This is a genomic window from Methylobacterium sp. J-043 (assembly GCF_022829505.1).
Classification (GTDB): Bacteria; Pseudomonadota; Alphaproteobacteria; order Rhizobiales; family Beijerinckiaceae; genus Methylobacterium; species Methylobacterium extorquens_A.
In genome coordinates, this window is sequence record NZ_JAKSYB010000053.1 from 57,672 (window position 1) to 109,217 (window position 51,546).

General features: G+C 67.6%; 45 protein-coding genes and 1 pseudogene (1 of these 46 cut by a window edge). 19 read left to right on the forward strand and 27 right to left on the reverse strand.

Translation table 11 applies throughout. The features are described 5' to 3' along the window. The 4 genes from MKK50_RS14535 to MKK50_RS14550 all read right to left on the reverse strand — a co-directional run. On the reverse strand, nt 1–40 hold the beginning of the coding sequence (locus MKK50_RS14535; protein ID WP_499023351.1) for a FecR family protein. 905 nt of this gene lie to the left of the window's left edge; only the first 40 of its 945 coding nucleotides appear in the window; the start codon lies at nt 38–40; its stop codon lies beyond the left edge, outside the window. A 93-nt stretch (nt 41–133) separates the two neighbouring features. Next, a complete protein-coding gene (locus MKK50_RS14540) occupies nt 134–643 on the reverse strand; it encodes an RNA polymerase sigma factor (protein WP_499023265.1) in 510 nt (169 codons plus the stop codon). Between the two features lie 761 nt (nt 644–1,404). Further along, nucleotides 1,405–2,295 (reverse strand): transporter, encoded by an 891-nt coding sequence (locus MKK50_RS14545; RefSeq protein WP_499023268.1) that lies wholly within the window; start codon nt 2,293–2,295, stop codon nt 1,405–1,407. Between the two features lie 381 nt (nt 2,296–2,676). Then, the gene (locus MKK50_RS14550; protein WP_253369240.1) at nt 2,677–3,561 is read right to left on the reverse strand and encodes an AraC family transcriptional regulator; all 885 of its coding nucleotides are present in this window, start codon (nt 3,559–3,561) and stop codon (nt 2,677–2,679) included. Nucleotides 3,562–3,774: 213 nt separating this feature from the next. Between MKK50_RS14550 and MKK50_RS14555 the strand changes: the two genes are divergently transcribed. From MKK50_RS14555 to moaA, 4 genes are read left to right on the forward strand one after another with little or no spacing between them, the layout of a single operon-like run. Further along, nucleotides 3,775–5,901, forward strand: a complete 2,127-nt coding sequence (locus MKK50_RS14555) for a molybdopterin-containing oxidoreductase family protein (protein ID WP_499023271.1) — start codon at nt 3,775–3,777, stop codon at nt 5,899–5,901. Between the two features lie 40 nt (nt 5,902–5,941). Continuing rightward, complete coding sequence (locus MKK50_RS14560; RefSeq protein ID WP_499023274.1) at nt 5,942–6,247, forward strand: ferredoxin family protein; 306 nt, start codon at nt 5,942–5,944, stop codon at nt 6,245–6,247. Continuing rightward, the gene (locus MKK50_RS14565; RefSeq protein WP_499023276.1) at nt 6,244–7,563 is read left to right on the forward strand and encodes an FAD-dependent oxidoreductase; all 1,320 of its coding nucleotides are present in this window, start codon (nt 6,244–6,246) and stop codon (nt 7,561–7,563) included. Before MKK50_RS14560 ends, MKK50_RS14565 begins: the two co-directional genes overlap by 4 nt. After that, nucleotides 7,563–8,582 (forward strand): GTP 3',8-cyclase MoaA, encoded by a 1,020-nt coding sequence (gene moaA, locus MKK50_RS14570; protein ID WP_499023281.1) that lies wholly within the window; start codon nt 7,563–7,565, stop codon nt 8,580–8,582. The genes MKK50_RS14565 and moaA overlap by 1 nt, the downstream gene beginning before the upstream one ends. Nucleotides 8,583–8,651: 69 nt before the next feature. On the opposite strand, the pseudogene MKK50_RS14575 reads toward moaA, so the two are convergent. The 5 genes and pseudogenes from MKK50_RS14575 to MKK50_RS14595 form a co-directional block, all read right to left on the reverse strand. Continuing rightward, nucleotides 8,652–8,978 (reverse strand): annotated as a pseudogene (locus MKK50_RS14575) (IS481 family transposase); the annotation flags it as partial. Nucleotides 8,979–9,450: 472 nt separating this feature from the next. Next, on the reverse strand, nt 9,451–9,993 hold the full coding sequence (locus tag MKK50_RS14580; protein ID WP_499023284.1) for a gamma carbonic anhydrase family protein: 543 nt from the start codon (nt 9,991–9,993) through the stop codon (nt 9,451–9,453). Between the two features lie 27 nt (nt 9,994–10,020). Further along, nucleotides 10,021–11,235: an alpha-hydroxy acid oxidase gene (locus MKK50_RS14585; protein WP_499023287.1), complete on the reverse strand. Its 1,215-nt coding sequence runs from the start codon at nt 11,233–11,235 to the stop codon at nt 10,021–10,023. A 32-nt stretch (nt 11,236–11,267) separates the two neighbouring features. Then, the gene (locus MKK50_RS14590) at nt 11,268–12,242 is read right to left on the reverse strand and encodes a quinone oxidoreductase family protein (protein WP_499023290.1); all 975 of its coding nucleotides are present in this window, start codon (nt 12,240–12,242) and stop codon (nt 11,268–11,270) included. A 157-nt stretch (nt 12,243–12,399) separates the two neighbouring features. Continuing rightward, complete coding sequence (locus MKK50_RS14595) at nt 12,400–13,101, reverse strand: TetR/AcrR family transcriptional regulator (protein WP_253369225.1); 702 nt, start codon at nt 13,099–13,101, stop codon at nt 12,400–12,402. 206 nt (nt 13,102–13,307) lie between these two features. On the opposite strand from MKK50_RS14595, the gene MKK50_RS14600 reads away from it, so the two are divergent. The 5 genes from MKK50_RS14600 to MKK50_RS14620 are packed head-to-tail and all read left to right on the forward strand — an operon-like array spanning nt 13,308 to nt 17,992. Beyond that, the gene (locus MKK50_RS14600) at nt 13,308–14,534 is read left to right on the forward strand and encodes an acyl-CoA dehydrogenase family protein (RefSeq protein WP_499023295.1); all 1,227 of its coding nucleotides are present in this window, start codon (nt 13,308–13,310) and stop codon (nt 14,532–14,534) included. A gap of 53 nt (nt 14,535–14,587) precedes the next feature. Further along, on the forward strand, nt 14,588–15,769 hold the full coding sequence (locus MKK50_RS14605; RefSeq protein WP_499023296.1) for an acetyl-CoA C-acyltransferase family protein: 1,182 nt from the start codon (nt 14,588–14,590) through the stop codon (nt 15,767–15,769). Between the two features lie 56 nt (nt 15,770–15,825). Beyond that, on the forward strand, nt 15,826–16,593 hold the full coding sequence (locus tag MKK50_RS14610; RefSeq protein WP_499023298.1) for an SDR family NAD(P)-dependent oxidoreductase: 768 nt from the start codon (nt 15,826–15,828) through the stop codon (nt 16,591–16,593). 5 nt (nt 16,594–16,598) lie between these two features. Continuing rightward, nucleotides 16,599–17,618: a phosphotransferase family protein gene (locus tag MKK50_RS14615; RefSeq protein ID WP_499023300.1), complete on the forward strand. Its 1,020-nt coding sequence runs from the start codon at nt 16,599–16,601 to the stop codon at nt 17,616–17,618. A gap of 2 nt (nt 17,619–17,620) precedes the next feature. Then, nucleotides 17,621–17,992, forward strand: a complete 372-nt coding sequence (locus MKK50_RS14620; RefSeq protein WP_499023301.1) for a DUF6285 domain-containing protein — start codon at nt 17,621–17,623, stop codon at nt 17,990–17,992. 102 nt (nt 17,993–18,094) lie between these two features. Here MKK50_RS14620 and MKK50_RS14625 read toward each other — a convergent pair whose 3' ends face one another. The 14 genes from MKK50_RS14625 to aldA all read right to left on the reverse strand — a co-directional run bounded on the left by MKK50_RS14625 (nt 18,095) and on the right by aldA (nt 35,476). After that, nucleotides 18,095–18,385, reverse strand: coding sequence for a hypothetical protein (locus tag MKK50_RS14625; RefSeq protein ID WP_499023302.1), 291 nt, complete (start codon nt 18,383–18,385; stop codon nt 18,095–18,097). Nucleotides 18,386–18,576: 191 nt separating this feature from the next. Continuing rightward, complete coding sequence (locus MKK50_RS14630) at nt 18,577–19,665, reverse strand: alpha/beta fold hydrolase (protein ID WP_499023305.1); 1,089 nt, start codon at nt 19,663–19,665, stop codon at nt 18,577–18,579. Between the two features lie 36 nt (nt 19,666–19,701). Further along, nucleotides 19,702–20,463 carry a poly(R)-hydroxyalkanoic acid synthase subunit PhaE gene (locus MKK50_RS14635; protein ID WP_499023308.1) on the reverse strand — a complete coding sequence of 254 codons (762 nt, stop codon included), beginning with the start codon at nt 20,461–20,463 and terminating at the stop codon, nt 19,702–19,704. After that, the gene (locus MKK50_RS14640) at nt 20,460–22,118 is read right to left on the reverse strand and encodes an AMP-binding protein (protein ID WP_499023310.1); all 1,659 of its coding nucleotides are present in this window, start codon (nt 22,116–22,118) and stop codon (nt 20,460–20,462) included. The genes MKK50_RS14635 and MKK50_RS14640 overlap by 4 nt, the downstream gene beginning before the upstream one ends. Then, complete coding sequence (locus MKK50_RS14645; protein ID WP_499023312.1) at nt 22,118–23,860, reverse strand: 2-hydroxyacyl-CoA lyase; 1,743 nt, start codon at nt 23,858–23,860, stop codon at nt 22,118–22,120. The genes MKK50_RS14640 and MKK50_RS14645 overlap by 1 nt, the downstream gene beginning before the upstream one ends. A gap of 62 nt (nt 23,861–23,922) precedes the next feature. Next, nucleotides 23,923–24,855: an AEC family transporter gene (locus tag MKK50_RS14650; RefSeq protein ID WP_499023314.1), complete on the reverse strand. Its 933-nt coding sequence runs from the start codon at nt 24,853–24,855 to the stop codon at nt 23,923–23,925. Between the two features lie 112 nt (nt 24,856–24,967). Further along, nucleotides 24,968–26,557 carry a class I adenylate-forming enzyme family protein gene (locus tag MKK50_RS14655; RefSeq protein WP_499023317.1) on the reverse strand — a complete coding sequence of 530 codons (1,590 nt, stop codon included), beginning with the start codon at nt 26,555–26,557 and terminating at the stop codon, nt 24,968–24,970. Nucleotides 26,558–26,606: 49 nt separating this feature from the next. After that, nucleotides 26,607–28,481, reverse strand: a complete 1,875-nt coding sequence (locus tag MKK50_RS14660) for a TRAP transporter large permease (RefSeq protein ID WP_499023318.1) — start codon at nt 28,479–28,481, stop codon at nt 26,607–26,609. Nucleotides 28,482–28,485: 4 nt separating this feature from the next. Continuing rightward, entirely contained in the window at nt 28,486–29,574 is a 1,089-nt protein-coding gene (locus MKK50_RS14665; protein WP_499023320.1) for a TRAP transporter substrate-binding protein, read from the reverse strand. 186 nt (nt 29,575–29,760) lie between these two features. Further along, nucleotides 29,761–30,267, reverse strand: a complete 507-nt coding sequence (locus MKK50_RS14670; protein ID WP_253369196.1) for a hypothetical protein — start codon at nt 30,265–30,267, stop codon at nt 29,761–29,763. Beyond that, on the reverse strand, nt 30,264–32,072 hold the full coding sequence (locus tag MKK50_RS14675; RefSeq protein ID WP_499023322.1) for a PQQ-dependent dehydrogenase, methanol/ethanol family: 1,809 nt from the start codon (nt 32,070–32,072) through the stop codon (nt 30,264–30,266). Before MKK50_RS14675 ends, MKK50_RS14670 begins: the two co-directional genes overlap by 4 nt. Nucleotides 32,073–32,226: 154 nt before the next feature. Next, on the reverse strand, nt 32,227–32,793 hold the full coding sequence (locus tag MKK50_RS14680) for a QcrA and Rieske domain-containing protein (protein WP_499023324.1): 567 nt from the start codon (nt 32,791–32,793) through the stop codon (nt 32,227–32,229). A gap of 255 nt (nt 32,794–33,048) precedes the next feature. Then, complete coding sequence (locus tag MKK50_RS14685) at nt 33,049–33,942, reverse strand: transporter (RefSeq protein ID WP_253369190.1); 894 nt, start codon at nt 33,940–33,942, stop codon at nt 33,049–33,051. Nucleotides 33,943–34,036: 94 nt separating this feature from the next. Next, complete coding sequence (aldA, locus tag MKK50_RS14690; protein ID WP_253369188.1) at nt 34,037–35,476, reverse strand: aldehyde dehydrogenase; 1,440 nt, start codon at nt 35,474–35,476, stop codon at nt 34,037–34,039. Nucleotides 35,477–35,919: 443 nt separating this feature from the next. Between aldA and MKK50_RS14695 the strand changes: the two genes are divergently transcribed. The 3 genes from MKK50_RS14695 (at nt 35,920) to MKK50_RS14705 (ending at nt 39,163) form a co-directional block, all read left to right on the forward strand. After that, entirely contained in the window at nt 35,920–36,630 is a 711-nt protein-coding gene (locus MKK50_RS14695; protein WP_499023328.1) for a GntR family transcriptional regulator, read from the forward strand. A 272-nt stretch (nt 36,631–36,902) separates the two neighbouring features. Then, nucleotides 36,903–38,237 (forward strand): alpha/beta fold hydrolase, encoded by a 1,335-nt coding sequence (locus MKK50_RS14700; RefSeq protein WP_499023330.1) that lies wholly within the window; start codon nt 36,903–36,905, stop codon nt 38,235–38,237. An 11-nt stretch (nt 38,238–38,248) separates the two neighbouring features. Then, on the forward strand, nt 38,249–39,163 hold the full coding sequence (locus MKK50_RS14705) for an alpha/beta hydrolase (protein ID WP_499023331.1): 915 nt from the start codon (nt 38,249–38,251) through the stop codon (nt 39,161–39,163). Nucleotides 39,164–39,218: 55 nt separating this feature from the next. Here MKK50_RS14705 and MKK50_RS14710 read toward each other — a convergent pair whose 3' ends face one another. Continuing rightward, nucleotides 39,219–41,339, reverse strand: coding sequence for a 3-hydroxyacyl-CoA dehydrogenase NAD-binding domain-containing protein (locus MKK50_RS14710; protein ID WP_499023333.1), 2,121 nt, complete (start codon nt 41,337–41,339; stop codon nt 39,219–39,221). Nucleotides 41,340–41,909: 570 nt separating this feature from the next. Between MKK50_RS14710 and MKK50_RS14715 the strand changes: the two genes are divergently transcribed. After that, on the forward strand, nt 41,910–42,821 hold the full coding sequence (locus MKK50_RS14715; protein ID WP_499023336.1) for an SMP-30/gluconolactonase/LRE family protein: 912 nt from the start codon (nt 41,910–41,912) through the stop codon (nt 42,819–42,821). A gap of 199 nt (nt 42,822–43,020) precedes the next feature. Here MKK50_RS14715 and MKK50_RS14720 read toward each other — a convergent pair whose 3' ends face one another. Then, on the reverse strand, nt 43,021–43,296 hold the full coding sequence (locus MKK50_RS14720) for a hypothetical protein (protein ID WP_499023338.1): 276 nt from the start codon (nt 43,294–43,296) through the stop codon (nt 43,021–43,023). Nucleotides 43,297–43,677: 381 nt separating this feature from the next. On the opposite strand from MKK50_RS14720, the gene MKK50_RS14725 reads away from it, so the two are divergent. The 5 genes from MKK50_RS14725 to MKK50_RS14745 all read left to right on the forward strand — a co-directional run bounded on the left by MKK50_RS14725 (nt 43,678) and on the right by MKK50_RS14745 (nt 50,065). Further along, nucleotides 43,678–44,538 carry an SDR family NAD(P)-dependent oxidoreductase gene (locus MKK50_RS14725; RefSeq protein WP_499023340.1) on the forward strand — a complete coding sequence of 287 codons (861 nt, stop codon included), beginning with the start codon at nt 43,678–43,680 and terminating at the stop codon, nt 44,536–44,538. A 537-nt stretch (nt 44,539–45,075) separates the two neighbouring features. Beyond that, entirely contained in the window at nt 45,076–45,279 is a 204-nt protein-coding gene (locus tag MKK50_RS14730) for a hypothetical protein (RefSeq protein ID WP_253369176.1), read from the forward strand. Between the two features lie 73 nt (nt 45,280–45,352). Beyond that, a complete protein-coding gene (gene cysE, locus MKK50_RS14735) occupies nt 45,353–46,198 on the forward strand; it encodes a serine O-acetyltransferase (protein WP_253369174.1) in 846 nt (281 codons plus the stop codon). Nucleotides 46,199–46,620: 422 nt separating this feature from the next. Continuing rightward, on the forward strand, nt 46,621–48,012 hold the full coding sequence (locus MKK50_RS14740) for a family 2B encapsulin nanocompartment shell protein (protein WP_301288545.1): 1,392 nt from the start codon (nt 46,621–46,623) through the stop codon (nt 48,010–48,012). Beyond that, nucleotides 47,999–50,065, forward strand: coding sequence for a family 2A encapsulin nanocompartment cargo protein cysteine desulfurase (locus MKK50_RS14745; RefSeq protein WP_499023345.1), 2,067 nt, complete (start codon nt 47,999–48,001; stop codon nt 50,063–50,065). Before MKK50_RS14740 ends, MKK50_RS14745 begins: the two co-directional genes overlap by 14 nt. Nucleotides 50,066–50,124: 59 nt before the next feature. On the opposite strand, the gene MKK50_RS14750 is transcribed toward MKK50_RS14745, so the two are convergent. After that, entirely contained in the window at nt 50,125–50,943 is an 819-nt protein-coding gene (locus MKK50_RS14750; protein ID WP_499023356.1) for a hypothetical protein, read from the reverse strand. A gap of 106 nt (nt 50,944–51,049) precedes the next feature. Between MKK50_RS14750 and MKK50_RS14755 the strand changes: the two genes are divergently transcribed. Further along, entirely contained in the window at nt 51,050–51,199 is a 150-nt protein-coding gene (locus MKK50_RS14755) for a hypothetical protein (protein WP_499023347.1), read from the forward strand. Between the two features lie 205 nt (nt 51,200–51,404). Here the strand turns inward: MKK50_RS14755 and MKK50_RS14760 are convergent. Further along, the coding region (locus tag MKK50_RS14760) for an EF-Tu C-terminal domain-related protein (RefSeq protein WP_499023353.1) at nt 51,405–51,546 on the reverse strand (142 nt) is incomplete at its 5' end.

The window sequence follows — 51,546 nt, forward strand, 5'->3', positions numbered from 1 at the left end:
CGGCTTCGTCCGACGTCTCGGGAGGGCTCCGCTCGTTCATGCCGATCACTGACTGCCGAAGCCGGACCGCGCGGTCCATGTCTCCGTCCTATCCCTAAAGGCCGGCGAGACGGCGAACTCCTGACGCTTCGGCTCAGAAAATTTCGCGGCAGGTGCGGCGCGTATGCAGGAGCGCCTTCATCAGGTGCTTCTCGACCATGTTTCGGCTGATCCCGAGACGGATTGCGATCTCGCCGTTGGCGAGCCCGTCGAACGCGCTGAGCAGGAAGGCCTCGCGGCAGCGTGGCGGCAACTCGTCGATAGCGGCGGCGACCAAGCGGAGCTGCTGGCGCGCGATCACCTGCTGCTCGATCCGCACCCGCTCGTCGGCGATCTCGGTGAAGCTCAGATCGGCGGCCGATCGGAACAGCTCCGCCTCGATCCGGCGCCGCTTGCCCAGATTGATGGCGACGTTGCGCGCGACGAAGAACAGGAAGACGCGGGGCTGCTCGATCTCGGTCCGGCCGAGCGCCCTGACCAGGCGCAGGTAGGTCTCCTGACGGGCATCGGCCGCATCGGCGGGATTGCCTAGCAGGCGCAGCAGGTAGCTTTGGAGAGCCGCCCCCTCGCTACGATGCAGCGCATCGACTGAAACCGCCTCCATAGCACCCGCTCCGAACCGCCCGGATCATCGCATCACCGCTGATCTCTTTGCGATCGAGCAAACGAGCTTCTTGAAAACTATGCAAGCATTCCAGTAGTTTATATGACTTCTAAATTTGCAGCGCGATCGCGGCGCAAATCTTTGAGTTGCGATCTAAAACCGACGATGCCGCCTCTTGCCCCGGGAGGCGAACAAGCGTCCGGAGGACTGCAACCGCACGCGAGTGTGTAGATTGCGCCACACCTTCCTATCGTGTGTTCAGCCAGAAGATGATCTGGAGCATCATCCCAAAGGTGGCTGCCGGATTTCGAGAAAAAGACGATGCAAAGCGGAAAGCGAGCGCGGCGTCCTGAATAGAATTTTAAGACGACGCGCTCGTTATCCCCACCCGATCATGATGCTCGGCATCACTCATGTCATCCAACGTGACAGTTCCGATGAGTTTAAAACGGTTGAACGACTATGGGTCTTTCTTATTTTTCGAACGTCTGCTTCGCGCCACAAACGGAAGTGCGCTCGAGGCCCGGTAGCGGACATTTAGCGCCAACGGGCTGACTGTCCGGTGTCGACCCAACCCAGCCGTTCCGGTTCCCTGACGCGATTCTCGGAAGCGGACAGTGAGCCAAATATCGACGCACGACTGAACCTGGCCGAAAGCCGTCCACCCGCTTCAATGAGTGGACTGCGGGAAATTGGACTTTGCCGTCTCAACACGGGCAACCCGAGAAATCTCATGCCGCTCGCGGGACGGCAGCCAATTACTAAGGAAAGATCTTGGCAAGCCGCAGCTGGACGAAGGTCGCTTGCTTGGTCCCGTTCTCAACGGTGAGATCCCGCCCGATCATAGCCTGGATCTGGAAGGTCGGCTCCGGGAAGTAGGCGACCGCGAGACGGCCATACGTCGTGCCCTGGTCATTTCGCAGCGAGACCTGCTGGAAGGATTGCTTGCCGCCGATCCTGCCGCCCAGGCCGCCCCCGACCTCCAGGGCCGGGTCGATCTTGTAACGCAGATAGGCCTGCACCTCGAATTGCGGATCCTGCGATAGCCGCCCGACGCCGCCGAGGTTGTAGCGGGCATTGTCCGAGTAGAAGGCGACGTCGCCGATCAGGTCGAGCGACCACACCGGATCGAAGTGTTTGACGTAGGCCGCCTGGATGACGCCTTGCCAGCGATTGGCGCCGAAGTTCAGCGGCTGGGTCGCGTCGTAAGTCCCGGTCGGCGCGATGAGATACGGAGTTATGGCGAAGACGTCGTTGAACGCGGTGTCGAGTTTGAACTTGAACGGGGCCGCCAGGATGATGTCGCCGACGCCGCCCGGCGATCCGAGGGGGGCCAGCACGCCGCCAGTGGAGATCGCGCCCACGGGCAAGAGGAATTGCGGGTCGACCGTTACGCCCGGGGCGATTTCATAGACGTGTAGGAGGCGGATGATGCCGACATTCGTATCGAGTTTCGCATCGGATGTGGTCTTGGTCCCTCGCGCGTAGGCCTCGTCCCCGTGCCCGTGCTGATAGTAGAGCAATCCGATCGTCGCTCCGGACGGAAACTGCTCGTAATCGCCCGGGTTGACCTCAAGTGCCTCGGCGCTGAAGCTCAGGCTCGCACCGAGAATGGCCGAAATCAGGCCTAGTCCAAATCTGACATTCATCATGCACCCCTCGCCCCGGTTCTGATCTCGGGGATTTCTTGAGAGGAAGCTCCCGGATTTTCCGCCCGGGGTCGTTATCCGCAAACGTCTTTCGCTGTTCGATTCCTGCGGAAGCCGCCGGCTCGGCCGCGGATCGACCGCCACCGCAGTCCGATCATCGGCGGCCGACCTTCGCACCGACGGGGCGCACGCAGGCCGTCGGCGACGGGCAGTCCGTTTCTTAGAGCATCATCCCGAAAGGTGGCTTCCGGCTTTCGGAAAAAGATGATGCAAAAACAAAAGCCTAGAGCATCGTTCTGGATCCGATATCCAGGACGATGCTCTAGGCGGGGACGCACGGCATCGTGCATCCACCGTCCGGCGGACGCTGCTACGGCGCGAAGCCTATCTTTGGGCGGAGGCGCGCAACTGGGCTGGGGTCACGCCCATCGTGTTGCGGAAGGCGCGGGTGAAGTTCGCTTGCGACGAGAAGCCGGTCGCTGCCGCGATCTCGGCGATTTGGGTATCCTCGGTTAGCAGCCGGTGCTTGGCGAGATCGAGCCGGCGCCCGCTCACATACTCGTAGGGTGTCCGTCCCGTCGCCGCGCGGAAGCTGCGGGTGAAGTGGGCGACGCTCATGCAGGCGACGGCCGCGAGGTCAGCCACCGCGAAATCGTCGAACAGATGGGCCGCGATGAAATCCTCCACCCGTTCCAGGCGCCGCCGGTCGAGCGGCTTATCGGCGCTCTCCTTCGCCTGAACGTTTGCGGCCGAATAGCGGTGCACGAGATGGGCGGCGAGCGCGACACCCAGTGATTCGATGAGAAGCCGCCCGGCCGCGGTCTCGTCCTCCAGCTCCTCGATGATCCGTCCCGCGACGAGTTCGATGAAGGGATCCTGCGCGATGACCTCATAACGCAACTCGACCCGGGCCGGGTCGATGTCGAGGTCGCGCAGCAGTGTCTCCGTGAACGGGCGGCCCGGCAGGAAGATGTGTAGGCAGTCGATCATCGGATCGGAGATGTTGACGTATTCCTCCTCGATCCCGGCCGGGCACAGCCAAACCGTGCCGCGATGGCCGTGGGTCTGCTGGCGCCGGCCGCTGCCGACCCGTTCGACGAAGGTCCGGCCGCGCAGCAGGATGGCGATCTCGGTGTCGCGCGGGGTGAGGGCCGGCAATTCGCCGGGCATATGGCTCCAGCGCTCGGCATGCAGGTGCGACCAGCGCAGGCGGTTCGACGTGTCGAGCAGCCGTCCGGTCACGTACTTGTCGACCGAATGCCCCAGCATGCCTGATCCCCTCCTCCAAAAGCTCGAACGATTCCAATCGACAAGCACATCCCGCGCCAAGGCATCGTCGGCGCGCGGAACGGGAGCACTGCGCTCCTTCGGGCACAGGACCGCACTTCAGGAACACGAAGGCGCAGGCCGCGATAAAGCCCGCTGCCTCGTTTGTTGGCACGCTCTCCTCCTGTTCAAAAACTGGTCAGCCGGAGAGTGGATATGGCCCGCGAAGTCGTCATCGGCGCATGCCCGCACGATTGCCCCGACACCTGCTCGATCCTGACGACGGTCGAGGATGGCAAGGCGATCGCGGTGCGGGGCAATCCGGACCATCCCTTCACCAAGGGGCGCCTCTGCGTGAAGGTCAACGACTACCAGAACCGGGTCTACAGCGACCAGCGCCTGCTCTATCCGATGAAGCGCGTCGGCCCGAAGGGCAGCGGTCAGTTCGCGCGGATCACCTGGGACGAGGCTCTGGACGAGATCGCCGGCCGCTGGAAGGCGATCATCGCCGAGAGCGGGGCGCAGGCGATCCTGCCCTACAGCTATCTCGGCACTCAGGGCATCATCAACGGTCTCAATGTCGGCGATCCGCTGTTCAACAAGCTCGGCGCCAGCGTCTGCGAGCGCACCTTCTGCGATTCCGGCTCATGCACCGCCTACATGATGACGATCGGCCATACGCCGGGGGTCGATCCCGAGAGCTTCGTCCATTCGAAGTACATCATCCTGTGGGCCTGCAACACGCTCAGCACCAACTCGCACCACTGGCCGTTCATCGAGCAGGCCAAGCGCAACGGCGCCAAGCTGGTGGTGATCGATCCGGTTCGCACGCGCACGGCGCGGCTGGCCGACTGGCACATTCCCATCCGCCCCGGCACCGACGGGGCGCTGGCGCTCGCGATGATGCACATCATCATCAAGGAAGGGCTCACCGACCGCGACTACATCGATAAGCACACGATCGGCTTCGACGAGCTCGCCGAGCGGTGCGAGGCCTACACTCCGGAATTCGCCTCGGCCGAGACCGGCATCCCCGTCGAGGACATCCTCAAGCTGACCCGCGAATACGCCAAGACGCCCCCGGCGGTGGTGCGGATCGGCGTGGCGGTGGAGCGCCACGCGGGCGGCGGCCAGACCGTTCGGGCGATCGCCTGCCTGCCGGCGCTGATCGGAGCCTGGAAGCATGTGGGCGGCGGCCTGCTCCAATTGCCGATCTGGGCCTTCCCGGTGAACTGGCCCGGCCTGATGCGGCCGGACCTCCAGCCCGAGACCATGCGGGTGATCAATTCCTGGACGCTCGGCCCGGCACTCGCCGGCGAGATGCCCCTCGATCCGCCGATCCGCGCGCTGTTCGTCTACAACGCCAACCCGATGGCGATGGTCTCGCAGCAGCAGACGATCGAGCGCGGTCTGGCGCGCGAGGATCTGTTCACGGTGGTGAGCGAGCACTTCCTGACCGACACGGCGCGCTATGCCGACATCGTGTTGCCGGCCACCACCCAGCTCGAACAGGCGGACATCATGTTCTCCTGGGGGCACCTCTACCTGTCCTACAACAACCCGGCCATCGCTCCCCTCGGCGAGGCGGTTCCGAACACCGAGCTGTTCCGCCGGCTCGCCAGGGCCATGGACATAGAGGATCCGTTCTTCTTCCGCTCCGACGACGCGATGATCGCGGACTCGATGGACTGGTCGAGCCCGGTGCTCGCCGGCATCACCCTCGATGAGCTCAAGCAGAAGGGATACATGCGCCTGACGATGGACGCGGCCGATTCCTGGGCGCCCCATCGCGATGGCAACTTCCCGACCGCATCCGGCAAATGCGAGTTCAAGTCGAGCCTGGCCGCGGGCGGCAACTTCGTCGCTCCGCTGTTCCGTCAAGGCTATGGCGGCGATCAGGCGGGCGAACCGGTCGATCCGCTGCCGCACTACCTGCCCCCTAACGAGAGCCCGCGCACCGCGCCAGCCCTGGCCGAGCGCTTCCCCTTGAGCCTGATCTCGCCGAAAAGCCACGCATTCCTGAACTCGAACTACGGCAACCTGCCGGCCCAGGTGGCGCAGGCGGGCGAGCAGCAGGCGGTGCTGCTGCACCCGGAGGATGCCGGGCCGCGCGGCATCGCTGCCGGAACCCCGATCCGCGTGTTCAACGAGCGGGGCGCGTTCGAGGCCTTCGCGACCCTCTCGGCTGACGTGATGCGGGGCGTCGTGGTCGCGCCAGCGGGCTTCTGGCAGCGCTCCAACCAGCGCGGACCCACCGTCCACGCCTTGACGCCACCGGCTTTCGCCGATCTCGGCCGCGCCCCGACCTTCTCCGACATGCTCGTGGACGTGGCCGCGGCCTGACGGCCCCGCTCCCCCTTGGAACAGCGTAGGTGAAACAGACATGGCTTATGTCGTCACGGATGCGTGTCGCGGATGTCGCTACACGGAATGCGTCACCGTCTGTCCGGTCGAATGCTTCCATCTCGACGAACAGATGACCTATATCGACCCCGAGAACTGCATCGATTGCGGCGGCTGCGCGCCGATCTGCCCGGTCGGCGCGATCCACCCGTCCTGGCAGATGCCGGTCGGCAAGGGCGAATGGGTCGAGATCAACCGCCTGCGGGCGGCCGAGACCCCGGTGATCGCCGCCAAGATCCCGCCGTTACCCGGCGCCGACGAACAGGCTAAGCGGCTGGCCTCATGAGCGCGCCGCATCGCATCGCAGTGGTCGGGAGCGGGCCGGCCGGGTTCTACGCGGCCGAGGCGCTGCTGCGCTCGGGCACGCCTGTGGCGGTGGACCTGTTCGAGCGTCTGCCCGCCCCGTTCGGGCTCGTCCGGTTCGGCGTCGCGCCGGACCACCCGAAGTTGAAGCAGGTGACCACGGTGTTCGACCGGATCGCCGGCCTGCCCGGCTTCCGCTTCGTCGGCGGGATCGAGATCGGTGCCGATGTGAGCGTTCCCGAGTTGAGGGCCTGCTACCATGCCGTCATCCTGGCGAACGGCGCGTCCCTCGACCGGCGGATGGGCATTCCCGGCGAGGATCTGGCCGGAAGCCATCAGGCGGGTGCCTTCATCGGCTGGTACAACGGCCATCCCGACTCGGCCGGTCTGTCCTTCGACCTCTCGGCGGAGCGGGCGGTGGTGATCGGGCATGGCAACGTCGCCCTCGATGTCGCCCGCATCCTGCTCAAGACCCCCGACGAATTGCGCCACACCGACATCGCCGCGCACGCGCTGGACGCCCTCTCGGAGAGCCGAATCCGCGAGGTTCAGATCGTCGGGCGCGGCGGGGTCGCGCGGGTCCGCTTCTCCCCAAAGGAACTCAGCGAATTCGGCGCGCTCGCCGATTGCACCACCGGGCTCGATCTCGACGACCTGCCCGACGGCGTTCCGGAACCGCCGGTGGAAGCCGGCGCGGAGGCGCGCGCCAATGCGGCTATCCTGCGCGGCTTCTCCGAGGCCCACGGCGGTTCGGGCAAGCGGCGGCGATGCCTGATCCGCTTCGGCCTGGAGCCTGTCCGCTTGGCGGGGGAAGACCGGGTCGAACGCCTGCATCTGCGCCGGCCCGACTCTGACCGGACGCTCGCCCTCGAATGCGGACTTATCGTCGCCAGCATCGGGCGCCGGACCGCGCCGGTGGCGGGAATCCCTTACGACGCGCAGGCGGGCGTTCATGCCAATCTCGGTGGCCGGATCGTGACGGACGGCGTGCCGGTGCCGGGCCTCTATACCTGCGGCTGGAGCAAGCGCGGTCCCCACGGCACGATCGGGACCAATCGCGCCTGCGGCGTGGAAACGGCGGCGGCTGTGCTCGCCGACTTCGCGACCCTCCCGCTTCCAGTCGGGAGTGCGGACGTTCTGGTGGCCAGCCTGGCGGAGCGGACCGGGCACACCATCGACTACGCCGCATGGCGCCGGATCGAGGCCGCTGAGACCGCGCGCGGAAAGTCGGTCGGCAAACCGCGCGAAAAATTCGTCACGCGCGCCGAGATGCTCGCGGTCGCCGGCGAGGCGGCCTGATGGCGTCGCAGGGGGCGGCCCCGGCCTGTGGGCTCATCGACGGCTTCGGACGACGTGTGACCTATCTGCGCCTCTCGGTCACCGACCGGTGCGACCTGCGCTGCGTCTACTGCATGTCGGAGGATATGAGCTTCCGCCCCCGGCGGGACATTCTGAGCCTGGAGGAACTGACACGGCTGGCCCGGCTGTTCATCGCCCGCGGCATCGACAAGCTGCGCATCACCGGCGGCGAGCCGCTGGTGCGACCGGGCATCCTCGACCTGTTCGCGGCGCTCTCCGAGCCGCTGCGCACCGGCGCGCTGCGCGAACTCACCCTCACCACCAACGGAACGCAACTCGCCCGCTTCGCGGAGGACTTGGCCCGGGCGGGGGTGCGCCGGATCAACGTCTCGCTCGACACCCTCGACGCCGAGCGGTTCCGAGTGCTGACCCGCGGCGGCTCGCTCGCCAAGGTGCTGCACGGGATCGCGGCGGCCCAAGCGGCGGGGCTCACGGTCAAGCTCAACGTGGTGGCGCTGAAGGACGGGACCGAGCAGGAGATCCACGATCTCATCGCCTTCGCCCACGGCCGGGACATGGCGCTCAGCCTGATCGAGACCATGCCGCTCGGCGATGTCGGCGTCGACCGGCTCGATCAATACCTGCCCCTCAACCTCCTGCGGCGGCGGATCGCGGAGCGCTGGACCCTCTCCGACCTTTCTATGCGCAGCGGCGGCCCAGCCCGCTACGCGCGGGTCGCCGAGACGGGCGGTCTGATAGGTTTCATCACGCCGCACACTCACAATTTCTGCGCGGATTGCAATCGGGTGCGGGTCACCGCGGCCGGCATCCTGCACAGCTGCCTAGGCCAAGACGACGCCACCGACCTGCGGACGATGCTGCGGACCGCCGGCGCGGATGACGCTGTCGTAAGCCTGATCGATCAGGCCATCGGCCGGAAGCCGAAGGGCCACGATTTCGTCCTTCGCCATGGCGCACCCCCTAACCTCGCTCGACGCATGTCGGAGACCGGTGGTTGATGCGATCTGGTCATGCCATGATGAGAGGATGCAGCGTCGTATCACTGTTTGGTCCCGGCATTTGGTGCGGCGATGCAGCGACGAACGGGTCAGGTGCGGGATCGTGGTCGGGAGCGCGTAGAGGCAGTCGTTCTGCGGCAGGAGCGTGTGGCGACGACAGGCGACCACCACCGCCTCGTCCTCGGGTGACAGCACCGTTGAATGCGGATCCTTCGGCCCCATGCGCTGGTCGGCGACCGAGCTCCGCTGCCTCCACTTGGGGACCGTCTTCTGGTTGATCCCATGCCGCTTCGAGAGCGCCCTCAGGCTCGCTTGACGATGCTGGACCGCTCGACGGATCGCCGCCTTCGTTCTGGCGCTGCCGTGAAGAACCTGGCCTGTAGCGCGTCCCTCCACTCCAACGTGAAAAGTGCACCATCAAACCCTGGGATCAAACACCTAGCACGATCGATGAATGGGCTTAACGCGGAAGGCGCGGAAGGCGGCCACGGCGCGGGTCGGGTCCGGGCTTTAGGCCCATGACGCGTTGTGGAGTCCTATGGGCCCTACGATACTTCCGCTGATCACGGACCTGAGTCGTTCTGGAGACGTTCGTCAATCCTGCATCGCGTGCGTTCGGCAAGGCCGCCGCACTGCTGGGAAGAGCCGCTCCACCAAGCAAGGCACAGATGATCAGAGCCTGAGCTAATTGCAACATGATGGCAGAACTCCCGCTAACAGTCGCAGCAGCAACTGACGGGCGCCTCATCTGTTCCCGCTAGCAGTCATGGCCTCCGGCTCAGAGCCGGTTCTTTAATCTTCGACACGCCCCCGAAGCTCTGTTCTGCTGACCCCGTCTGATCGCGCTGGCCGCTGCGTCGGCGGCGACTCAGGAGCGTTCCGGCACAACTGGCACCAACTCTCTCAGGAACCGCCTGCCGTTGCCGACATACTGCTCGGCCGCCATCCGCGTCATCGCGGTGATGTCCATCTCCCTGGCCGGGACCGCTTTGGCGGGCACTCCGACGATGAGACTGCCGTCGGGAAACTCGGCGCCCTCACGGACGAGGGCGTTCGCGCCGACGATGCAGCCCCGGCCGATCCGGGCCCCGTTGAGCACTGTGGCGCCCATGCCGATCAAGGTGTCGTCGCCGATCGTGCAGCCGTGGACGATGGCGCCGTGCCCGATGGTGACGCCCTCCCCGATCGTGAGCGGAAAGCCGGGGTCGGCGTGCAGCACCGCCCCGTCCTGGATGTTGGTGCGGTCGCCAATCGCGATCGGATCGTTATCGCCGCGGATCACCGCCCCGAACCAGATGCCGACATCGAGGCCGATGCGGACACGGCCGATGACGTGAGTGCCCGGCGCGATCCAGACCCGGTCCGCGTCCGCGATGTGCGGGGCGTGCTCACCCAATCGATAGAGTGTCATGATCCGTCCTTTCTCGTCGTTCCCGCCTCAGCCCGCTTGGCGCGCCGGACCGAGCGGGCGCGGGCGGCGCTCGACGAGGCCCGGCTGCGGCGATGACCCGCGCGGACGGTGGAGAATATCGCCATCGACAGTGCGGATGTCGCGCCGTCCGCAGAAGGCCATCGTCATGTCGAGCTCCTTGCGGATGATGTCGAGGCAGTGCGTGACGCCGCGCTCGCCCAAAGCCCCGACGCCGTAGACGTAGGGGCGACCGATGAAGACGCCCTTGGCGCCGAGGGCGATCGCCTTGACGACGTCCTGGCCCGAACGGATGCCGCCGTCCATGAAGACCTCGGTGCGGTGGCCGACCTCGGCCACGATCTCGGGCAGCGCCGCGATCGAGGAGATCGCCCCGTCGAGCTGGCGTCCGCCATGGTTCGAGACGATGAGCGCCTCCGCGCCGGTGTTGACGGCAGCGGCCGCGTCCTCGGGATCGAGGATGCCCTTCAGGATCAGCGGGCCCTTCCAGCGATCCTGGATGCGGCGGACGTCGTCCCAGCTCAGGCGCGGGTCGAACTGCTCCGTAGTCCAGGAGGAGATCGAGCGCGTGTCGCGCACCCCCTCGGCATGGCCGACGACGTTGCGCAGGGAGCGCCGCTTGGTGCCGAGCATGCTGAGACACCAGCGCGGCTTGGTCATCAGATTGGCGAGGGTGGCCAACGTCGGCTTCGGCGGGGCCGAGAGGCCGTTGCGGATATCCTTGTGGCGCTGGCCCATGATCTGAAGGTCGAGGGTCAGAACCAGCGCGGTGCAGCCCGCGGCACGGGCACGGTCGATCAGCCGGTCGTTGAAGCTGCGGTCGCGCAGGAAGTAGAGCTGGAACCAGAACGGCTGATCCACCGCCTCCGCCACGTCCTCGATCGAGCAGATGCTCATGGTCGAGAGCGTGAACGGCACGCCGGCCTTGGCCGCGGCGCGGGCCGCCAGGATCTCGCCGTCGGCCCGTTGCATCCCGACGATGCCGCAGGGGGCGAGCGCCACCGGCATCGATACCGGCTGTCCGACCATGGTCGTGGCGAGCGAGCGGTTCGACATGTCGACCGCCACGCGCTGGCGCAGCTTGATCGCTGCGAAGTCGGCCTCGTTCGCCCGGTAGGTCGATTCGGTCCACGAGCCGGAATCGGCGTAGTCGTAGAACATGCGCGGCACGCGCCTCTCGGCGAGCACGCGCAGATCCTCGACGGTGGTGATGGTACGGGTCATGGCGATCAGTCGGACCGTGCTTCGTGACGCGATCAGGGGATGAGGATGACCGCCCCGGTGGTGCGGCGGGCCTCCAGGATGCGGTGGCTCTCGCCGGCCTGATCCAGCGGCAGCGCGAGGAAGGTCTCCGGCCGGATGATCCCGGCCGCGATTGCCGCGAAAAGCTCGCCCGCCATCGCATCGAGCGAGGCCCGGGCGCGCAGGTGGTGGAACACGATCGGCCGCACCAGCGCGTTCGACTTGGCGGCCAGCGCCGAGGGCGACAGCGGCTCGACCGGGCCCGAGGCCTGGCCGTAATTCACCAGCATGCCGAGCAAGCCGAGGCTTTCGAGCGAGCTGAGGAAGGTGTCGCGGCCGACCGCGTCGTAGGCGACCGCCACCCCCTCCCCGCCCGTGATCGCGCGCACGCGGGCGGAAAAGTCTTCCTCCCGGTAGAGGATGACGTGGTCCGCGCCCGCGCGGGTCGCGACCTCCGCCTTCTCGCGGCTGCCGACGGTGCCGATCACTCGCGCGCCGAGATGTCGGCCCCAAGCGCAGAGCAACTGCCCGACGCCGCCTGCGGCCGCGTGGACGAGGATTGTCTCCCCGGCCGAGACCCGGTGGACGCGCCGCAGCAGCATGCAGGCGGTCAGACCCTTCAGCAGGATCGAGGCCGCTGCCTCGTCGCTCAATGTATCGGGAAGCGGTACCGCCAGATCAGCCGGCAACAGCCGGGCCTCGGCATAGGCCCCGTAGCCACGGCTGACATAGCCGACGCGCTGGCCCGGCACGAGCCCCTCGACGCCCTCGCCGACGGTCTCGACCCGGCCCACCGCCTCGATGCCTGGAATGCCGGGCAGCGGCAGAGTCTGGTAGAGGCCCGACCGGACGTAGCAGTCGTGGAAGTTCACGCCGATCGCCGTCTGTCGGAGGCGGATCTCACCGGGGCCGGGCGGGCCGACCTCAACCTTTTCGAGGCGCAGGGCCTCGGGGCCGCCGGGCTCGCGCAAGACGATCGCGCGGGTCACGGGAACATCCTCCGCGCGTTGTGGGTGCCGGTGTTCATCGTCGCTCTCCTCCCTCGGGCGGCTCGTTCCCCCGTTTGGGCACCGCCTCGCGTCGTTCGATCGGCTCGGCCGGCGCGCCTAGCCCGTCACCCGCGACGGCGGGCGACCACGCGTTTCGTCAAGCCTTGACAATCGCGCGCTCAACGAAGGTGATGACGCCGTCGATGTAGGTCTGGATCGGCGTGCCGCGCTTCCGGTACTTGGCACGCTTCACGTACCAGTCCTGCAGCAGCGGCTTGATCAGGGACGCCGTCAGCGTCACGTTCTCGATCGCGAACGCCCCTTGCGCGACGCCCCGGTCCAGCACGTCCGAAAAGATCCGCTCGGTGGTGAGCTCGCTCTCCGTGGCGAGGTTGCGGGCCGGAGCCGGAAACCCCTTGGCTTCCATGTAGGCGAAGACGAACCAGGGCTGCATCGCTTCCGTGAGGCGGATATGCGTCTCGATGAGCCAGCGCAGGTGCTCCACTGGCTTCTCCGGCAACCCTTCGGGCACGTCGCGCAGAACCGCCTCGACGGTCTCGGCGACTTCCGTCAGGATCATCACCAGCAGCGTGTTCTTGTTGTCGAAGTACGAGTAGAGCCCGCCCATGCTCAGGCCGGAATCCTTGGCAAGGTCGCGCAGGCTCGTCTCGTGAAAACCCTGCCGGCTCGACAGCCTCAGCACCGCCTCGATGATCTTGGCGAGGTTGGCGGTGGCCAGGTGCGGCTTGCGCACGCTGACCCGATCCCGATGGCGCTCGAGGATGCGCGCGCAGATCGCCTCCGTGGAATAGGCATCGCGGGCATGGGTCGGGGATTGAAGCGCTTGGGCGGATCTCATCGCTCGATCATCGCGCACCGTTTCCGGGCGTCAATTGCACATGTCAGCCGCAGGGGGCGGCGCGTCTCGGAAACGGTCGAGGGCGAATGCCGGTCTCGTGAGGCGGTCGGCCAGCCATAACCGGTTGCCAAGCCGGAATCCAGGCAGTAAAAAACGAGCGCTCGCTCGATTTTCGGCGGCGACGACGCCCCGAGAGGCCAACCGGCATGGATTTCACCATCACCCCCCGCGTGGAGGCGTTTCGCGCCCGGATCGCCGCCTTCGTCGATGCGGAGATCCTGCCGCTCGAGCGTGATCCCGCCTCTTACGACGGGCACGGCAACATCGCCGCCGATGCCCTGCAGCGCCTGCGCGGCCTCGCCCGCGAGCAGGGCCTGTGGTGCCTTCAGCTCAAGGAGGAGACCGGCGGCATGGGGCTTGGCAAGGCCGGGATGGCGGTCTGCTACGAGGCGATGAACCGATCGATCTTCGGACCCGTCGTGTTCAACTCGGCCGCTCCCGACGACGGCAACATGATGGTGCTCGAAGCCGCGGCCACCCCGGCCCAGAAGAGCCGCTGGCTCGACCCGATCGTGCGCGGCGAGGTCCGCTCGGCCTTCGCGATGACCGAGCCGCATCCCGGTGGCGGGTCCGACCCCTCGATGATCCGCACCTATGCCGAGCGGCGCGGCGACCGCTACGTCATCAACGGCCGCAAGTGGTTCATCACCGGCGCGGAGGACGCGGCGCACTTCATCGTCATCGCGCGCACCTCCGATGATGCGCGCAAGGGGCTCACCGCCTTCCTGTTCCACCGCGACCAGCCGGGCTGGCACATCGTGCGTCGCATCGGGATCATGGGGCCGGAGGAGCATGGCGGTCACTGCGAGATCGCCTTCGAGGGCCTCGAAGTGCCAGCCGAGAACGTGCTCCTGAAGGAGGGCGATGGCCTCAAGCTGACGCAGATCCGGCTCGGACCGGCGCGGCTGACCCATTGCATGCGCTGGCTCGGCCTGTCGAAGCGCTGCGTCGAGATCGCCCGCGACTACGCCGCACAGCGCGAGGGCTTCGGCGTGAGGCTCGCCGACCGTGAGAGCATCCAGCTCATGCTCGGCGATCTCGCCATGCGCATCGAGATCGGGCGTCTTCTCGTCATGAAGGCGGCCTGGGCGCTCGACCAGGGAAGCTTCGCCCGCAAGGAAATTTCGATGGCGAAGGTCCACGTCGCCAATCTCCTGCACGCAGCAGCCGACACCGCGATCCAGATCAACGGTGCGCGCGGCTACTCGCAGGACACCGTGCTGGAGTGGATCTACCGCTACGCCCGGCAGGCACGGCTCGTCGATGGCGCCGACGAGGTCCACAAGATGGTGCTCAACCGCAACCTGGAGGCCGAGGGCGACGCCTTCTGGCGCTGGCCGGTCGAGGGTGAATCCATCGGGCATCGCGCCTGACCGACGCCTCCCACCTGCCCTGCCCTCCTGCCGATACGAGAAGCGGAACAAAGATGTCTGACGGGGTCGTGATCGTTTCCGGTGTGCGCACCGCCATCGGCACCTTCGGTGGGTCGCTCGCCGCCGTGCCGCCGGCCCAACTCGGAGCCCTCTGTGTCGCCGAAGCGCTGCGGCGCGGCGAGGTCGCGGCTGAGAGCGTCGGCCATGTCGTGTTCGGCCACGTGATCCCGACCGAGCCGCGCGATGCCTACCTGCCGCGGGTGGCGGCGATGGAGGCCGGCATTCCCAAGGAAACGCCCGCCATGGCGGTCAACCGCCTCTGCGGCAGCGGCCTGCAGGCGATCGTCTCGGCCGCCCAATCGATCTTTCTCGGCGATGCCGAGGTCGCGGTCGCGGGCGGGGCCGAGAGCATGAGCCGTTCACCCCATCACCTCTCCGCCGCCCGCTTCGGCCAGAAGATGGGCGACGTCACGGCCGTCGATTACATGATCGGCGTGCTGAGCGATCCCTTCGGCGCTGGCCACATGGGCATCACCGCCGAGAACGTCGCGACCCGCTACGGCATCTCGCGCGAGGCGCAGGACGCTTTTGCGGCGCAGAGCCAGGCCCGCGCTGGGGCCGCGATCGAGGCGGGCCGCTTCCGCGACCAGATCCTGCCGGTCGAGGTGCAGGTGAAGCGCCAGACGGTCGCCTTCGACACCGACGAGCACCCGAAGGCGACGACCGAGGCGGATCTGGGCAAGCTGCGCCCGGCTTTCCGCAAGGACGGCTCGGTCACCGCCGGCAACGCCTCGGGCCTCAACGACGGCGCCGCCGCGCTGGTGCTGATGAGCGAGGCCCGCGCCAAGGCCGAAGGCCGCACGCCGCTGGCCCGCATCGTCGGCTACGCCCATGCCGGCGTCGCCCCCGACGAGATGGGGATGGGCCCGGTGCCCGCGGTGCGCCGCCTGATGGAGCGCACCGGTCTGCGCGCCGCCGATTTCGACGTGATCGAATCGAACGAGGCCTTCGCCTCCCAGGCCTGCGCCGTGTCCCAGGCGCTCGACCTCGACCCCTCGCGGGTGAACCCGAACGGCGGCGCCATCGCCCTCGGCCACCCGATCGGCGCCACCGGGGCGATCATCACGGTCAAGGCACTCTACGAATTGGCCCGCATCCAGGGCCGCTTCGGCCTCGTGACCATGTGCATCGGCGGCGGCCAGGGCATCGCGCTGGCGGTCGAACGCACGAACTGAAGCGCCGCCCGAACGGGACGCCAGATCCCGGGCGGATCGGGGCGAGGGAGGGGACCTTGAGCGGATTGTTCGATCTCACCGGTCGGCACGTACTCGTGACCGGCGCCTCGAGCGGCCTCGGGCGGCACTTCGCGGGCACGCTGGCGCGGGCCGGGGCGCGGCTGACGCTCGGCGCGCGCCGGGCCGAGGCGCTGGCCGAGACCGTCGCGCACGTCGAGGCCGAGGGCGGCCAGGCGCACGCCGTCGTCATGGACGTGACCGATGCCGGCAGTATCGAGCAGGCGCTTGATCCCGCCGAGGAGCGGTTCGGCCCGGTCGCGGTGCTGATCAACAATGCCGGCGTGACGGTGACGCGGCCCGCCCTCGACCTCGACGAGGCGGACTGGGACGGCGTGATCGACACCAACCTCAAGGGCGTCTGGCTCGCCGCGCAGGCCACCGCCAAGCGGATGGTCCGGCACGGCACCGGCGGCAGCATCGTCAACGTCGCCTCGATCCTCGGCCTGCGGGTGGCCGGGGCGGTCGCGCCCTACACCGTGTCGAAGGCGGGCGTCGTGCAGCTCACCAAGGCGCTCGCCCTCGAATGGGCACGCCACGGCATCCGCGTGAATGCGCTCGCCCCCGGCTACATCCAGACCGAGCTGAACGACGCCTTCTTCGAATCGGAAGCCGGCAAGGCGCTCATGAAACGAGTGCCCCAGCGCCGCCTCGGCGCCGCGGGCGAACTCGACGGCGCCCTTCTCCTCATGGCCTCCGATGCCGGCAGCTACATGACCGGCAGCATCATCGCCGTCGATGGCGGCCACCTCGTATCGAGCCTTTAGAGATGATGGACGAGCATCAAAGGGTCGCTCTGCGCGACTGGCTCCGTGCGCGCCTGGAAGCGCCCGATCTCACGATCGAGGGCATGGAGACGCTGAGCGGCGGCTCGATCCAGGAGAACTGGATGTTGCGCTGCGCCCTGCGCGGCGACGCGCGCCGGTTCGTGCTGCGCAAGGACTCGGCCGCGACGATCGCGTCGAGCCGACCGCGCGCGGAAGAATTCGCCATCATGTCGGCGGCGTGGCGGGCCGGCGTGCGCGTGCCCGAGCCCGTCGGCTTCTGCCACGATGCCGGCGTGATAGGCGCGCCGTTCGCGGTGATGGGGCTGGTAGAGGGCGTCGGCCTCGGCCCCCGCGTCGCCAAGGATCTGAGCCTCGGCGGCGACCGGGAGGCGCTGGCCGAGGATCTCGGGCGCGAACTCGCCAAGATCCACGGGGTTCTGCGCGGTGCGCCGGATGGCGACCTCGCCTTCCTCGACGCGCCGGCCTCCGACCCGGCGCTGGCCGGAATTGCCACCATGCGCGCCACCCTCGACGCGATCCGCGCTCCGCGGCCCGCGGTCGAGTGGGGCCTGCGCTGGGCCGAGCGCCACGCACCGGCCTGCGCCGAACCGACCCTGGTTCACCGCGACTTCCGCACCGGCAACTACATGGTCGATGCCCACGGGCTGACCGCGATTCTCGATTGGGAATTCTCCGGCTGGGGCGACCCGATGGAGGATATCGGCTGGTTTTGCGCCGAGTGCTGGCGCTTCGGTCGGCCCAAGCTGGAGGCCGGCGGCATCGGCTCTCGCGCCGCCTTCTACCGCGGCTACGAGGCCGAGAGCGGACGGCGCATCGATGCGGAGGCCGTGCGCTACTGGGAGGTCATGGCGCATTTGCGCTGGGCCGTCATCGCCCTCGAACAGGGCTACCGTCACATCTCCGGGGCCGAGCCTTCCCTGGAACTGGCGCTGACCGGCCGCCTCACCCCCGAATTGGAGCGCAGCATCCTGCGCGACACCGCACCGGCTCACTGGACCGCCTGACCATGCGCCCCATCCTCCCCGATCACCCCTCCGGGGCCGCCCTGCTCGACGTGGCCCGCCGCGCCCTCCTCGACGAGGTCGCCCCCACGCTGACGGGACGCCAGCGCTACGTCACCCTCATGGTCGCCAACGCCATCGGCATCGCCATGCGCGAAATCGAAAGCGCCGAGGCGACGGCGAGCAGTTGGGAGCGGGCGCTCGCCCCGCTCACACAAGCCGGCGACGATCCGCTGACGGCGCTGGTCGCCGCGATTCGCGCCGGCTCGCACGACGGCGACGCCGGATTGCACGAGGCCCTGCTCGGGACGGCCGCCGTCGCGGCGGAGATCTGGAAGCCGGCGGCCAAGGACGCCGCAAAGCCCGGCGCCGCGTAACCGGCTCTCCTTGGCCGAGCCCCGCCGCGGCCTTGTTCGGCCGCGACGGGGCTCGGGCGCGATTGGACCGCGCCGGACGAAGATACCGAGGATCGGCTCGCCTCAACGGGCCGTGTTGGCCGGCTTCTCCGTTCCCGTGCCCGATCCGGCGCCCTTGTTGATAACCGCGTTGCCGCCGTTCTCGGTCGGATCGGCTGTCGGGGTGCCGGTGGTCGTTCCCCGCTCGCGGTCCGTCGTTCCGGTGCCCGAACCGGCGCCCTGGTTGACGATGGTGTTGCCACCATTGGCCGTCGGATCGGTGGCAGGGCCGCCCCCGGTACCTTGCGCCTGGGCGACGGTGCCGCTGCAAACCGCGAATCCGGTCAGGGCGGCGATGAGTGTCGTGCGCTTCATGGTGTTCTCCCGCTTCTCTTCTCACCTGTTCGGGTGCTCTTGGAGCAGAGGCCCCGCACTGCCGGCCTCTGCATCGGATCGAGATTGGTTTCGTCGAAAACTTCCGCGCCTGAGCGACCTCAGCGAAAGCGGCACCGGAGTTCCGGAGGAACGGCTGCCGGCGGCGAGACGGGCCGTCACCCGGTGCCGTCTCAGCGGGTCTCCAACCAGCCGAGGATGCGGTCGCTGAACTTGGCTTGGCCGCGGCTGACGAACACGCCGATATGGCCCCCGGTGATCGGGGCCTCGGTGTAGTCCTTCGCGCCGATCACCTGGGCCATCGCCTTGCTGGCGGGGGCCGGGATGATGTGGTCGGTCTCGGTGTAGAAGTTTAGCACCGGCACGGTAATCGCCCCCAGATCCACCGTCCGGCCGCCGATCTCGAAGGTGCCGCTGTAGAGCCGGTTGTCCTGGTAGAGATCCTTCAGCCATTGCCGGGCCGAGGCGCCGGTATGGTCCGGCCGGTCGGCGAGCCACTTCTCCATGCGCAGGAAATTCAGCAGCTTGTCGCGGTCCTGCCCCGCCTCCATCAGGGTGAGGTTGTACTTCGCGAGGCTGCGGAACGGTGTCATCATCGAGAACAGCACCCCGCCGACGCCGCCGGGCACGTTGCCGATGGTGTCGATCATCAGGTCGATGTCCCGCGCCTCCAGATTGCGGGTCCAGACGTTCATGAAACCGCGCTCGACCTGCTCGTTGCAGCGGTCGGCGTGGAAATCGACGGGCGTGACGCAGGTGACGAGGTTGCGGATCTTCTCGCCGTGCAGGGCGCTGTAGCAGAGCGAGAGCACCCCGCCCTGGCAGATGCCGAGCAGGTTGACCTGCTCGATGCCGTGCCGGTCGCGGATCGCCTCGACGAAACCATCGATGTAGATATCGACGAGGTCGCTGAAGTCGTCGAACTGGTCGGCTGGCGTCGGGTGGCCCCAATCGACGACGTAGACCGTGCTGCCGGCCTCGGCGAGGCTGCGCAGGAACGAGCGGTCCGGCTGCAGGTCGAGGATCTGCCAGCTTCCGACCATGGCGTAGAGCACGAGGATCGGTGTCTCGACCCGGCTCGGCGTGCCGGCCGCGATCCGGTAGAGCGTGCGCCCGTTGATCTGCGCGATCTTCTCCCGCGGTGTGGCGGCGAGGTCGACATCCTCGTCGCGGATCGCGCCGAGCTGCGCCGCTGCCGTCGCCGCCCGCTGGGAGAACTCCGCCAGTTCCTTCAGTCCCGGAATGGATGCGCCCTGCGCCATGCCAGCCTCCTCGTAACCCGTGCGGTTTCACGAAACTCAAGGAGCGTCCGGCGCAGCGTGGTCGGCGCTGCTGGCGCCCCCTGCCTTCAGCGCCCGCACCTCGCGACGTAGGCTGTGCACCTCGCGCATCAGGCCATGCAGCCGGGCGTAGACGTCGAGCATCTCGGTGCGGGTCGGCATGTCGATCGCCTCCGCCGCCATCTCGGCGCGGCGGCGCAGATCCTGGCGCTGCTGCATCGCCAGCCTCAGCATCCGCTGCTGTAGGGCAGCGAAATCCTGGGAGCGGTTGAACTCCATCAAGGTGCGGTCGAGCACGCCATTCCAGATGTCCATGCCGTCGGCCAAAAGGTCGGCGGTCTCGCCGCGGGCCCGGCGCGCCTCGACCTCGGCCTGGAAGTTCTCGCCGGCCTTGACCCAGACCGGCATCACCGCCGCGAGGTATTGCTGAACGAGCATCATCAAATCGACGGCGGCTTCGGGCGAGGGCAGCAGCGCGCCGTTCGGGGCCGGCAGGTCGGCGAAGCGCGGCAGCGCCAGTGCCCGCCGGAACTCCTCCATCAGTGGCGCCACGCTCTGGAGCCCCTGCGTCGGGTCGGCGAGCGCCCCCATCATCAGCGAGACGGAGGGGCCGCCGCGCGCTTCCAGCAGCGATTGCCACGTTCGCGACCACGCGGTCATCGCCTCCATCGAGGCGTTGAGCGAGGCGCCGAACATCCCGAACGGGTCGGACCCGCCGGACGCTTGCGTGCCGGTCCCGTCCGGACCGTTCTCTCGGGTGCCTGTCCGGGTGCCTATCATAGCGATCGCGCCTGCTCGCGGAGGACGAACTTCTGGATCTTGCCCGTCGAGGTCTTCGGCAGCGGCCCGAACACCACCGCCTTGGGCACTTTGAACCGCGCCATCCGCTCCCGGCAGAAGGCGATCACCTCCTGGTCGGTGAGGGCGCCTGCGCCGGGCTTGAGTTCGAGGAAGGCGCAGGGCGTCTCGCCCCAGGTCGCGTCGGGCCGGGCGACGACGGCGGCCAGCATCACGGCGGGGTGGCGGGTCAGCACCTCCTCCAGTTCCAGGCTGGAGATGTTCTCGCCGCCGGAGATGATGATGTCCTTCGAGCGGTCCTTGATCTCGACCGCGCCGTCGGCGTGCCAGACGGCGAGATCGCCGGTGCGGTACCAGCCGTCGGCGAGCGTCGCCTCGGTCGCGGTGGGATTGGCGAGATAGCCCTTCATCACGGTGTTACCGCGCATCATGATCTCGCCGAGCGTCGCGCCGTCCTGCGGGACGGGCTGCATCGTCTCCGGGTCGGCGACCATCACGGAGCCCAGCGTCGTCAGCGCTACGCCCTGGCGGGCCATGCGGGCGTAGCGCGCCTCGGTCGGAAGTACTGCCCAACCGGGCTGGAACAGCGAGGCGGTGCCAGGGCCGTAGCACTCGGTGGAACCGTAGAGATGGGTGACCTTGAAACCCAGCTCCTCCATGGTGCGCAGGATGGTCGAGGAGGGCGCGGCGCCCCCGGTCGCGCAGCGCACCACCGCGTGGGAGAACGGCACCCGCACCTCTCGCGGCGCGTGGGCGATCATCGAGAGTACGATCGGCGCGCCGCACAGATGCGTGACCCGGTGCTCGGCGATGAGCCGGAAGATTGCTGCCGGCTCGACCTTGCGGAGGCAGACCTGGGTGCCGCCAGCCGCCACGACCGCCCACGGATAGGACCAGCCGTTGCAGTGGAACATCGGCAGCGTCCAGAGATAGACGCTGTCGGGGTTGAGCCCGAAGGTGACCGCGTTGCCGAGCGCCTGCAGGTAGGCGCCGCGATGGCTGTAGACGACGCCCTTCGGATCGCCGGTGGTGCCCGAGGTGTAGAGCAGGCAGAGCGACTGCCACTCGTCCGGCGGCCCCTCCCAGGCCAAGTCCGGGTTGCCCTCTTCGAGCAGCGCCTCGTAGGCGAGGTCGCCGATCGCGGTGCCCTCCCCGCCGGGCGCTGCGATATCGATGACGAGGGGGCGGTTGTGCACGAGTCGCAGCGCCTCTTGCGCCAGCGGCGCCAGTTCGCCGTCGACGAGGAGCACGCGGGCCCGGCCGTGGTCGAGCGAGAAGGCGATCGTCGCCGCGTCGAGGCGGGTGTTGAGGGGGTTGAGCACGCCGCCCGCCATCGGGACGGCGTAATGCGCCTCGATCATCTCGGGCGTGTTCAGGGCGAGGATCGCCACGGTGTCGAGAGGGCTGACACCCCTCCCCCGCAGGGCCGAGGCGAGGCGTCGGCAGCGGGTGTCGAGCTCGCGGTAGGTGAGCCGACGCGCACCGTCGATCACCGCGACCTTGCCGCCGTAGGAGGCAGCGGCGTTCGCCAGGAAGCTCGCGGGCGTCAGCGGCACGTAATTCGCCGCGCGGCGCTCGAGGCCGGCCTCGAACAGGTGCGGTTCTCCTTGCGCGGGGAGCGGGAGGGCGGCGCTCATCACGCTTCGCCCGCGCGCCACTTGCGCTCGGCCTCGTCCCAGGCGGCGAGCGGCTGGAGGTCCGGCACCCAGGCCAGCCCCGTCTTGGCGTCGGAGGAGACGGCCTCGGGCGTGACCACTACGTCGAGCAGCGCCGGGCGGTTGGCAAGTGCGCGCTGAATCGCCGGCCCGAGTTCCGCTTCGGTCTCGACCCGTTCGCCGTGCATGCCGAGCGCGCGGGCCATGGCCGCGTAGTCGCTGAATGCGAGCTTGGTGCCGATCACCCGGCCATGGGTGACGGTCTGGTCGTGGACCTCGATCTGCCACGCACCGTTGTTGGCCACAACGATCAGGACCGGCGCCTTGTGCCGGGCGGCGGTGTCGAGTTCGATCGCGTTGAAGCCGAAGGAGCCGTCGCCGGTCGCCACCAGCGTGGTGCGGTCGGGATGTGCGAGGCTTGCGGCGATGCCGTAGGGCACGCCGACACCGATGCAGCCGAACGGGCCGGGATCGAGCATGATCGGCGCCGAGAGGCCGATGCGGGCAAAGCTGAGGAAATCGCCGCCATCGGTGACGACGATGGAGTTGTCGTCGATCGCCTCCTGAAGCGCGGCGATGACACGGTTCGGATGCAAGCGCCCGTCCGAGCCGGCGGGGGCGGTGGCCATGGTCTGCTTGAGCTTGGAAGCGCGCTGCTCGTGGCCAGCGCGGAGCTTGCCCGCCCATTCGCGGTCGACGCCGCTCTCGCGGTTGCCCGCGGTCTCGACGATGGCCCTCAGGGCGGCGGCGGCGTCGGACAGGATTTCGACGGCGCCGCGGCGGTTGTCGCGTAGCTCTGCCGGGGTGTCGGCCAGACGCACGAACTTCGCGTTGCCGAAAATCGCGGGCGAACCGAAGGCGAGTTGGAAGTCGAGCCGGCGGCCGACGGTGAGGATCACGTCGGCGTCGGTCATCACCGCGCCGCGCATGGCGCCGACGACGGACGGGTGGGCGTCGGGCACGAGGCCGCGGCTCTCGCCGGTATCGAGATAGACCGCGCCGAGGCGGTCGAGCAGCGTCACGAGTTCGGGGCCGGCACCGCGGGCACCGCGGCCTGAGATAACGAGAACGCGCCGGGCCGACCAAAGGAGATCGACCGCCGCCGCGATCCGCTCGGGATCGGGCCGTACCGCGACGCGGGGCTTCGATTCGAGATGCTCGGCCATCTGCAAGGGCTTCGGCACGAGGCCGCGCATCGTGTCGGCGGGGAAGTCGATGTAGGAGGGGCCGGGCTCACCGCCCTCCCCCAGCGCCCGTGCGATCGCCTCGTCGAGTTCGGCCAGCGCCAGCGCCGGCTCGCGCACGGTGCGGGCGTAGCGGGTGATGGTGCGCACCAGATGCGTATGGTCGAGATCCTGCAACCCGCCGCGGTTCTCCTGCGGCCGGGTGTTGGTGCCCGACAGGACCAGCACCGGCGCACGGGAGACGTGGGCGTTGGCGATGCCGGTGATGGCGTTGGTCATGCCGGGGCCGGCGGTGACGAGGGCGACCCCGAGCCCGCCGGTCACCTCCGCATGCGCCTGGGCCATGTGCACGGCGGCGCGCTCGTCGCGCACGTCGATGATGCGGATGCCCTCGGCGTCGAGGCGCATCCACAGTGCCATGATGTGCCCGCCGCAGAGCGCGAAGACCCGATCGACGCCGCGCGCCTTCAGGGAGCGCGCGACCACCGCGGCGACGCTGTCGGTGCTGATGGGCATCGGGCCGAGGATGGGGCTGACCATGGGGCGTAACCTCCGGCTTCAGTTTGTCTTGCAGTTTGTCTTGGACGACGCGGGGCGCCGGCTCAGACGAGCCAGGCGAGGACGAGGGAGAGCGTGACCACCGAGACGACATGCGAGACGAGGATCACCCCCGAGGTCGCGGCGGGCTGAAGGCCGTAGGCCTTGGCGAGCGAGAAGGCGCCGGGCCCGGTCGGCAGAGCGCTGAGGATGACCGCGACGCTCGCCCAGACCGGCGGCATCGCGAAGACGTGGAAGACCAGCAGCGCCGCCAGCGCCGGCTGCAGCAGCAGCTTGAGGGCGACGAGCACGCCGATCCGCGGCAATTCGCGAACGTCGAGCGTCTCCTGCGCCAGCACCAAACCGATACAGATCAGCGCGCAGGGTGCGGCCGCCGCGCCGAGCAACTCGCCGAAGCGCGCCACCGGCAGGGCGAGACCGAGGCCGGACAGCCCGACGCCGAGGCCTGCGATCGGCGCGAGGAAGAGCGGGTTGCGCAGGAGCGAGAACCCGACGTCGCCCAAGCGGCGGCCGAGGCTCACGCCCTTCTTCAGATCCGCTTCGATCATCACGATCGCGGCGAGGAAGTGGATGCAGGCGGTGAATAGGGTCGCGACGACCGCGGGCGGCAGCCCTTCCGCCCCGAACACGATCAGGCAGAGCGGCAAGCCCATGAAGCCGACATTGCTGTAGCTCGCGTTGAGCCCCGTCATGGTCGCGTCGGCGATCGACTCCCCCCGGCGCCGGCTCAACCAGAAGCCGAGCATCGAGTTGACGAGGACGCATCCGCCATAGGCCATCATGAACCCGAGATGCCCGAGTTGCTCGGGCGTCATCCGGGCCATGGCTACGAAGACGAGGGCCGGCAGGGCGAGCGTGATGACGAAGGCGTTGAGGCTGTCGGCCGCCGCCTTCGAGAACACCCGGAACAGGCCGCAGAGATAGCCGGTCAGGATCAGCCCGAAGAGCGGCAGTGCCGCGTTCAGGACCGCCTGCATAAGCGCTCCCGTACATGCCAACGCGCGGGGAAGCGCCGGCCCGCGAGGGCGGCGGTCCCGTTTGTGCTGTCGGCGGAAAAGCCATGGTGGAGCCCGTCAGCGCGGCGCGGCCTCAACCGGCGGCCTTTTGGGAAGCGGCGCGCGCCTCCTCCTCCATGACCTGGGCCTTCAGGACACGGTGCAGCACCTTGCCCGTGGCGTTGCGCGGCACGTCGTCGTGATGAACGAAGGAGCAGGTGCGGGGCCGCTTGTAGCCGGCGAGATGATCCTTGCTCCAATCGATCAGCGCCTTGCCGTCGAGTTCGGCTCCGTCGTGGAGCACCACAGCCGCGTGGACGCGCTCGCCCCATTTGGCATCGGGCAGACCGATCACGGCGACGTCCCGCACCGCCGGGTGGCGGCCGAGCGCCGACTCGACCTCGGACGGGTAGACGTTCTCACCGCCCGAGATAATCATGTTGCTCTTGCGATCGACGAGCTGGATGAAGCCGTCGGCGTCCCGGCGGGCCATGTCGCCCACCGTGCAGTACTCGCCGCGGAACGCCTCGCGGGTCTTTTCCGGCAGCTTCCAATAGCCGTCGAACAGGTAGGGGTTGGAGCAGTAGAGTTCGCCCGGCTCGCCGTCGGGCACCTCGTTGCCGGCCTCGTCGAGGATCTTGATCGGCGCCGAGCCGACGCATTCGCGTCCGACCGAGCCGAGCTTGGTGAACTGCTCCTTCGGGTGGAGCATGGTCGCCCAGCCGACCTCGGTGGCGCCGTAGAGCTCGTACAGGCCGGAATTCGGGAACAGCTCCATCACCGCGCGCTTCGTCTCTTGGCGCGCGGGCGCGGAGGAGATCATCAGCTTGGTGACGTGGTCGAGGTTGTAGCGCTCGCGCACGCCGCCGGAGAGTCCCAGCATCATGATGTAATGGGTCGGCACCAGCGAGGTGAAGGTCGCGCTGCCCTCGGCCAGCGTCTTGAGGCAGTGCTCCGGATCGAAGCTCTTGCGCGAATAGATCGAGATGCCGCCGCCGCAATAGCTGAAGGCGCCGAAGAAATAGAGCGAGTTGGCGTGGCACATCGGCATGACGAGCAGCGCGCCGTCGTTGCGGTGGATGCCGAGCTCGATCTCGGTGCAGAGGGAGAGGTTGCTGGCGCCGCGGTGGCTGCGGATCGCACCCTTCGGGTTGCCGGTGGTGCCGGAGGTGTACATCAGCATCCACGGATCGGCCGCCGCGACCGCGACATCGGGCTCCGCGGCGCTGCCCTGGCCTAAGAGATCCTCGTAATCGCGAAAGCCCGCCGGGCAGGACGCGGTCCCGAAATGGATGACGTTGGCGTCGGGGATCGAGAGCTCGGCGCGGATCTCCTCGATGAGGCCGGCGAGTTCATCCTGGACGATGAGGGCTGCGGCCTCGGCGTTCTCGATGATGAAGCGCACTTCCTTGCCGACGAGGCGGAAGTTGATCGGCACGGAGACGAGCCCGGCCTTGGCGGTGGCAGCGTAGATCTCGGCCCACTCGACGCAGTTGTAGGCCAGCACCGCGACACGGTCGCCCTTCCTGAGGCCGAGGCTGAGCAGCGCGTTGGCGAGCCGGCAGGAACGCTCGTTCCACAGCCGGAAGCTCATGGCGCGCTCGAGGTCGCGCGCGCCCATGCGCTCAGGCGCCAACCGCGCGTGGACCGAGAGCATCTGGCCGAAGGTGAGAAGGTCTTTCATGAAACATTCTCCCGCGTATCGATGCGGCGCGCGCCGCTCTCGGCGGCGCTCACTTGAGGAGGCCAGTTGAAATCCAGGGAAGGGCGGCGACCAAAGCGGTGCCGACGACGAGGGCGGCGAGGTAGCCGCCGATGGGCCTGATCCCGGCATCGGGATCGACCCGGCCGATGGCGCAGGCGGCGTAGTAGCCGACGCCGAAGGGCGGTGCGAACAGGCCGATGCCCATCGCGAGAACCACGACCATCGCGTAGTGCACCTCGTGAATGCCGACCTGCCGGGCGACCGGGAACAGCAGCGGCCCGAACAGCACGATCGCCGGAATGCCCTCCAGCACGCTGCCGAGCACGATGAAGAACAGAACCGTGACAGCCAGGAACACCGGCGCGCCGCCGGGCAGCCCGGCCATGAAGTGGGCAAGGCCTGCCGAGAAGCCGGATTGGGTCAGGCCCCAGCTCATGGCGGTAGCGGCGCCGATGATGAGAAGGATGGCGCCCGACAACCCGGCCGTCTCGACCAGCATCGGCCGGAGCCGACGCCCGTCGAACTGCCGGTAGACGAGGAGCCCGACGAGGCCGGCATAGACGATGCCGATGGTCGAGACCTCGGTGGCGGTGGCGATCCCCTCGACCACGGCCGCGCGGATCACAAAGGGCAGCGCGAGCGCCGGAAGCGCAAGGAGGAAGGCGCGGCCGATCTCGGATCGGGTCGCCCGCTGCATTGGCGCGATCGCGCCGGGGCCGCGGGCACGACGCCAGACCACGGCGCAGAGGCAGGCGCCGACGACGAGGGCGGGCAGCAGGCCGCCGGTGAACAGGGCGGCGATCGAGACGCCGGTCACCGAGCCGATGGTGAGCAGCACGAGGGAGGGCGGGATCGTCTCGGTCTGCGCGCCGGTGGCGGAGAGCAGCGCCACGAGGTCGCCTTCGTCGGCGCCGCGCTCGCGCATCGCCGGGAACAGCGCAGGCGCCACCGCCGCCATGTCGGCGGCCTTCGAGCCGGAGATGCCGGAGACGAGGTACATCGCCCCGATCAGGACGTAGGAGAGGCCGCCGCGGACATGCCCGAGCAGGCTCGCCATGAAGGCGACCATGGCGCGGGCCATGCCGGTCATCTCGATTAGGAGGCCCAGAAAGACAAAAAGCGGCACGGCGAGCAGGATGAGCGGTGACATCCCCTCTTCCATTCGGCCCGCGATGACCTCCACGGGGACGGGGGTCGCGAGCGCGATGTAGCCGAAACTCGAAAGCCCGAAGGCGAACGCGATCGGTACAGCCGCGAAGACAAGACTCGCCAGGATCACGACGAAGAACAGGGCGAGGTTGAGGTTGCCGAGCCCTTCGAGGAAGGGCCCGAAGGCGGTCGCGAGGGCAATCGCCGCGGCAAGTCCCGCGGCCAGCCCGAGCACGCGGCCGGGCTCCGCCGTGCGAAGCACCCGAAGGCCACCGAGGACGAGCATTAGCACGAGGCCGACCGGCAGGGCGGCGGCGCGCCACGCATTCGAGATCTGGAGCGCCGGCGTCGTCACGGCGGCTTCCTCGTGGGCGTAGGCCAGCGCGCCCGGCAGGGCGAGGAGCAGGAAGGCGAGCGGCGCGGCCTGCGCGAAACGGTCGAGCCGAGCGCGCCCGCGCGGGCCGACGCGGCCGAGCAGCGCCGTCATCCGCATATGGCTGCCCTGGCGCAGGGCGATCACCGCGCCGAGCATCCCGAGCCACAGGAACAGGATCGCGGCGAGTTCGTCCGTCCAGATCAGGGGCGAGCGGAACAGGTAGCGGGCGAGCACGCCGGAGAGCAGCACGACGATCTCGGCGACGACGAGGGCGCAGGCCAGCGCATCGACGCCGGCCCCCAAGCCGCGATCGACCCGCGCCAGCCAGAGCGGCCGGTCGAGGGTATGCAGAGGGTCGAGATCGTCGATCGCGTGCATGGCCTCACCCGACCGCGCCGACATGGCGTTCGAGGAGATTCCAGGCCTCCGTGCCGAAGCGCTGGCGGGCACGCTCGTAGAAGTCGGTCCGCGCCAGCGCGTGGCGGAAGGCGATCGGATCGGTGCCGTTGAAGATCAGCCCGTGCCCTTCCAGGATCGCCCGCAGATTGGCCGTGGCGGCGCGGTTGTCCGCGCGCTGCCGGAGCGCTGCGGCGTCGAAGTGCCGGGCCATCACCGCGCGCAGATCGTCTGGCACGCGGTTCCAGACCTTGCCGCTGGCGAGCAGCCAGAAGCCGTCCCAGGCGTGGTTGGTCAGCGAGCAGAAGCGCTGCACCTCGTAGAATTTGGCCGCGTTGATGAGTGCGAGCGGGTTCTCCTGGCCGTCGGCCACGCGGGTCTGGAGCGCCGGGTAGGCCTCGTTGAGCGGGATGCTGGTGGGTGCCGCGCCGAGCGCGTGGAACATCGCGACCCAGAGGGCCACGGTCGGCAGGCGGATCTTGAAGTTGCGTAAGTCCTCGGGCGTGCGGATCGGATGCGTGCTGCTGGTGATCTGGCGAAAGCCGTTGTCCCAGACGGAGCGGAACGGCACGATGCCGGCAGCAGCGATGCATGATCGGACATGGTCGCCGACGGCGCCATCGATCGCCGGCCAGACCTTTTCGTAGTCGGTGAACAGGAAGCCGAGGCCGGTGAGCGCCGTCTCGGGGATCAGGGTCGAGAGCACCGTGCCCGGCATGGTCGCGAGTTCGAGGGCGCCGCTGCGCAGTTGCGAGAGCATGCCGGGATCGCCGCCGAGCTGATTGTTCGGGAATACGGTGATGACGAGCCGTCCGTTCGTCTCTTGCGCGATGGCGGCGACGGCCTCGGCGAGGCGGCGGTTGACGGAGTGCGAGGCCGGCAAGTCGTTGCCGAGCTTGAGCCGCACGGCGTTCGAGGCAGGCACCGTCTGCGCGGTGGCACCGGTCAGGGTGGTGGCGCCCGCCAGGACCGCGCCGAGGCCGGTCTTGAGCAAGTCGCGGCGACCGATGGCCCGGATCGGAAGACCGGAACGGGGGGCCCGGCCGGCGGCGCGTTCGGTGGTAAGCGAGGGCATGGCGATCAATCGGGTCCGTGCCGGCAGCCCGGCCGAGGGCGCGTCGGGCGGCACTCCTCTCGGAATGCTTCACAAAACTCCCGGCCTCTGACCGCTCTCGTTCTGGCGATGACAGTGCGGCGGGCGTTTTTGTGAGAGACACTCAATGCGGGAGCGTCCTCCGCACGGCGCGGAGGACGGGGTTTGCTACTTTCCGCGGGGCGGCCCGACGGAGTTGAGCACGGCGATGCGGTAGACGCCGTCCTTCTGGCCGAGCAGGAAGACGTTGGCCGACTCGGCGTCGGGCTCGCCCGCATCCTCGTCGAAGACGACGCGCAGGCGCTTCGTCACCGGCATGTTGATCTTGTAGGTGCCGCGGGCCTCGGCCTCGGCGAGGCCGTCGGCGGGGAAGTCCTCGACCGTCATCGCCTTGACCGGCCGCCCGAAGGTGGTGCGGATCTGGTAGAGCGTCAGCCGCTTGCGCGGCGGGCGCACGCCCTCCCAGTTGACGAGCCGCTCGAAGGCGCCCTCGTCGTGATCGCGCAAGGCATCGGTGACGAAGGCGAGGAGCTGGTCCGGATCGGACGGCAGGGCCGCCCGGTCCGCAGCGGCGGCCGGGGCCGCCTCCGGCGCGGCCCGCGCCGGGAGGGTCGTGGCGAGGCAGCTCACACTGCCGACCAGGACCGTGAGGAGCAAGAGGCGCGCCGGGCTCATTTGGCCGAAACCTCCTGGTCCATCACCTTGAACACCCACACGACGCCGCCCTGCGGGGCCATGCGCACCCGGCGATCTTCGGGCAGAGCGTTGTTGATACCGCCGAGCATACGGTCGGCATCGACGCCCCAGCCGGACTGGACCGCGACGTATTGGACGCCATCGACCATGTAGGAGGAGGGCACGCCGATGACGCCGGAATTCAGCCGCATCTCCCACACCACCTTGCCGGTCTTGCCGTCGAAGGCGCGGAACTTGCGGTCGCTGGTGCCGCCGGTGAAGACGAGCCCGCTGCCCGTCGTCAGGACCGGGCCCCAGGTGGCCGAGTCCATGAAGTCGTGCTGCCACACCTTCTGGCCGGTGTTCATGTCCCAGGCCTGGAGCTGACCGATGTTGACCGGCTTGCTCACGTCGACGTCCTTACGGACATGCAGGCTTGAAAGAATTTCTTCCACCGGCACGCCGATGTAGAGTTCACCCGGCTTGCGGGCCTTGACCGGCACGCCGGCGATCACGGCGCAGAGGTTGTCGTTGGCGGGGATGTAGAGCAGGCCGGTCTTGGGGTTGTAGGCCTCCGGCGGCCAATCCTTGCCACCCCACAGGCTCGGGCAGAATTCGGCCTTCTTGCCGGTGGTCGGAACCTTGTCTTCCTTGTAGGTCGGCCGCCCGGTCTTCGGATCGACGCCCGAGAACACGTCCTGATAGACGAAGGGCTTGGCATCGACGAACTTGATCGGTCCCTCCGCAGTCCGCTCCAGCGTCCAGAGGTAGCCGTTGCGGCCGGCATGGACGAGTCCGGGAAGGGTGCGGCCGTCGCGCTTGATGTCAATCAGCAGCGGCGCCGAGACTTCGTCCCAGTCCCAAGCATCGTTGTAGTGATACTGGTGATGGCCCTTGATCTTGCCGGTGTTGATGTCGAGCGCGACGGTCGAGGTCGAGTACAGGTTGTCGCCCGGCCGCGTATCCGGCATCCACGGCCCACCGTTCCCGGTGCCGAAATAGGCAGTCTCGCTCTTGGGGTCGTAATTGCCCTGGATCCAGACCGGCGAACCGCCGGTCTTCCACGAATCGCCCTTCCAGGTCTGGAAGCCGGGATCCTCCGGTCCCGCGACGGTGTAGGTCTTCCAGGCTTCCGCGCCGGTCTCGGCGTCGAGCGCGGTGATGAAGCCGCGGATGCCGAACTCGCCGCCGGAGACGCCGACCACGACCTTGCCCTTCGCAACGAGCGGCGAGAGGGTCATGTAGTAGCCCTCCTTCCACTTGGCGACGCACTTCGTCCACTTCGCCTTGCCGGTCGCGGCTTCGAGCGCGACGACGCAGGCGTCGGTGGTCGCGACATAGACCTTGTCGCCGTAGAGCCCGACGCCGCGGTTGGTCGGATGGAGCTGGAACAGCTCGGGTGGCAGATCCTTCTGGTAGCGCCACAGAACCTGCCCGTCGCGGGCGTTGACCGCGAGCACCTGCGCCTGCGGCGTCGAGATGAACATGATGCCGTTGTTGACGGTCGGCGGCGACTGGTGGCCGTCCATGACGCCGGTCGAGAGCGTCCAGGCGGGTACGAGCCGCTTGACGTTCTCGGCGTTGATCTTGTCGAGCGGGCTATAGCCCCAGCCGGCATAGTTGCCGCGGTATTGCAGCCAGTTCTCGGGCTCAGGGTTGGCAAGGCGCTCGTCGGTGACGGGCTTGTAGTCCTTGATGCCTTCGGCCGCCTGCGAGCCCGACACGGCGGCGAAGGCCAGAAGCGCGGAGCCGAGCAGCGGCGCGAGCGCCTGAGCGGGTGGTGTTCGACGGTTGGTCTTGGACATCGTTGCTCTCCCGAATCTTTTTGGTTTTCCGAAATGCCCGCACGGCTGCGGCGGCGGCATCTCCTTGTGCTCGTCCGGTCGAGACCGCCGCGCAGCGGTCCGTCCGTATCTCGATGCGGAGGTTGGGACGGGCGTATCCCCGCGTGTCAGGCCGTCAGGCGCCGGGGCCGGGCTTGCCGCGGAAGCCCTCGGTGATGACGACTTCGCCCTTCTCGCCCTTGGCGATCGGCAGGACGGGGATGCGCTTGCGCGCCGGCCCCTTTTCGACGCGCCCGCCCTCCCCCGGCACGAATTCCGAGCCGTGGCAGAAGCAGAGCAGGGATTTGTTCTCGGCGTTCCAGCCGGTGACGGAGCAGCCCTGGTGCGTGCAGATCGCCGAGAGGGCGACGACGCCGTCCGCCGTGAAGGGCTTCGTGTCCTCGTCGATGTCGGCCTCCGGCACGCGCGCGAGGACGATCTTGGCGAAGCGCGACTCGGTCTTCTTGGTGCCGGTGGCCGTATCGACGGCGATCGCGAGGGCGGGTTCACCCTCCTTGATCGCGTCGAGCGTGACGGGCTTTCCCTCGAGCGGGCCGTCGTCGAACACGAGTGTGTCGCCTTTGGCCGGCAGATCCTCTTCGGGACCCGCCCAGACCGGGCCGGCCGCCAGGCAGCAGCCGGCTACGCCGAGAAGCGCGGTGCGGCGATCGATCATGATCTTCGGATTTTTCGAAGCCGACATCCTGTTCGTTTCCTCTGCTCGCCAAACGAGGCGTTTCGGATGCCACGGCCCCCGCCCAGGCGTCGGGCGGAGGGGCCCGGAGGGACCAGGCCGTTCGTGAGATCCCCGTGAAGCGCCGCATATTGGCATGACCGGCCGGCAATCTATGGTGACTGCTTCAGCCGAATCCGGATGCCTATCAATAAAGCGCCCGGACTTCTCATCTATTTAAGATATTATCCCAAGCAAAAACATCATTGCAAGGGTTTTTTACAGTCAAGGTATGTAGACGTACTTCAGAAAGACTGCGTTGGTGGGGAACGTGTTTTCGCCGTAGACACTTCGCGAGTAGCGGATCGTGAAGGACTGCTTGGGATCGTAGAGGATGGCCAAGCCGGCGCCGAGCGCCAGATCCTGATTTTGGCTGTTGGGGACGATCAGGTTGGACGCGGTGACGCGGGCCGCCGTGTTGTACTGGTAGTCGAGTGCAAGGAACGGCTCGACCGGGAAGGCCGGGATGCCGAGCTTGTAGCCGAGGCGCAGGTTCGTGTGGAACGTCGTGCCGGGGCTGACCACCACCCCGCCGGGACCGGCGGGATCCTGGTCGCCGCGGAAGACGCCGCCGACATCGCCGGTGAAGCTCAGGTGCTCGCCCTGAACATCGAACAGGATACTCGAATAGTTGGCGTAGAAGCGGTTGGTGAAGTAGTCGCCGCCGATCGGCGCCTGGATGAAGGACTGAAAGCCGAGAGTGCTGTTGTCGGTCGGCTTGATCCAGGTTGCGAAGCCCCAGATCGTGTCGCCGAACCCGAACCGCTCCTTGGCGCCGCGCGTGCCGAGATAGACTTCCGGCAGGATCGCTTCGAGGGCGATGCCGACGCCGGGCAGCGAGTCGATTGTGGTGAACCAGACGAACTTGCTCAAGCCCACCGTCAAGTTCTGGCGCGGCACGCTCGACAAGTTGCCGCTTTGGTCGAAGAACTGCGAGGTCGAGTTTGTGCCGGTATATTGAACGAAGGCGAAGAAGTCCTTGTAGTTGACCGGCAATTCGTACTCGCGCGGTCCGATGATGCCGAAGGTGATGTCGGCTGCCTTGGTGGCGGTGGCCTGAAGGGCAAGTCCCCCCAAAGTCACCGCCGCCGAGATCGCGAAAGCTGCATATTTCCTCACGAGCTGCCCCCGTTTTTACTTCAGTATATTATATATCTCACAGCTTCGCCGACATGTCTGTTGCAGTTATGCAATATAGGTCTCGAACTTTGATTCAGGTCTGGATATATACAACATGCGTGCTCGTGTACTCGTAGAGCCCGTGCTTGCCATCCGCGCCGCCGATACCGGACTTCCGGTTCCCGGCATGGAATCCCTGCATCGCCTCGAAGTTCTCGCGGTTGACGTAGGTCTCGCCGAAGCTCAGCTCGCGGCTCGCCTTCAGGGCGCTGGACAGGCTTTCGGTGTAGATCGATGATGTCAGGCCGTACTCGGTGTCGTTGGCAAGGCTGATCGCCTCCTCCAGACTGTCGACGGCCATGATGGGCAGAACCGGACCGAAGATCTCCTTGCGCATCACGTCCATGTCCTGATGGCAGCCTGTCAGCACGGTCGGCTCGTAGAAGGTGCCCTTGCCCTCGTCGGCCGTGCCCCGGCCACCGGTCGTCACCGTAGCGCCGCTGCTCAGCGCCGACTGCACCAGTTCCTCGACCTTTCGGACGCCGGCCTGGTTGATCATCGGCCCCATCTCCACCTCGGAGCCGCCGAGCGGATCGCCGACGCGGATCCGCTTCATCTCCTCGGTGACGCGGGCTCCGAATTCCTCGGCGACCTGCCGTTCGACATAGACGCGCTCGGCCGCGTTGCAGACCTGGCCGCTATTGAGCGTGCGCGAGGCAGCCACCGCCTTGGCGGCCTTGTCGAGGTCGGCATCCTTGAGGACGATCGCCGGGGCCTTGCCGCCGAGTTCGAGGTTGACCTTGGTGATGTTGCGCGCCGCCGTCGCCATGATCCGCGCGCCCGTCGCGGCGCTGCCGGTGAAGCTGATTAGATCGACGTGGGGATGGGCGCAGATCGCCTCGCCGACGCCCGCGCCGGTGCCGTAGACGAAGTTGATGAGGCCCTCAGGGATGTCGAGGCCGTCGAGCAGCTCGATGAAGGCCGCCGCGTTGAGGGGGGTTTCCTCGCTCGGCTTGATGACGATGCTGTTGCCGGTCACCAGCGCAGGTCCGAGCTTGCGCACGATGAGGAAGAACGGGAAGTTCCAGGGCAGGATCGCACCGACGACGCCGACGGGCTTGCGGAACAGGAAGATGTTCTCGCCCGGCCGGTCGCTCTCGATGATCTCGCCCTCGATGCGGCGGGCCCACTCGGCCATGTAGTCGAGGTAGTCGGCAGCAAAAGCGACCTCGACCTTGGCGAGGCCGAGAAGCTTGCCCTGCTCCTCCGAGATGATCCGGGCGATCGGCTCGCCCCGCTCGCGGATCCGTGCCGAGATCGCGCGTAGCACGTTGGCGCGCTGAATGGCGGGACGTTGTCCCCAGGAAACCTGCGCCTTGCGCGCCGCCGACACGGCTTCTTCGACCATGTCGCTGGTCGAGACCGGCATTTCGGAGATGACACGGCCGGTCGACGGGTTGAAAACCGGCAGCATATCGAACGACTTGCTCGCGATAAGTTTTCCGTTGATGTAGTTCGAAAGGGGCGCGTTCAAATTTTCCTCCCTATAATTTTTGGAATTTTTGCCGCTCGGTCTTCGATCGAGTCCGTTGCAGCCTAGATTCGTGCGGCGCTGCCTCCGATCTTCGGAACATGCCGCCTTACTCCACTCGCAAGGTTTGCGACCGGGTATCTCGCGCGGGTCGAACGTCGTCGTGCGACGCGCCGAATGTCAGGATCGTTCACCTTAGCGGGCAAGCGCCTCACCCTGATCGCGCCAATTTGAGCGCGTTCCGATCCCGACGCGGCGCCGTCCGAACCGTTGCCATAAAGAGAGGACTTGCCTGTCGGCGGACCATTGCTGATGAAAGGACAGCATGAGCGCATGCTCGAGACCGCGCAGTTTGAATTCGAAATTCGTATACCGAATTTGAACTTTACTGCAAGTGGGCGGGATAGCGCGTCGAACGACAGAGTTTGAGAACCGGTTCGGTTTGGATGCAAAGTGTGACATTGGTGCCGACGCTCGTCGGACAGATCTACGATCGGATTCTTTCCGAGATCTGTGACGGGACGCTGCCGGCGAACACCCGCCTCATCCAGGATGAACTCGCCGAGGCTTACGATGTCTCGCGCCAGCCGGTGCAGCAGGCCCTGGCGCTCCTGCGCGACCGCGGCTTCGTTATCAACGCGCCCAAGCGCGGCGTCGTCGTGGCCGAACTCGATATCGACTTCGTGCGAAGCGCCTACGAGATCCGCGAAGTGCTCGACGGTCTCGCCTGCCGTCTGGCAGCCGAGCGCTCGCCCCGAGAGGCCGGGGCCGGTCGCGAGATCCTCAAGCGCGGTCGAGCGGCGGTGGCCAGCGGCGCGGTCGCTGAACAGATCGCGGAGGACATCGCCTTTCACCAGTTCGTCAACGCGCTGTCGAGAAATCGCGCGATTGAGGAGGCGGCCCGCCCTTATTGGCATCACATGCGCCGGATCATGGGTGAGGTGCTGCGGGTCGATCGCGGTGTCGATGCCCGGGTCTGGGATGAGCACGCGGCCATTCTCGATGCCATCATCGGCAATGATCCCGAGGCCGCTGAGCGCCTCGGGCGCGAGCACATCCGACGCGCTTCGATCAAGTTCGTGTCCAAGCTCGAGGCGCTGCGCAGGGGAGCTGACGAGGAGAGCCGGAAGCGCTCGCTGGCGCGCCGCCTGCGCTGACGCCAGCCGCTCTCCCCTCCACCACACGATCCCGCCCGTCCGGCACGAGCCATCCGCCCGCGCCGTCGACGCGTCGTGCTCATGGCGTTTCATGCCGTGCCTGGGCATCGAAGGAACACTCCGGTTGCAAGGACGATAGCCCAGCGCTAGACAAAAAGCGAGCGCTCGCTCGATTTTTTCGGGCGTTTGTAACGACCCCGCCGGGGCACAGCCATCCGCGCGCGTCGAGATCGGCGGGCGGAAACGGCCTGCGGCGTCACGGCAGGATTGGCATGACGGTGACGAACGAAGCCCCCGAGAAGGCGCATCGGGCTCTCGGGGGCCGATTGGCCCTCCAGCAACTGAGGGCGACCCGTTCTGCCTATCGGCGGATTGTCGAAGCGGCCGAGGGGGCGGTCCAGATGCTCGAATCGTCGATGGGCCGTTCCGAGATCGGGCACGCGGCTTCGGGCGGCACCGGCCGTGGCTGGAGCAGTCTGCGCGGGATCGCCCAGCAGGTGATGGTCGCCTCCGACACCAACCTCAAGGCCGGTTTCGACTGCGCCGAGCGGCTGCTGCAGGCCTCGGGTCCCGGTGAGTTCTTCGCGATTCAGGCGGCGTATCTGCGTGAGCAATCGAAACGCTCGACCCGGCAGATCATCGATCTCCATCACGCGGCGGGCGGCGCGATGCTGGGCGGCGAGACCCGTTCCTGGGTTTCGCCCTGGACCAGGGCGACGTCGCGTGAGGAGAGCCCGGCTGTCGACCACCCCTTCCGCCGCCGCCGCACCCGCGGCCTCTCACAGGGCCGCTTCCACGAGATCGCCTATGTCGAGTGGGGGGAGCCGGATGCGTCCGAGGTCGTCGTCTGCGTCCACGGTCTGACCCGCCAGGGGCGTGATTTCGATGCTCTCGCCCCTGCGCTCGCCGCACGCGGCTACCGCGTCGTCTGTCCGGACATCGTCGGGCGCGGGCATAGCGGATGGCTGAAGGATCCGGAGGCCTACGGCCTGCCCCAGTACGCGAGCGACATGGCGCTGCTGATCGCGCATCTCGGCGTCGAGCAGGTCGATTGGGTCGGCACCTCGATGGGCGGGATGATCGGCATGGCGCTCGCCGCCGCCGAAGGCACCCCGATCCGGCGCCTCGTCGTCAACGATATCGGGCCGTTCCTGCCGCATGCCCCGGTGCGGGCCATCGGCAACAACCTGCTCGAAGGGCCGGCGCGCTACGCGAGCCTTGAGGAGGCCGAGGCGCGGCTGCGCCGGATTCACGCGCCGTTCGGCCCTCTCACCGAAGCGCAGTGGCGCCACCTCACCGAGCACAGCATCGTACCGGACGGGAGCGGCGGCTTTCGGCCGCACTACGATCCCGGCATCGGCAACGCCTTCCGCCCCGGCCGCGTCTACGATGTCAGCCTCTGGGAGACCTGGGACGCAATCACCTGCCCCGTCCTGCTCCTGCGGGGCGAGACATCGGAACTGCTGTTGGCGGACACCGCGGCGGAGATGACCTGCCGCGGCCCGAGAGCGCGCCTCGTCACGATTCCCGGTTGCGGCCACGCCCCGGCGCTCCTCGACGAGGACCAGATCCGGATCGTCACCGATTGGCTCGGCTCGACGCGATAAGGCCCTCTGCGATGTTCGAGATCGAGGCCGCCGGTTCACCGGCACGCTCCGCCGCGTCCACGATGGAGGGGACGGTACCAATCACGCCCGGCCGACTGACCCGGCCGTCCGGCCCGTCGCTGGAGGTCCTGATCCGTCGCCCGGAGCGGCCCTCCGGCCTGCCTCCGGTCCTGCTGGTCCACGGCGCCTTCACCGGGGCGTGGTGCTGGGAGGAGACTTGGATGCACGCGCTCGGCGAGACGGGGCGCCTCGTCGCCGCCGTCTCTCTGCGCGGCCACGGCACCAGCGAGGGTCGTGCCGCCCTCCCCTGGACCGGACTGCACGATTTTGCCGAGGATCTCGCCCTCGCGATCCGGGCGATGCCCGAGCCGCCCGTCCTCGTCGCCCACTCGATCGGCGGCCTCCTCGCGCAGCATCTGTTGACGTCGATCCTCGCCGGCCACCTCGCCTTGCGCGGTCTCGTCCTAGTCGGATCGCTGCCACCCGAGGGGCTGGCGCTGGCCGGCCCGCAACTCGGGCTGTCGTTGTGGCTCGAGGCGCTGGCGGGACAGTTCGGCCGGACGCCGGATTTCGACCACCACGACGCAATGTTCGGCACGGGCATCGAGCCGGCCGTCGCCGCAGCTTACGCCGCGCGCATCGGCACGGACACCTTCCTGACTTTGTGCCTCGGCTCATTCACGAGCCTCGCCCAGGCTTATATCCCGCTGCCGGTACTGCCTGCCTGGAGCATCGGGCTTCCCACGCTCGTCCTGCACGGATCGGACGACCGCCTCGTCGATTCGGCTGCGGCAGCGCGCACGGCGCTCTATCACGGTGCCGACCTCGACAGCATCGCGGGCGCCGGCCACTGCCCGATGCTCGGGCCACGTGCCTCGGTCGGCGCGAAGGTGCTGAACCGCTGGCTCGACGCGCAGGGTCTCTGAAGACGGTCGGTGACGAAAGGAAGCGTCGCCGACCTGTGTCGTGAGGGTCCGAGCGTCAGAACCGCCGTGTGCTGCGCTGCCGGTCAAACGCGGCGAAGGTACTGCCCTCGGCCGCCAGTTGTTGGAGCAAGGGCGCGGGCTGGAAGTCCGGCCCATGCGCCCGCTCGAGATTCCGCAGCGTCTCGACGATCCTGGGCAGGCCGACCGTGTCGCCCCAGTGCATCGGCCCGCCCATATAGACTGGCCAGCCGAAGCCGTTGATCCAGACGAGGTCGATGTCGGAGGCGCGCCACGCTTTGCCCTCTGCCAGAATCTTCGCGCCCTCATTGACCATCGGATAGAGACAGCGCTCCAGAATTTCCTGGTCGGACACACTCCGCTGCGGGATGCCGCGGCGCTTGGCGACCTCGCGGATCACCGCCTCGGCCTCCGGCGAGGGCGTGGCCCGCCGGGCCTCGTCGTAATCGTAGAAGCCGGCTCCCGTCTTCTGGCCGCGCCGGTCGCGCTCGCACAGGATGTCGCGCACGCTCTCGCCGCGCGAGGTCTCGCGCGACCAGCCGAGGTCGAGCCCGACCAGATCCATCATCGCGAACGGACCCATCGGCAGGCCGAAGCCGTGGATCACCCGATCGACGTCCGAGGGCCGCGCCCCGTCGAGGATCAGCCGGTCGGCCTCCCGCTGACGCTGGTCGAGCAGACGGTTGCCAACGAAGCCGTGGCAGACGCCGACCTGCACCGCGATCTTGCCGATGGTGCGGGCGAGCCGCATCGCCGTCGCGACCACGTCCGGCGCGGTCTTTTCCGCCCGCACGACTTCGAGGAGACGCATGACGTTGGCCGGCGAGAAGAAGTGCAGCCCGATCACGTCTTGGGGGCGCCGCGTCACCGCGGCGATGGCATCGACATTGAGGAAGGAGGTGTTGGTGGCGAGAATCGCGCCAGGCTTGGCAATGCGGTCGAGGCGTTCGAAGATCGAGCGCTTGATCGCCATGTCCTCGTAGACCGCCTCGATGACGAGGTCGCACTCCGACAGCGCGTCGAAATCGAGGCTGTCGGTGAGAAGTGCCATGCGCGCAGTCACGTCCTCGGACCGGATGCGGCCCTTCTTCGCGCTCGCCTCGTAGTTCCGGCGGACGATGCCCAAGCCGCGCTCCAGGGCCTCTGGCGCCGCCTCGACGATGGTCACGGGCAGGCCGGCATTGAGGAAGTTCATGGCGATGCCGCCGCCCATCGTGCCGGCGCCGATGATGCCGACGCGCGCGATCGTCCGGGTCGGGGTGTCGGCCGGCAGGTCGGGGATGCGGGCGACCTCGCGCTCGGCAAAGAAGACGTGGCGCTGCGCGATCGACTGTGCGCTGCGCATCAACCGCAGGAAAGTGTCGCGCTCGAAAGCGAGCCCATCGGCGAAGGGCCGTTCGATCGCGGCCCGGACGCAGGCGAGGCACGCCTCCGGCGCCTCGAAGCCGCGGAACAGCTTGGCCTGCTCGGTTCGGAACGCGTCGAACAATCTGGGTTCGTCACGGGCGGCGTCGCGGTGTTCGGTACGGTCGCGGGTGCGCCGGATGGGCCGGCCCTCGGCCAGAAGCGCCTCGGCGAAGGTCACCGCGTCGGCGACGAGCCCATCCTCGGCGGTGATGGCGTCGATCAGGCCCGCGGCCTGGGCCCCTTTCGCGCTCAGCGGTGTGCCGGTCGCGATCATCTCCAGGGCTGCCCGCGGTCCAACGAGGCGGGGCAGGCGCTGCGTGCCGCCCGCACCCGGCACGAGGCCGAGCTTGACCTCCGGCAGGCCGAGCTTGGCCGAGGGCGTGGCGAGGCGATGATGGCAGGCGAGCGCTAGTTCCAATCCGCCGCCAAGCGCCTGACCATGGATCGCAGCGACCACAGGCTTCCCCGCGTCCTCGACGCGGTCGATCAGGGCGCCGAGATCGGGGCCGTCCGGCGAGTGATCGAACTCGGCGATGTCGGCGCCCGCACTGAACAGGCGCCCCGCACCCGTCAGCACGATGGAGCCGATCTCCGGATCGGCCTCGGCCTCCTCGATCCGCGCCCGGATCGCCCGCCGCAGGCCCGCGCCGAGCGCGTTCACCGGCGGTGCGTTCATCGTGATCACACCGATGCGCCCCTGCCGCCGCAAATCAGCCGGCTGCGCTGCCTCACCGGTCGTTTGGTCCGTCACCGTCATGCTCCCTTTTCGTTTCTTTATCGATGTCACACGTGATGGCCGCGTACCTGCTCGCGCGCATCACCGCGGCTAAGGTCCGCTCGGACAGCACAGGCAGACTGCTCGACGTCGCGGTCCGTCATGCCGGCCATGGGTCCGCCTCTTCGCTGCACGCTCGCAAGCCGAGTTCCGCCGGGACGGTCCAGACGAGACGTGACCGATACCGCAACGGGTTGCGTTCGCGACAACCTCCGGGTGAGTCCTCTAAAGGCTGAACCGTTGCCTTGGGCCATTTACCCCGATATGTCGAGCGAGCGCTCGTTTTATTGAAGCATAAAAGACGGCCGCTTCCGCCGCAATTGGCGTTGGCAGATGGACGTCGTCACTGCTCCGCGACGAGGCGTCAGGGCGGGCTTGTGGGCGCGCCTCGGGCCTCGGCGAGCGACAGGGAGGCAATCTCAGATGCGAAACGTCGTTGAAGCGGTGGCCAGAACCACGACGAGGAGGCTGCTCGGGCGCGGCGTAGGGCGCGCGCTCCTTCTCGCAGGTGCTTTCCTTGTTCCGGGCTTGCTGCCGGAGTCGGCCGTGCAAGCCGCGCCTGAATCGGTGATGCTGCCCGGCGCAGGCACCTACCCCGAGAACGTCGCTGCCGGGCCGGACGGAACGCTCTATGTCAGCAGCTTCGTCGATGGCGGTGTGATCCGCGTGGCGCCGGGCACCGACAAGGGCGAGGTCTGGATCAAACCAGGGGCCTACGGCACGCGCTCGACGTTCGGGCTGCTTCCCGATCCAGCCACGAACACGCTCTGGCTCTGCTCGAACGACCTGAGTTTCCTCGGCATTCCCGGCCCCGGTGACGCCAGGGGCAGCGCCCTCAAGGCATTCGATCTGAAATCCGGCGAAGGAAAGCTCAGCGCGCCCCTGCCCGGCGACGGGCCGACGATCTGCAACGACATGGCGATCGGACCAGACGGCGCGGTCTACGCCACCAGCACTCTGAGCCCACAGATCCTGCGTCTCAGGCCGGGTTCGAGTACGCTCGAAGTCTGGGTCAATGATCCGGTCTTCGATGCCGGCCCCAAGGGCGCGGGCCTCGACGGGATCGCCTTCGGCGCCGACGGCCAACTTTACGTGAACACGTTCACCAAGGGCGAGCTGTTCCGTGTCGCGATGACGGGCGGGGCGGCGGGGGTGATCACCCGCCTCAAGACTTCACGTCCGCTCGTTCAGGCCGACGGCATGCGTCTGACCGCGGACGGCTCGTTCCTTCTCGCCGAAGGGGGCGGCAGCCTGGATCGCGTGACGGTTCAGGGCAATGACGCCCGGATCGAGACGGTGCGCGACGGCTTCACGGGAGGCGCCACCGGCGTTGCGCAGGTAGGCGACACCGCCTTCGTCAGCGAGGGGCAACTCCCCCTTGTCCTCGATCCCGCGAAGAAGGGCACCAAGCCCTCGCTCCCGTTCCGGCTTCACGCTGTGCCGCTCGCCCGGCCGTGATCGGAACCGCTTCGTGAAAGCGGCGGATTGCTCGGCACGGAGCGAGCCGCCGATATGATCTCAGACCAAATCCGGTTGATCCCTTCGGGATAGCGGATTTGGACGTCGCTCAGGCGCCGCGCGGGCTTGCTGACACGGTCCCCACTTCAATCAAGCGGAAACCGTATCAGAACGATCCTGGATTCGCTTCGGCGAACCGTCAGCGCGCGGCCGGCGGCTCGCCCTTCATCTGTGGCACCTCCAGCCCGTTGACCTTGTCCGGGCCGGTCGTGTTCGGATCGTTCGGCGGGCGGGCCGGTGCCGCACCCACGCCCGGTGCGACCGTCGCCGGACCGTCGACGGGACGAACGGCATCGGGCGCCGTCTGTGGAGCTGGGCCATCCGGCGGCGTCGGCGTCTGCGTCTGCGCCAGCGCGGCACCGCAGCCGACTCCCATTGCGATCGCTGCGGCACCGAGCACTTTGTACTTCATCATATTAGATCTCCAGTTTTGAGCACTCCAACGGCTTTGCCTAGAGCAAGTTGCAGGGCTTCGAAAAGTTGAATGCCGGTGCATCATTGGCTGGTTCCGGAATGCAATCCCCCGTCCTTCGGATGATTGCAGCTCGACCTCGTGGCTATCGAGTATTGGCTGCTCGCGTCGGATGCCGGTCCAGGTTGAGGCACCGTTCGTTTGGACCGCCTCCGGGTTCAGTTGCTCCCAAAGCAGGGACGGGTCGGCGGGACAGACCTGTCGCCCTGGCAGAGCCCTCGCCGTGGAACGCTGGGCCGATCCATAGCTTTGGGACTCTGCCCAAGGGGACGGCATGTTCCGCCCCTCAAAGGCGATCCGCCGCCAACCCGAAGGACCCTGATCATGGCGCAGCCGAGCCACGCCGCCGCACCCACCCCGTTCACAGCCGGACGGACGGCTGTCGTCACCGGAGCGGCCAGCGGAATTGGTCTTGCTGCCGCTGAAGCCTTCGCGGCGCGCGGCCTGCGCGTCATTCTCGCCGATCTGCCCGGCGAGGCTCTGGAACTGGCGAGGTCCAACCTCGAAGCGACCGGCGCATCGGCGCGCGCCGTCCCCACCGATGTCGGGGACGACGCCGCGATGGAGGCCCTGGCGGAAGCGGTCTCGCAGGACGGGCTGCCCGCGGTCGTGATGCTGAATGCCGGAATCGAGGCGGGCGGCCGGATCTTCTCGGATGAGGCAACGTGGCGGCGCATCCTCGACACGAACCTCTGGGGCGTGATCCACGGCATCCGCGCCTTCGCTCCCCGTCTCATCGCGGGCGGCGAGCCCGGTGCGGTGATCGTGACGGGTTCGAAGCAGGGGATCACCACGCCGCCGGGCAACGCGCCCTACAATGTGTCCAAGGCCGGCGTGAAGGCGGCGACCGAAGCGTTGGCTCACGAGTTGCGCGAGCGCGGTGCGCCCGTAAGTGCGCACCTGTTCATCCCCGGCTTCGTTTATACCGGGCTCGCCAAGGCGCGCGGCATGACCGAGCGACCCCACGGAGCCTGGACGCCGGAAGAAACCGTTGATTTCCTGTTGGAGCGGATGGCGGCCGGAGACTTCTACATCCTCTGCCCCGACAACGAGACGACACGAGCCCAGGACGAGCGGCGCATCGCCTGGGCCGCGGGCGATGTCATCAAGAACCGTCCCGCCCTGTCACGCTGGCATCCGGATTGGCGCGACCGCTTCGCCTCCTTCATGCAGGAGGACCAGTAACATGGACTTCGAGCGGTAGCCGATCAGTCTAGATCGTAGTCACGAACGTCTCCGCTGGCCTGCGGCCGGGTTACCGGCGACCGTAAGTCAGCGGCTTTCTCACCCTGCTGATGCAGGACGCCGTAGCCGAGCTTGGAAATCGTGGATGCCGGCGGCGACTGGATCGCGGCCGTGCCGCGAGGGGGGATCGCTTCGCCGACGGTCGCGGCGACGGAGCGTGGCGAAGCCCGAAGCGATCGACCGGTAACGGAATCCGATCCCACGCGATGGCGGGCTGCCGTGCCGTTCCGGCCTCTGGCGGCGAGAAAGACGGAACAAGGCTTGCCAAAGTTTGTCCTATCGATAATTATCGAGACAGGACAATGACTTAGCAAAAATAATGCTCCCGATCCGCTCTCCCGCGCAGCAAATCTTCTCCCGGATCCCGGCGCGGTTGGCAGGCTCTTCCTGCTCCTCCCACGGCGCTCGATTCGACAAGCTGCGCGCGGGCCGGTGGACCGGAAGCCGTGACGGGATTTCCGCTCCAAGGACACCATCATGCTGAGTGCGACGATGCTTCCCGGCGATCAGGTCGTGTTCGATCGACTCGACCTCGCCGAAGCTCTTGGGATCTGGCGCCATGCGCGGGGCCGGGTGATCGGCATCCACGGCCAGGCCGGCCGCGCGACGATCGATGTCCACTTCGACGGCCACGAGACCTTGCAAAGCTACCTGCCGGACCTGTTCCGGCGCATCCCCTGATGCGATCGGACGACCCGACGATGCGTGCCTGCGACCTTCGACTCCTCCCCCTGTCCATTCCGGAGACCCGGTCGTGAGCGCAACCCTGGCGATCGTCCCGCCCTTGCGGGCGACAAGCCGCAGCACCGCGGAGAGAGATGTCTGGGAGGCGATGCGCGCGGAGGCCGAGGCGGCGCTGATCGAGGAGCCGCTCTACGCGGGCCTGATCCAGGCGACGGTGCTCGACCAGCGCAGCCTGTGGGAGTCTCTGGCCTACCGCCTCGCCCACCGGCTCGGCGACGGTGACCTGTCGCGGCTGACCATGCGCGACCTCTGCCTCGCCGCCTTCGAGGCCGATCCGCATGCCGGCGCGAACGCGGTGCGCGACCTCGTGGCGATCCGCGAGCGCGACCCGACCTGCCGCCGCTACATCGACCCGTTCCTGTTCTACAAGGGTTTTGCCGCTCTGCAGGGCTACCGCGTCGCGCACTGGCTCTGGCACCAGGGTCGGGCGACGCTCGCCCTGCACGTGCAGAGCCGCATCTCCGAGGTGTTCGGCTGCGACATTCATCCAGCGGCGCGGATCGGCTCGGGGGTTTTCATTGATCATGCCACCGGCGTCGTCATCGGCGAGACCACGGTCGTGGCCGACGACGTCTCGATCCTCCAATCGGTAACGCTCGGCGGCAACGGCAAGGAGAGTGGCGACCGGCATCCGAAGATCGCCCGCGGCGTGCTGCTCAGCGTCGGCGCCAAGGTGCTCGGCAACATCCGGGTCGGGGAAGGCGCCAAGGTCGCCGCCGCCGCGGTGGTGCTGCACGAGGTGCCCGCCCACACCACCGTCGCGGGCGTGCCGGCGCGGGTGGTTTCGCGCCTGCGGAGCGACGAGGAGCCCGCTCAGACCATGGATCAGTCCTTCGGTTTCGGCGACGGGATCTGAGCCGGCTGCCAGAAAAATCTTTCCGCAACGTGTTGCTTCACGACCTTCTCGCAAGAGATTGGTTGGGAGAAATTCATTCTCCATATTGGCAATATTTTGGAAAACATCGCTCAATAATACAGATTTGAAAGATTCGTGTCCTGCGCTTGCACGAAAAATTGGAAGAACATTCCGTTGACCGTTGGTTGTCGCGGCGCTTAGTACATCGAGCGTCCCGACCGAATGTCTCAATAGGTTCGGTTCTGGCAAGGCGTAATTAGTAGAGTGGCGGCATCCGCAAGTTCAGTACGGTACCGGCGCGGCCTTTATGCCTGCGCCGTGTCGGCGGCTGCCTGTCACTAGAATCCCATGCACGGCCGGCGCCGGGCCCCCACGTCCGCACCGGCCGAACTTCTGAAAACACCGTAAGGAGACGACGAGCGATGAGTGGACCGGGCCTGAGCGTGAGCGCATCCGCCGCGCGCAATCTAGCGACCGCAACTGTCACCTCGGTCCAGAACGTCGCCAACACGCCCCGCTTCCTCCTGCGCCTGCTGCCCTTTGTCGACGTCGCCGGCGGCGTCTACCGGGTCAACCGCCGCGCCGTGGTGCTGGCCAAGCCCGGCCGCATCGATCTCAGTCTCGAAGACAAGGCTCGCACGGTACGCTCCGGCTCGCTGCGCGCCGTTCCGCTCTTCAGCCGCCTGGGCGATGCCGAGCTCGCCGCGCTCGCCGACAAGTTCACGCAGAGCCAGCACAAGGCCGGCGACGTCATCGCCGAGGAGGGCTCGTCCGGCCGCAGCCTCGTGATCGTGGCAGACGGCACCGTCGAGCTGACCCTGTCGGGCCCCTACAAGGGCCGGTTGCGTCAGGGGCTCGCCACGCGCGGCGACTACTTCGGCGACGACGCCCTCGTCGGCGAGGCCGGTCCGGCGCCGGCGGTGAAGGCGCTCTCGGCGGTGACGCTGCTGACCCTCGACCGCGCGGCGATCGAGGATGACGGCATCCGCTCTCGCATCGGCCAGTACCAAGAGGAGCGCGACCGCCTCAAGGGCCACACCAACTCCCACGGCGAGCAGGGCATCGAACTCCTGGCGGTCCATGCCGGCGAGCCGCGCCTGCCGACCACCTTCGTCGATTACGAGATCGACCCGCGCGAGTACCACCTCTCGACGATCCAAACGATCCTCAACACCCACACCCGGGTCACCGACCTCTACTCCAACGAGATCGACCAGCTGCGCGAGCAGATCCGCCTCACGGTCGATGCCGTGAAGGAGCGCGAGGAGTGGGAGCTGCTCAACAACTCGCAGTTCGGCCTGCTCGGCGAGGTCGCCGGCCGCCAGCGCATCCCGACCCGCTCCGGTCCGCCGACCCCGGACGATCTCGACGAACTGCTCACCCTCGTCTGGAAGAAGCCCGCTTTCTTCGTGGCGCATCCGCGCGCCATCGCCGCCTTCGGCCGTGAGGCCACCCGTCGCGGCGTGCCGCCGGTCGTGGTCCACCTGTTCGGCGCACCCTTCATCACTTGGCGTGGCGTGCCGCTGGTGCCGAGCGACAAGCTGCCGATCGACACTGATCCGGTCACGGGCGCCCAGACCACCTCGATTCTGCTCCTGCGCGTCGGCGAGGGCGAGCAGGGCGTGGTCGGCCTCCAGAAATCGGGCGTGACCGGCGAGATCGAGCCCGGCCTGTCGGTGCGCTACATGGGCACCAACGACCACTCCATCGCCTCGCACCTCGTGACCCGCTACTTCTCGGCCGCCGTGCTGGTCGAGGACGCGATCGCCCGTCTCGATAACGTTCTGCTGGGCAATTACCATGACTACGCCTAACGCACCCGCTCTCGGTCTTCCGACCGGCAGCGCGGGCGATCTGGCGCATGCCGATCTCGTCGGGCGCCTCGCCCGCGAGATCTACGGCCAGGGACAGGCGGCCAGCGCACCGTTCCAGCCTCACCTGCCGCAGACGCCTCAAGTCCCCAAAGAGTTTGGGCAGGGACTTGGGCAAGGACTCGGGCAAGGACTCGGGCTTGAGAGCCTCCCCACCGGTCCCGGGCAGCTCGCGCTGCCCGGCGCCACCCTCGGTACGCCCTCCCTGCCGTCCGGCGCGCTGCCTTCGGGCTTTCAGCCCGACGTCTCGGCGCAGGCTGCGCGCTCCTTCGGCTCGCCGCCGGTCGGCCTGCCGGGCCTGAGCGGGCCTTCGCACGCAAACCCGGTCGGCGCGACGCCCGCCCCGTCGAGCGCGAATCTGTTCGACGTGGCGACAATCCCCTCGGTGCATCCGTTCCCGAACCAGAACCGGCTGCCCGAATTTTTCGTGCCGAGCGTGCCCGACGTGGCAGCGACGATCCCCGGCGGGCCCGACCTGCACCGCCAGATCGCGGCCGACCACCCGCGCGCCAACGGCTTCGCCCATGCGCTGGCGCCGCACCTCGTGCCCGCCGACCCGGGCAAGCCCAGCGGCGACGCAGCGCAGGAGCATTTTTCGCAGTTCGGCCGCCTCCCGCATTCGAATGTGCCCACCCCCGACAACACGGGCGACTACTACTTCCTGAAGCCGGCCCTGCCGCCGGCGAGGGGTAAGAAGGCTGCGGCTCAGCCCCGGGTCGAGCCTTCGCGCCACGAGGGTCCCGCCCCGCGGGTGACGTCTCACGGCTCCGTGCCGGCGGGCGCGCCCTTCGATGTCGAGCACATCCGAAAGGACTTCCCGGCGCTGCACCAGAGCGTGAACGGGCACCGCCTCGTCTGGCTCGACAACGCGGCCACCACCCACAAGCCGCAGAGCGTGATTGACGCGACCAGTGAATTCTACGGCCGCCACAACTCGAACATCCACCGGGCCGCGCACACGCTGGCCGCGCGCTCCACGGATCTGTTCGAGGGCGGACGCGAGAAGACGCGGCGCTTCCTCAACGCGCCGAGCAAGGACGACATCGTCTTCCTGCGCGGCACCACGGAGGCGATCAACCTCGTCGCGAACTCCTACGGACGGGCGAACATTGGCCCGGGCGACGAGATCATCGTCTCGACCATCGAGCACCACGCCAACATCGTGCCCTGGCAGTTGCTGGCGCAGGCGACCGGCGCGACGATCCGGGTGATCCCGGTCAACGACCGCGGCGAGATCATCTTCGAGCAATACGCGGCGCTGCTCTCGGGCCGTACCAAGATCGTCTCGGTGACGCATGTCGCCAATGCGCTCGGCACGGTGAACCCGATCCGGGAGATCATCGCGCTCGCCCACGCCTACGGCGTGCCGGTGCTGGTCGATGCGGCGCAATCGACCCCGCACATCCCGATCGACGTTCAGGCGCTCGACGCCGATTTCCTGGTGTTTTCCGGCCACAAGGTGTTCGGGCCGACCGGCATCGGTGCTTTGTACGGGAAGCGGCATCTTCTGGAGGCGATGCCGCCGTGGCAGGGGGGCGGCCACATGATCGAGGACGTCACGTTCTCGAAGACCGTCTACAAGGGCGCGCCCGAAAAGTTCGAGGCGGGCACGCCGGACATCGCCGGCGCGGTTGGCCTCGGTGCGGCGCTCGACTACCTGGAAAGCGTCGGCCTTCCGGCGATCGCAGCCTACGAGCACGATCTGCTCGAATACGCGCAAGAGGGCTTGGCTGATGTGAAGGGGCTGCGCCTGATCGGCACCGCGCTCAACAAGGCGAGCGTCATGTCATTTACGGTCGAGGGTCTGAGCAACGAGGCGGTCGCCCACCACCTCGATTCCCTCGGGATCGCGGTGCGCTCGGGCCACCACTGCGCCCTGCCGGCGCTGCGTCGCTTCGGCGTCGATCAGTCGGTGCGCGCCTCGCTGGCCTTCTACAACACACGGGAAGACGTCGATCTCTTCCTGCGCGGGCTGCACACCTTGCCGCGTCACTGACCTGCGCGTCCAAGCGCTCATCCGGGCGGGGCTGCCAAGCTGGCCCCGCCCGTTTGCTGTTATAGATCTGCGATGATGGAAGACACCTCGATGCGGCGTTCGCTGTGTTTTTCAAGCATCGACGGAAGTGGTCTGTCGGCGTTCTGCTGCCGGAGTTGAACTACCCACTTTGATGGCCCCAATATCATCGACCCGTTCCTGTAAATGACAATGGACGGGACCGGCGTCGCAGCGGCAATAGCTCTGCTCGAAGCCGTCTGTATCTCGATCTGGCGTAGCTTGATCTTCACCTGCTCCGCACTCGTCGTCTGACCCCGCTTCGTCCTCGGCTCCTCTGGTCCTGGCTGATCCTCTCGATGAGCCCGATTCAAAGCTAGCTGGCCAAGCAAACCAGCCATGGCTGGCACAGGGGCGCGAGCCAGACGGCGCTCATTGAAAAGGCCGCCTATGACGAATGGCGCAGTCGCCGCTCGACCTTCCAGGCGCGCGTCGCTGCGGGCGAACCGGATGCGGTCCACGCGGGCTGGTAACGCGACTACATCGCCGGGCGCGATCAGGCTGGCGGCGATGGACCGAGATTCCACCGGACCAAGCGGATCCTGCCCAAGCCCGTCCGGTAGGCGCCGGGCGGCGCAGATTTTATCGTGCCGCTCTGTCTGAAAACTGGCCGCTGCATTCGCCGCATGTGTGCCTGGAACATGAGCATCGAGCGCGCGTTCTCTGCGCACTTCCTTAATAATCGCTCGCCAACAAGGCATTCCAATGCGCGACATCAACAAGTCGAACGGCACTGCTATGCTTGCGACGTGGAAGCGTAGCGGTAGAACGGCCCCTGCGATGAGCAACGCCGGATTGGCAAAGTCAGCACCTGTTACCACGACGACCCACGCCCCCCACGGGCATCAAAGTTCGCCAGCCAACCGCGTTTCTCGCACAAGCGATTTCGAGGGCTTCGGATCTTTTTCGAGCTGAGGGCCCAGTGACGTGAAATCCGGACTTGGGTCGTCTCTCCAACAGACCCTGGGGAGCGCCAACTCCGACCTGTTCGCTGCGCGGATCGTGATGGCGCTGAAGTGCTTCGTGCCGATCTCCCTGCTATTCCGCCTGCACGATCAGGTGCTCTCCCGTCAGTAGGGGGCGGTGCGGTGGTCGCCGCGAGGCTCGAACGACACGTACAGCCGTTCAACACACTAACATGCGCTGCAGCCGTCGGCACTGGCTCGTAGCCCATGGCACACACGAAGAAAAAAGGGCCGGCGCGCAGCGCCGGCCCTCGTCGTTTTGTCTGATCGAGGCGGGCACACGAGCGAGGCCCGTGCGCCCATCTCCGGGGAAATGATCAGTCGTTGATGGCGGCGACGACGCCGGCACCGACGGTGCGGCCACCCTCGCGGATGGCGAAGCGCAGCTTCTCTTCCATGGCCACCGGCACGATCAGCACCACGTCCATGGTCACGTTGTCGCCCGGCATCACCATCTCG

Coding starts and splice junctions, on each gene's coding strand:
- MKK50_RS14540 (WP_499023265.1), bottom strand. CDS start 643: ATGGAGGCGGTTTCAGTCGATGCGCTGCATCGTAGCGAGGGGGCGGCT.
- MKK50_RS14545 (WP_499023268.1), bottom strand. CDS start 2,295: ATGATGAATGTCAGATTTGGACTAGGCCTGATTTCGGCCATTCTCGGT.
- MKK50_RS14550 (WP_253369240.1), bottom strand. CDS start 3,561: ATGCTGGGGCATTCGGTCGACAAGTACGTGACCGGACGGCTGCTCGAC.
- MKK50_RS14555 (WP_499023271.1), top strand. CDS start 3,775: ATGGCCCGCGAAGTCGTCATCGGCGCATGCCCGCACGATTGCCCCGAC.
- MKK50_RS14560 (WP_499023274.1), top strand. CDS start 5,942: ATGGCTTATGTCGTCACGGATGCGTGTCGCGGATGTCGCTACACGGAA.
- MKK50_RS14565 (WP_499023276.1), top strand. CDS start 6,244: ATGAGCGCGCCGCATCGCATCGCAGTGGTCGGGAGCGGGCCGGCCGGG.
- moaA (WP_499023281.1), top strand. CDS start 7,563: ATGGCGTCGCAGGGGGCGGCCCCGGCCTGTGGGCTCATCGACGGCTTC.
- MKK50_RS14580 (WP_499023284.1), bottom strand. CDS start 9,993: ATGACACTCTATCGATTGGGTGAGCACGCCCCGCACATCGCGGACGCG.
- MKK50_RS14585 (WP_499023287.1), bottom strand. CDS start 11,235: ATGACCCGTACCATCACCACCGTCGAGGATCTGCGCGTGCTCGCCGAG.
- MKK50_RS14595 (WP_253369225.1), bottom strand. CDS start 13,101: ATGAGATCCGCCCAAGCGCTTCAATCCCCGACCCATGCCCGCGATGCC.
- MKK50_RS14600 (WP_499023295.1), top strand. CDS start 13,308: ATGGATTTCACCATCACCCCCCGCGTGGAGGCGTTTCGCGCCCGGATC.
- MKK50_RS14605 (WP_499023296.1), top strand. CDS start 14,588: ATGTCTGACGGGGTCGTGATCGTTTCCGGTGTGCGCACCGCCATCGGC.
- MKK50_RS14615 (WP_499023300.1), top strand. CDS start 16,599: ATGGACGAGCATCAAAGGGTCGCTCTGCGCGACTGGCTCCGTGCGCGC.
- MKK50_RS14620 (WP_499023301.1), top strand. CDS start 17,621: ATGCGCCCCATCCTCCCCGATCACCCCTCCGGGGCCGCCCTGCTCGAC.
- MKK50_RS14625 (WP_499023302.1), bottom strand. CDS start 18,385: ATGAAGCGCACGACACTCATCGCCGCCCTGACCGGATTCGCGGTTTGC.
- MKK50_RS14630 (WP_499023305.1), bottom strand. CDS start 19,665: ATGGCGCAGGGCGCATCCATTCCGGGACTGAAGGAACTGGCGGAGTTC.
- MKK50_RS14635 (WP_499023308.1), bottom strand. CDS start 20,463: ATGATAGGCACCCGGACAGGCACCCGAGAGAACGGTCCGGACGGGACC.
- MKK50_RS14640 (WP_499023310.1), bottom strand. CDS start 22,118: ATGAGCGCCGCCCTCCCGCTCCCCGCGCAAGGAGAACCGCACCTGTTC.
- MKK50_RS14645 (WP_499023312.1), bottom strand. CDS start 23,860: ATGGTCAGCCCCATCCTCGGCCCGATGCCCATCAGCACCGACAGCGTC.
- MKK50_RS14650 (WP_499023314.1), bottom strand. CDS start 24,855: ATGCAGGCGGTCCTGAACGCGGCACTGCCGCTCTTCGGGCTGATCCTG.
- MKK50_RS14655 (WP_499023317.1), bottom strand. CDS start 26,557: ATGAAAGACCTTCTCACCTTCGGCCAGATGCTCTCGGTCCACGCGCGG.
- MKK50_RS14660 (WP_499023318.1), bottom strand. CDS start 28,481: ATGCACGCGATCGACGATCTCGACCCTCTGCATACCCTCGACCGGCCG.
- MKK50_RS14665 (WP_499023320.1), bottom strand. CDS start 29,574: ATGCCCTCGCTTACCACCGAACGCGCCGCCGGCCGGGCCCCCCGTTCC.
- MKK50_RS14670 (WP_253369196.1), bottom strand. CDS start 30,267: ATGAGCCCGGCGCGCCTCTTGCTCCTCACGGTCCTGGTCGGCAGTGTG.
- MKK50_RS14675 (WP_499023322.1), bottom strand. CDS start 32,072: ATGTCCAAGACCAACCGTCGAACACCACCCGCTCAGGCGCTCGCGCCG.
- MKK50_RS14680 (WP_499023324.1), bottom strand. CDS start 32,793: ATGTCGGCTTCGAAAAATCCGAAGATCATGATCGATCGCCGCACCGCG.
- MKK50_RS14695 (WP_499023328.1), top strand. CDS start 35,920: ATGCAAAGTGTGACATTGGTGCCGACGCTCGTCGGACAGATCTACGAT.
- MKK50_RS14700 (WP_499023330.1), top strand. CDS start 36,903: ATGACGGTGACGAACGAAGCCCCCGAGAAGGCGCATCGGGCTCTCGGG.
- MKK50_RS14705 (WP_499023331.1), top strand. CDS start 38,249: ATGTTCGAGATCGAGGCCGCCGGTTCACCGGCACGCTCCGCCGCGTCC.
- MKK50_RS14720 (WP_499023338.1), bottom strand. CDS start 43,296: ATGATGAAGTACAAAGTGCTCGGTGCCGCAGCGATCGCAATGGGAGTC.
- MKK50_RS14725 (WP_499023340.1), top strand. CDS start 43,678: ATGGCGCAGCCGAGCCACGCCGCCGCACCCACCCCGTTCACAGCCGGA.
- MKK50_RS14730 (WP_253369176.1), top strand. CDS start 45,076: ATGCTGAGTGCGACGATGCTTCCCGGCGATCAGGTCGTGTTCGATCGA.
- MKK50_RS14740 (WP_301288545.1), top strand. CDS start 46,621: ATGAGTGGACCGGGCCTGAGCGTGAGCGCATCCGCCGCGCGCAATCTA.
- MKK50_RS14745 (WP_499023345.1), top strand. CDS start 47,999: ATGACTACGCCTAACGCACCCGCTCTCGGTCTTCCGACCGGCAGCGCG.